Source organism: Streptomyces sp. NPDC057682, from assembly GCF_042799575.1.
Taxonomy (GTDB): domain Bacteria; phylum Actinomycetota; class Actinomycetes; order Streptomycetales; family Streptomycetaceae; genus Streptomyces.
Window position 1 is genome coordinate 230,687 of the sequence record NZ_JBHVIN010000013.1, and the last position, 50,767, is coordinate 281,453.

The 50,767-nt window shown below is 71.9% G+C and carries 49 protein-coding genes (1 of these 49 only partly in view); 30 read left to right on the top strand and 19 right to left on the bottom strand.

The features are described 5' to 3' along the window. Window positions 1-163, top strand: the final stretch of a protein-coding gene (locus ACFVDM_RS24360; RefSeq protein WP_383643817.1) for an SWIM zinc finger family protein. Its footprint begins 1,124 nt before the window's first position; only the last 163 of its 1,287 coding nucleotides appear in the window; the start codon falls outside the window, past its left edge; its stop codon occupies window positions 161-163. Between the two features lie 20 nt (window positions 164-183). On the opposite strand, the gene ACFVDM_RS24365 is transcribed toward ACFVDM_RS24360, so the two are convergent. Together ACFVDM_RS24365 and ACFVDM_RS24370 are read right to left on the bottom strand one after the other, a co-directional pair. Beyond that, window positions 184-492 carry a hypothetical protein gene (locus ACFVDM_RS24365; RefSeq protein ID WP_383643820.1) on the bottom strand — a complete coding sequence of 103 codons (309 nt, stop codon included), beginning with the start codon at window positions 490-492 and terminating at the stop codon, window positions 184-186. Between the two features lie 68 nt (window positions 493-560). After that, entirely contained in the window at window positions 561-1,151 is a 591-nt protein-coding gene (locus ACFVDM_RS24370) for a TetR/AcrR family transcriptional regulator (RefSeq protein WP_383643823.1), read from the bottom strand. 112 nt (window positions 1,152-1,263) lie between these two features. Between ACFVDM_RS24370 and ACFVDM_RS24375 the strand changes: the two genes are divergently transcribed. Continuing rightward, entirely contained in the window at window positions 1,264-1,809 is a 546-nt protein-coding gene (locus ACFVDM_RS24375) for an HXXEE domain-containing protein (RefSeq protein WP_383643826.1), read from the top strand. 106 nt (window positions 1,810-1,915) lie between these two features. On the opposite strand, the gene ACFVDM_RS24380 is transcribed toward ACFVDM_RS24375, so the two are convergent. Then, a complete protein-coding gene (locus ACFVDM_RS24380) occupies window positions 1,916-2,425 on the bottom strand; it encodes a DUF3574 domain-containing protein (protein ID WP_383643829.1) in 510 nt (169 codons plus the stop codon). Window positions 2,426-2,594: 169 nt separating this feature from the next. On the opposite strand from ACFVDM_RS24380, the gene ACFVDM_RS24385 reads away from it, so the two are divergent. Next, window positions 2,595-3,326 carry a hypothetical protein gene (locus ACFVDM_RS24385; RefSeq protein WP_383643832.1) on the top strand — a complete coding sequence of 244 codons (732 nt, stop codon included), beginning with the start codon at window positions 2,595-2,597 and terminating at the stop codon, window positions 3,324-3,326. Window positions 3,327-3,784: 458 nt separating this feature from the next. Here the strand turns inward: ACFVDM_RS24385 and ACFVDM_RS24390 are convergent, their stop codons facing one another. Continuing rightward, entirely contained in the window at window positions 3,785-4,996 is a 1,212-nt protein-coding gene (locus tag ACFVDM_RS24390; RefSeq protein ID WP_383643835.1) for a pyridoxal phosphate-dependent aminotransferase, read from the bottom strand. 84 nt (window positions 4,997-5,080) lie between these two features. On the opposite strand from ACFVDM_RS24390, the gene ACFVDM_RS24395 reads away from it, so the two are divergent. After that, window positions 5,081-5,752 carry a winged helix-turn-helix transcriptional regulator gene (locus tag ACFVDM_RS24395; protein WP_383643838.1) on the top strand — a complete coding sequence of 224 codons (672 nt, stop codon included), beginning with the start codon at window positions 5,081-5,083 and terminating at the stop codon, window positions 5,750-5,752. A gap of 122 nt (window positions 5,753-5,874) precedes the next feature. Further along, window positions 5,875-6,366, top strand: a complete 492-nt coding sequence (locus ACFVDM_RS24400; protein WP_383643841.1) for a cupin domain-containing protein — start codon at window positions 5,875-5,877, stop codon at window positions 6,364-6,366. A 46-nt stretch (window positions 6,367-6,412) separates the two neighbouring features. Here ACFVDM_RS24400 and ACFVDM_RS24405 read toward each other — a convergent pair whose 3' ends face one another. Further along, the gene (locus tag ACFVDM_RS24405; RefSeq protein WP_383643844.1) at window positions 6,413-6,778 is read right to left on the bottom strand and encodes a nuclear transport factor 2 family protein; all 366 of its coding nucleotides are present in this window, start codon (window positions 6,776-6,778) and stop codon (window positions 6,413-6,415) included. 147 nt (window positions 6,779-6,925) lie between these two features. Between ACFVDM_RS24405 and ACFVDM_RS24410 the strand changes: the two genes are divergently transcribed. Next, complete coding sequence (locus tag ACFVDM_RS24410; protein ID WP_383643847.1) at window positions 6,926-7,579, top strand: uridine kinase; 654 nt, start codon at window positions 6,926-6,928, stop codon at window positions 7,577-7,579. A gap of 77 nt (window positions 7,580-7,656) precedes the next feature. Here ACFVDM_RS24410 and ACFVDM_RS24415 read toward each other — a convergent pair whose 3' ends face one another. Together ACFVDM_RS24415 and ACFVDM_RS24420 are read right to left on the bottom strand one after the other, a co-directional pair. Continuing rightward, window positions 7,657-8,592 carry a carbohydrate kinase family protein gene (locus ACFVDM_RS24415; protein ID WP_383643850.1) on the bottom strand — a complete coding sequence of 312 codons (936 nt, stop codon included), beginning with the start codon at window positions 8,590-8,592 and terminating at the stop codon, window positions 7,657-7,659. Further along, a complete protein-coding gene (locus ACFVDM_RS24420) occupies window positions 8,589-9,533 on the bottom strand; it encodes a pseudouridine-5'-phosphate glycosidase (protein ID WP_383643853.1) in 945 nt (314 codons plus the stop codon). The genes ACFVDM_RS24415 and ACFVDM_RS24420 overlap by 4 nt, the downstream gene beginning before the upstream one ends. Before the next feature lie 153 nt (window positions 9,534-9,686). On the opposite strand from ACFVDM_RS24420, the gene ACFVDM_RS24425 reads away from it, so the two are divergent. Next, entirely contained in the window at window positions 9,687-10,049 is a 363-nt protein-coding gene (locus ACFVDM_RS24425) for a cupin domain-containing protein (protein WP_383643856.1), read from the top strand. Between the two features lie 116 nt (window positions 10,050-10,165). Here the strand turns inward: ACFVDM_RS24425 and ACFVDM_RS24430 are convergent, their stop codons facing one another. The 3 genes from ACFVDM_RS24430 to ACFVDM_RS24440 form a co-directional block, all read right to left on the bottom strand. Then, window positions 10,166-11,446, bottom strand: coding sequence for an MFS transporter (locus tag ACFVDM_RS24430; RefSeq protein ID WP_383643859.1), 1,281 nt, complete (start codon window positions 11,444-11,446; stop codon window positions 10,166-10,168). A 127-nt stretch (window positions 11,447-11,573) separates the two neighbouring features. Beyond that, on the bottom strand, window positions 11,574-12,116 hold the full coding sequence (locus ACFVDM_RS24435; protein WP_383643862.1) for a methylated-DNA--[protein]-cysteine S-methyltransferase: 543 nt from the start codon (window positions 12,114-12,116) through the stop codon (window positions 11,574-11,576). A gap of 60 nt (window positions 12,117-12,176) precedes the next feature. After that, window positions 12,177-13,148 carry a glycerophosphodiester phosphodiesterase gene (locus ACFVDM_RS24440; protein WP_383643865.1) on the bottom strand — a complete coding sequence of 324 codons (972 nt, stop codon included), beginning with the start codon at window positions 13,146-13,148 and terminating at the stop codon, window positions 12,177-12,179. Between the two features lie 231 nt (window positions 13,149-13,379). Here ACFVDM_RS24440 and ACFVDM_RS24445 point away from each other — a divergent pair, with 231 nt between their 5' ends. The 5 genes from ACFVDM_RS24445 (at window position 13,380) to ACFVDM_RS24465 (ending at window position 20,527) form a co-directional block, all read left to right on the top strand. After that, entirely contained in the window at window positions 13,380-14,258 is an 879-nt protein-coding gene (locus ACFVDM_RS24445) for an MHYT domain-containing protein (protein WP_383643869.1), read from the top strand. Window positions 14,259-14,297: 39 nt separating this feature from the next. Continuing rightward, window positions 14,298-16,430, top strand: a complete 2,133-nt coding sequence (uvrB, locus tag ACFVDM_RS24450; RefSeq protein ID WP_383643872.1) for an excinuclease ABC subunit UvrB — start codon at window positions 14,298-14,300, stop codon at window positions 16,428-16,430. Between the two features lie 131 nt (window positions 16,431-16,561). Further along, window positions 16,562-17,140, top strand: coding sequence for a TerD family protein (locus ACFVDM_RS24455; RefSeq protein WP_383643875.1), 579 nt, complete (start codon window positions 16,562-16,564; stop codon window positions 17,138-17,140). 136 nt (window positions 17,141-17,276) lie between these two features. Further along, the gene (locus tag ACFVDM_RS24460) at window positions 17,277-19,265 is read left to right on the top strand and encodes a TerD family protein (protein WP_383643878.1); all 1,989 of its coding nucleotides are present in this window, start codon (window positions 17,277-17,279) and stop codon (window positions 19,263-19,265) included. A 251-nt stretch (window positions 19,266-19,516) separates the two neighbouring features. Continuing rightward, window positions 19,517-20,527, top strand: coding sequence for a TerC family protein (locus ACFVDM_RS24465; protein WP_383643880.1), 1,011 nt, complete (start codon window positions 19,517-19,519; stop codon window positions 20,525-20,527). A gap of 59 nt (window positions 20,528-20,586) precedes the next feature. On the opposite strand, the gene ACFVDM_RS24470 is transcribed toward ACFVDM_RS24465, so the two are convergent. Together ACFVDM_RS24470 and ACFVDM_RS24475 are read right to left on the bottom strand one after the other, a co-directional pair. Continuing rightward, entirely contained in the window at window positions 20,587-21,243 is a 657-nt protein-coding gene (locus tag ACFVDM_RS24470) for an MBL fold metallo-hydrolase (protein ID WP_383643883.1), read from the bottom strand. Between the two features lie 10 nt (window positions 21,244-21,253). Continuing rightward, window positions 21,254-21,943, bottom strand: coding sequence for a maleylpyruvate isomerase family mycothiol-dependent enzyme (locus ACFVDM_RS24475; RefSeq protein WP_383643885.1), 690 nt, complete (start codon window positions 21,941-21,943; stop codon window positions 21,254-21,256). A 174-nt stretch (window positions 21,944-22,117) separates the two neighbouring features. Here ACFVDM_RS24475 and uvrA point away from each other — a divergent pair, with 174 nt between their 5' ends. Then, window positions 22,118-25,153, top strand: coding sequence for an excinuclease ABC subunit UvrA (uvrA, locus tag ACFVDM_RS24480; RefSeq protein WP_383643888.1), 3,036 nt, complete (start codon window positions 22,118-22,120; stop codon window positions 25,151-25,153). A 262-nt stretch (window positions 25,154-25,415) separates the two neighbouring features. After that, window positions 25,416-25,844, top strand: a complete 429-nt coding sequence (locus ACFVDM_RS24485) for a Rieske (2Fe-2S) protein (RefSeq protein WP_383643891.1) — start codon at window positions 25,416-25,418, stop codon at window positions 25,842-25,844. 45 nt (window positions 25,845-25,889) lie between these two features. Here the strand turns inward: ACFVDM_RS24485 and ACFVDM_RS24490 are convergent, their stop codons facing one another. After that, a complete protein-coding gene (locus ACFVDM_RS24490; protein ID WP_383643894.1) occupies window positions 25,890-26,816 on the bottom strand; it encodes a hypothetical protein in 927 nt (308 codons plus the stop codon). 230 nt (window positions 26,817-27,046) lie between these two features. Between ACFVDM_RS24490 and ACFVDM_RS24495 the strand changes: the two genes are divergently transcribed. The 14 genes from ACFVDM_RS24495 (at window position 27,047) to ACFVDM_RS24560 (ending at window position 41,820) form a co-directional block, all read left to right on the top strand. Further along, on the top strand, window positions 27,047-27,679 hold the full coding sequence (locus ACFVDM_RS24495; RefSeq protein ID WP_383643897.1) for a papain-like cysteine protease family protein: 633 nt from the start codon (window positions 27,047-27,049) through the stop codon (window positions 27,677-27,679). Window positions 27,680-27,683: 4 nt separating this feature from the next. Continuing rightward, entirely contained in the window at window positions 27,684-28,565 is an 882-nt protein-coding gene (locus tag ACFVDM_RS24500; protein WP_383643900.1) for a hypothetical protein, read from the top strand. A 197-nt stretch (window positions 28,566-28,762) separates the two neighbouring features. After that, window positions 28,763-30,823 carry an excinuclease ABC subunit UvrC gene (uvrC, locus tag ACFVDM_RS24505; protein ID WP_383643903.1) on the top strand — a complete coding sequence of 687 codons (2,061 nt, stop codon included), beginning with the start codon at window positions 28,763-28,765 and terminating at the stop codon, window positions 30,821-30,823. Continuing rightward, the gene (gene rapZ, locus ACFVDM_RS24510) at window positions 30,820-31,785 is read left to right on the top strand and encodes an RNase adapter RapZ (RefSeq protein WP_383643906.1); all 966 of its coding nucleotides are present in this window, start codon (window positions 30,820-30,822) and stop codon (window positions 31,783-31,785) included. Before uvrC ends, rapZ begins: the two co-directional genes overlap by 4 nt. Beyond that, window positions 31,782-32,816: a uridine diphosphate-N-acetylglucosamine-binding protein YvcK gene (gene yvcK, locus ACFVDM_RS24515; RefSeq protein WP_383643909.1), complete on the top strand. Its 1,035-nt coding sequence runs from the start codon at window positions 31,782-31,784 to the stop codon at window positions 32,814-32,816. The genes rapZ and yvcK overlap by 4 nt, the downstream gene beginning before the upstream one ends. Beyond that, window positions 32,807-33,796 carry a DNA-binding protein WhiA gene (gene whiA / locus ACFVDM_RS24520; protein WP_356736213.1) on the top strand — a complete coding sequence of 330 codons (990 nt, stop codon included), beginning with the start codon at window positions 32,807-32,809 and terminating at the stop codon, window positions 33,794-33,796. Before yvcK ends, whiA begins: the two co-directional genes overlap by 10 nt. Window positions 33,797-34,054: 258 nt before the next feature. Continuing rightward, on the top strand, window positions 34,055-35,065 hold the full coding sequence (gap, locus tag ACFVDM_RS24525) for a type I glyceraldehyde-3-phosphate dehydrogenase (protein WP_073968324.1): 1,011 nt from the start codon (window positions 34,055-34,057) through the stop codon (window positions 35,063-35,065). 109 nt (window positions 35,066-35,174) lie between these two features. Continuing rightward, a complete protein-coding gene (locus tag ACFVDM_RS24530; protein ID WP_383643914.1) occupies window positions 35,175-36,386 on the top strand; it encodes a phosphoglycerate kinase in 1,212 nt (403 codons plus the stop codon). 6 nt (window positions 36,387-36,392) lie between these two features. Next, complete coding sequence (gene tpiA, locus ACFVDM_RS24535; RefSeq protein ID WP_383643917.1) at window positions 36,393-37,181, top strand: triose-phosphate isomerase; 789 nt, start codon at window positions 36,393-36,395, stop codon at window positions 37,179-37,181. A gap of 112 nt (window positions 37,182-37,293) precedes the next feature. Further along, window positions 37,294-37,530, top strand: a complete 237-nt coding sequence (gene secG / locus ACFVDM_RS24540) for a preprotein translocase subunit SecG (protein ID WP_383643920.1) — start codon at window positions 37,294-37,296, stop codon at window positions 37,528-37,530. 110 nt (window positions 37,531-37,640) lie between these two features. Continuing rightward, on the top strand, window positions 37,641-37,976 hold the full coding sequence (locus ACFVDM_RS24545; protein WP_383643923.1) for an RNA polymerase-binding protein RbpA: 336 nt from the start codon (window positions 37,641-37,643) through the stop codon (window positions 37,974-37,976). Window positions 37,977-38,142: 166 nt separating this feature from the next. Next, window positions 38,143-39,795 carry a glucose-6-phosphate isomerase gene (gene pgi / locus ACFVDM_RS24550; protein ID WP_383643974.1) on the top strand — a complete coding sequence of 551 codons (1,653 nt, stop codon included), beginning with the start codon at window positions 38,143-38,145 and terminating at the stop codon, window positions 39,793-39,795. Between the two features lie 4 nt (window positions 39,796-39,799). Continuing rightward, a complete protein-coding gene (locus ACFVDM_RS24555) occupies window positions 39,800-40,303 on the top strand; it encodes a PH domain-containing protein (RefSeq protein WP_383643926.1) in 504 nt (167 codons plus the stop codon). After that, window positions 40,300-41,820, top strand: coding sequence for a PH domain-containing protein (locus ACFVDM_RS24560; protein WP_383643929.1), 1,521 nt, complete (start codon window positions 40,300-40,302; stop codon window positions 41,818-41,820). The genes ACFVDM_RS24555 and ACFVDM_RS24560 overlap by 4 nt, the downstream gene beginning before the upstream one ends. Window positions 41,821-41,826: 6 nt before the next feature. Here ACFVDM_RS24560 and ACFVDM_RS24565 read toward each other — a convergent pair whose 3' ends face one another. The 6 genes from ACFVDM_RS24565 to tkt all read right to left on the bottom strand — a co-directional run bounded on the left by ACFVDM_RS24565 (window position 41,827) and on the right by tkt (window position 48,832). Then, window positions 41,827-42,192, bottom strand: coding sequence for a VOC family protein (locus ACFVDM_RS24565; RefSeq protein ID WP_383643932.1), 366 nt, complete (start codon window positions 42,190-42,192; stop codon window positions 41,827-41,829). 84 nt (window positions 42,193-42,276) lie between these two features. After that, window positions 42,277-43,062, bottom strand: coding sequence for a 6-phosphogluconolactonase (pgl, locus tag ACFVDM_RS24570; RefSeq protein WP_383643935.1), 786 nt, complete (start codon window positions 43,060-43,062; stop codon window positions 42,277-42,279). After that, the gene (gene opcA, locus ACFVDM_RS24575; protein ID WP_383643938.1) at window positions 43,059-44,057 is read right to left on the bottom strand and encodes a glucose-6-phosphate dehydrogenase assembly protein OpcA; all 999 of its coding nucleotides are present in this window, start codon (window positions 44,055-44,057) and stop codon (window positions 43,059-43,061) included. The genes pgl and opcA overlap by 4 nt, the downstream gene beginning before the upstream one ends. Further along, complete coding sequence (gene zwf / locus ACFVDM_RS24580) at window positions 44,054-45,586, bottom strand: glucose-6-phosphate dehydrogenase (RefSeq protein ID WP_383643941.1); 1,533 nt, start codon at window positions 45,584-45,586, stop codon at window positions 44,054-44,056. Before zwf ends, opcA begins: the two co-directional genes overlap by 4 nt. Before the next feature lie 5 nt (window positions 45,587-45,591). Further along, on the bottom strand, window positions 45,592-46,710 hold the full coding sequence (tal, locus tag ACFVDM_RS24585) for a transaldolase (protein WP_383643944.1): 1,119 nt from the start codon (window positions 46,708-46,710) through the stop codon (window positions 45,592-45,594). Window positions 46,711-46,744: 34 nt separating this feature from the next. Then, entirely contained in the window at window positions 46,745-48,832 is a 2,088-nt protein-coding gene (gene tkt, locus ACFVDM_RS24590) for a transketolase (protein ID WP_383643947.1), read from the bottom strand. Window positions 48,833-49,301: 469 nt separating this feature from the next. Between tkt and ACFVDM_RS24595 the strand changes: the two genes are divergently transcribed. After that, window positions 49,302-50,255 (top strand): heme o synthase, encoded by a 954-nt coding sequence (locus tag ACFVDM_RS24595; RefSeq protein WP_383643950.1) that lies wholly within the window; start codon window positions 49,302-49,304, stop codon window positions 50,253-50,255. A 96-nt stretch (window positions 50,256-50,351) separates the two neighbouring features. Then, window positions 50,352-50,708 (top strand): hypothetical protein, encoded by a 357-nt coding sequence (locus tag ACFVDM_RS24600; RefSeq protein ID WP_383643953.1) that lies wholly within the window; start codon window positions 50,352-50,354, stop codon window positions 50,706-50,708. Window positions 50,709-50,767 lie beyond the last annotated feature (59 nt).

Genomic DNA, 50,767 nt, shown 5'->3' on the forward strand with positions numbered 1-50,767 from the left:
CAACCACCTCACCCACCCCGGCGGCACCCTCCAGCTGCGCTTCGGCCACGACGGCCGGTGGTACGGCTACGAGTCCGAACCGGGCGCGGACGCATGGTGGCCCAGGGCCGCCCCGGCCGCCGATCCGGTGGGCGCGCTCCTGGAGCTGACCGGCGCCGGCTGACCCGGGCCGGCCGTGCGCCGTCAGCCGCTCGCGACGACCAGCAGCACGATCAACAGCACGGCGACGAGGGGCAGCACGATCAGTCTCGCCCTGCGGAAGGACGCGTCCTCCTGCTGGACGAGCGCCCCGCCCGCGCCGTGGGCGCTCGCCAGATGCTCCCCGGCCATGGCGTCGATGCGCCGCGTCGTCAGGAGCGACGGAGACCAGTCGCAGTGGGCGCAGACGAGGAAATCGCGGTAGGGGTCGTACCGGAAGTCGCGTTCCAGGTTGACCGTGAAGGCCTCCCCCCGCTCGTTCGTCGCGGTGAACTGTCGTACGGGCGCGCCCATGCGGTCTGCTCCTTGCCGGTCGGCGTCCGGTGCCCCCCGGCACCGGAGGCGGCACAGTACCCGATGGCTCAGCCGGTGCGCCGGGCGGGCAGCACCGCGTCCACGACGGCCGCCGCGAAATCCGGCGGAACGGGCAGGTTCCGCAGCAGGGCCCGCATCCACACGGCTCCGGCGATCAGGTCGAGCAGCAGCATCGGGTCGGCGTCCGGCGGGAGTTCACCACGTGCGACGGCCCGTGCGAACACCGGCTGCTCCCGGGAGAAGCGGTCGGCGAAGAAGTCGCGGGTCAGTGCGGCGAGTTCGTCGTCGGGCAGCCCCGTTCCCGCGGTCATGGCCCGGACGAGCGACTGGGTGCGCGCCCCCGTCACCAGCGCCACGATCTGCCCGGTGAGGGCGATCAGGTCCCCCCGCAGCGAGCCGGTGTCGGGCACCGAGACGTCCAGGGCCCGGGAGTGCAGCAGCGCGGCCCGCAGCAGGGGGGCCTTCGACGGCCACCACCGGTAGATCGTCGTCTTGTTGACCCCGGCCTCCTGGGCGACGGCCTCGATCGTCAGCCCGGCGTACCCGCGCTCGGCCAGCAGGCGCAGCGTGGCGTCGTGGATCGCCTCGGCGGCCCGGGGGCCCTTGCCGGGGCGGTGTGGCGCGGTCGGGTCCGGCATGGTGCCTCCAAGAAATGCAACGCGACGTTGCGTTGCATTATATGCTTCCGGCGGTGCTGCCCGGCCCCGTGGCCGGAACGGGAGCACCGCGGGAACGACCGAGGGGGTACCCATGACGGAACGTGCGGGAACACCGGTGTCCGGAGCGGTGACCTGGGGGCTGCTGGCCGCCTGGGCGGCCAACGACCTGGAGGAGATCGTCACGACGACGGGCTGGCTGCGCAGCGCGCGGCCGAAGCTCAGGAAGCGCCTGCCCGCGGTGCCGGAGCGGGTCTGGCGCCGCACCGACCTCACCCAGCGCGAGGTCGGCACGGCCATCGGCCTGATGGGCTGTCTGATCGCCGCCGCGGCCGCGGACGGCGCGCGCACCGGCGGACGCAGCCCGTTCTTCCGCAGTGTCCTGATCGGCTTCGGCGTGCACGGGGCGGTCCACGTGGCGCAGTCGGCGGCGTACGGCGGCTACACCCCGGGGGTCGTCACCGCGCCGACCGTCGTCGTCCCGTACTCGCTGTGGGCACTGCGCCGGCTCCGGGCGGCCGGCATCGAGACCGGCGGGGGCCGGAACGCGGTGGCCGGTCTCGTGCTCCTGCCCGTCGCGGTGCTGGGCGCGCACGCCGCGGCCCGCGTGCTGAGCGGACCGCGGAACGGGGACGCCTGACGCCACGCGGGCGGGTGCGGCGTCGGCCCTGTCCGGCCGGGCCGTCCGCCGGGCAGGCCGGGCTGTCCGCCGGGCAGGCCGGGGCGTGCGCAGGTCCGGCCGGGGCTCAGAAGTCCACCGTCGTGCGCTCCTCCACTCGGGCCACCGAGTCCTGCGCGTACGCCCGCTCGTAGGCGGTGCGGATCCGCTCGATCTGCGGATCGCGCTGCCGCGCCTCGGAGGCCGGGTAGAGCAGCGTGAGCTCGTAACTGCGCTCGCGCTCGACGACCCCGTGCGAGTCCCGCCACTGGCCCCGGCCGTCCTGGACGGTCAGCCCGTCGGGGAAGCGCGGGGTGACCTCCTCGTCGACGAAGTCCATGAACTGGCGGTCCGTCACGGCGGGTCCGCCGTCCGGGCGTTCGGTGCCGAACAGCAGCCGCGTCTCGATGTACGCCTTGCCGCGCGAGGCGGTCGACGTCGCGGGGCGTGGGTCGGCGGGGGAGTCGGTGCCCAGGGTGGCGTACGCGACGGGCGTGCCGGCGGCCAGGACCGCGAGCCCGGCCGTGGCGGCGGCGAGGGCCGCGCGGCGCGTACGCGGACGGGCGTCGGTGCGGGGGAGGAGGTGGGTGCGGGGCATGGGGGAACCCTTCGTTCCGGGTGCGGGCGGGGCGCGCGGGCGCGCGGCCCACTGTGGCAAGCCGCACCGGCCCGGAGGCGCCCCGGCGGGGACGGCGCACCGAATCCACCCGATCGGGCGGGCAAAAACCGTTGGTGGCCCCAGGGTTGACCTTGCTAGCGTCCCTGACGTGGCGAAACTCAATCAGATCATCGCAGTGGAGAAGGGCGTCAAGTCCAAGGCTCACCAGGACCTGACGGCGGCGCATCACGGCCTCCAGAAGGCCGGTCTGCTGGCCGGGATCTCCCGGACGTACCAGCCGAAGGACGAGGAGGGCGAGCAGCTGCCGCCCGAGTCGACCCTGGTGCAGGTCAAGGCCGAGGACGTGCTGCGGGACACCGCGGCGACCCTGACCCGGCTCTTCGACGTCACCGCCACGAAGGACTGGGCGAACTGCGAGGCCCGCGCCGACATCACCGTCGAGGGACGCGTGCTGGTGAGCGCGGTGCCCGTCTCGTACCTCCTCTTCCTGGAGAAGCAGCTCACGGACCTCAACACCTTCGTGCGCAAGCTGCCGGTGCTCGACGCCTCCGAGGCGTGGAGCCAGGACCCGTCCACGGACGCCTGGAAGACCGAGCCGGTGCGGACCCTGCGGACGAAGAAGGTGCCCCGCAACCACGTGAAGGCGGAGGCCACCGAGAAGCACCCGGCCCAGGTCGAGGTCTACTACGAGGACGTCCCGATCGGGTACTGGACGACGGTGAAGTTCTCCGGAGCCCTGCCCGCGCGGCGGATCAACGAGCTGCTGGACCGGGTGGAGAAGCTCCAGCAGGCGGTCAAGTTCGCCCGCGAGGAGGCCAACGGCGTGGAGGTGACGGACCGACGGGTGGGTGACGCGGTCTTCGGTTACCTGTTCGGGTGACCGACCATGGATTCCCCGGGGGCTGTCGAAGCCACCGGGGTGCGCGAGGAGCGCAAAGCTGACACTGAAGTTTGTCGTGACGACGCGGTGCATGTGGAGGTTCGAGTCCTCCCCCCGGCACTTCCGTACTTCTCGTACGGATACGGGCCGGGGTGGCCCAAATGGCAGAGGCGGCCGCGATCAATCTCAGACTCTTGCTCCAGATTCAGCATGCGCCGCCTATCGCCGGATCAACCGGGCCCGTGCCCGTGGGCGTCGAGATGCCGGTTCGACTCCGGCCCGTGGAGCTTCGGTCCGCGGTCGTCTAAAGGCAGGACGCGACGACATCAAACTGACACGGGACCTTTAAAAGTGCCGGCGTGCGAGACAGGCGGCAATCACAGGGCCCGGGGGCCGGCTACGCCCCCGGGTCCGCTCCTTTTCCCGGCCGATGCGCGGACGGCCCCCGGCCCGTCCGCCTACTGCCGGTACCCGGCCAGGAAGCGTCCGATACGGCTGATCGCCGCGTCGAGGTCGTCGGCGTGCGGCAGGGTCAGGATCCGGAAGTGGTCGGGCCGCGACCAGTTGAAACCGGTGCCCTGGACGACCTGGATCTTCTCGCGCAGCAGCAGGTCCAGGACGAACTTCTCGTCGTCGACGATCGGATGCACCTTCGGGTCGATGCGCGGGAAGGCGTACAGCGCGCCCTTCGGCTTCACACAGGACACCCCGGGGATCTCGTTCAGCTTCTCCCAGGCCCGGTTGCGCTGCTCGTAGAGCCTGCCTCCGGGCACCACCAGCTCCCGGATCGACTGCCGGCCGCCGAGCGCCGCCTGGATCGCGTACTGCGCGGGCGCGTTGGGGCACAGCCGCATCGACGCCAGCATCGTCAGCCCCTCCAGATAGCTGCGCGCGTGCTGCTGGGGGCCGGACACCACCATCCAGCCGGAGCGGAACCCGGCCACGCGGTACGTCTTGGAGAGCCCGCTGAAGGTGAGGCAGACCAGATCGGGGGCGAGGACCGCCACGCTGTGGTGCTCGGCGTCGTCGTACAGGATCTGGTCGTAGATCTCGTCGGCGAACACCATCAGACCGTGCCTGCGGGCCAGATCGAGGATGCCCTCCAGGATCTCGCGCGGGTAGACGGCACCGGTCGGGTTGTTCGGATTGATGATCACGACGGCCCGGGTGCGGTCGGTGATCTTCGCGGCCATATCGGCCAGATCGGGGTTCCAGTCCGCCGACTCGTCGCACGTGTAGTGCACGGCCTTCCCGCCCGCCAGCGTCGTCACCGCGGTCCACAGCGGATAGTCGGGGGACGGGATCAGCACCTCGTCGCCGTCCTCCAGCAGCCCCTGGACCGCCATCGAGATCAGCTCGGACACCCCGTTGCCGAGGAAGACGTCGTCGACGCCGACATCGGTCAGCCCCATCGCCTGGTAGCGCTGCGCCACGGCCCGGCGGGCCGAGAGGATGCCGCGCGAGTCCGTGTAGCCGTGCGCCTGCGGGAGCATCCGGATCATGTCCTGGACGATCTCCTCCGGCGCCTCGAAGCCGAAGAGCGCCGGATTGCCGGTGTTCAGGCGCAGCACGCTGTGACCCGCCTCCTCCAGCGCGTTGGCGTGCTCGATGACCGGGCCCCGGATCTCGTAACAGACCTCGTTGAGCTTGCTGGACTGGCGGAACTCCATGCCGTGCCTCCCGACCCGATTGCGATACTTGGTTTTACCAAGCTCGGGCTTGGAAAGTCCAACAACATGTCTAGACTGCGTCGCATGCCACGTCAGCCACAGCCCCCCGCCCGCCCGGCCCGCCGCCGGAGTTACGACCAGTTCTGCGCCGGGGCGCGGGCCCTGGACGCGGTCGGCGACCGGTGGACCCTGCTGATCGTCCGTGAACTGCTGGCGGGCCCGCGCCGCTACACCGATCTGCACGCCGATCTGCCGGGCGTCAGCACGGACGTCCTGGCCTCGCGGCTGAAGGACATGGAGCAGAGCGGTCTCGTCGTCCGCCGCAGACTGCCCCCACCCGCCGCCGCCACCGTCTACGCGCTCACCGAACGCGGCCACGGGCTGCTGCCCGTCCTCGCCGCGCTCGCCGAGTGGGGGGCGCCGGCGCTCGCGGAGCGCCGTCCCACGGACGCGGTCCGGGCGCACTGGTTCGCCCTGCCGCTGCTCCGGGTCCTGGACGGGGTGGCGATCGCCGGCGGCGTGGTCGACGTGCACCTCGACGAGGGCGAGTTCCACGTCCGTACGGGGCGGCCGGCGGCCGGTGAGCCGGTGTACGGGGACGGCCCGGCCGAGCGCGCCGACGCCCGCATCGCGCTGGACGCGGAGCTGTGCCTGGCGCTGGGCCGGGGTGAACTGACCTTCGCGGAGGCCGTGAAGGACGGCCGGATCGAGGTGTCCGGCGACGGACCGCTGGCGGTGGGGCTGCGCGGTGACTGAGGCGAACGGGTGTCCGGGTACGGCGGAAAAGCTGCGTCCGCGATGGCGGGATTCGCGCGGTCGGCCTCGGGGTAGTGTCCGGTCATTTGGGATGTCCGGGACAACGAACCAGAGGAGTGGCCATGGGCAGAAGCAGTGGAACGAGAAGCCGGCCGGGACGGCTGGGCACGGCACTGCTCGTCGGGGGCTGTGTGGCGGCGCTGGGGCTGGTGCCGGCGTCGGCCGTCGCGACACCCGGCAGCGGCGTCAGCGGCACGGTGGTGGCGGAAGGCACCTCGGCGGGGAAGCTCAAGGTGAAGACCCCGAAGGGCCGGACCGACGTCACCTTCCGGACCATCACCATCGAGCCGGGCGGCTCCACCGGCTGGCACACCCACCGGGGCCAGCTGATCGCGGTGGTCAAGTCCGGGACGCTGACCCGGACCCTCGACGACTGCGCGGTCGAGGTGAGCCCCGCCGGGACCTCCTTCATCGAGCCGTCCGGCGTGAAGCACCGGCACGTCGGACAGAACCTGGGCAGCGAGCCCGTCGTCCTGTGGGTGACCTATCTGCTGCCCGAGGGCAGCGAACTCTCCGACGACGCCGACGCGGCGGACTGCGGCAGCGGGAAGTGACGCCGGGCGCCGGGGCGTACGGGGTACCGGCGGCGTCCCGCGCCCGTCAGCGGGCGAGCGTCTCCCCGTACGCGCCGAGACCCGCGCCGACGAGGCCGTCGCGGAAGGTCAGCACCTCGTAGACCCGGCCGCCGATCTGGTTGCGGTAGTCGATGACGACGGTGTCGACGCCCACCCGTACGTCCATCACCTCGAACTCCAGGTCGGGGATCAGCTCCAGCCCCCGCGCCCAGTACGCGCGCAGCGCGGCCTTGCCGCGCACGGTGCCCGAACTGTCCCCGGTGAACTGCGCGATCATCGGGGAGCTGAAGGTCACATCCTCGTGATAGTGCGCCAGGATGCGTTCCAGATCGTGGGAGTTCCAGTCGTCCTGCCAGGTCGCGGCGAACGTACGGGCGAATGCGAGATCCATGACGACGACCGTAGACGGGCGCACGGCGCGCGGCCAGGTCTTTCGGTGACAGGAGTGTCCCGTGGGACGGACGGGACGTCCCAGGGGCGCGGGTCTGCACGTGGCTCCGCCGCCGGGCCGCCGTCGCCGGCAGGCCATGATGGGCGGGTGCGATTCGAAGCGATCACCCGGGACCGGCTGGCGGACGCGCTGGCCGCGCACGCCGACGCGCTGGCACCGGCCGACGGCGGGCCCTGGCTCAAGGTGGCCGTCGACGGCGCCCCGGCCGCCCGCACCGGAGAACTGGCCGAGGCGGTCGCCGGGGCGCTGCGGCTGCGCGGCCGTTCCGTGCTCACGGTGTCCACGGAGGGGTTCCTGCGCCCGGCCAGCCTGCGGTACGAGTACGGCAGAAGGGACCCGGACTCGTACTACGGCAGCTGGTTCGACACCGGGGCGCTGTGGCGCGAGGTGTTCGGGCCGCTGGAGCCGGACGGCGACGGACGCGTCCTGCCCGACCTCTGGGACCCGGTGACCGACCGGGCGACCCGCAGCGCCTACCGCGAACTGCCCCGGGGCGGCGTGCTGGTGGTGCACGGGCCGTTCCTGCTGGGGCACTGGTTCCCGTTCGATCTGGGCGTCCACGTCCGGCTCTCCGAGGGGGCGCTGCGCCGGCGCACGGAGGAGGGCGAGCGCTGGACGCTGCCCGCCTTCGCCCGGTACGAGGAGGAGGTGGCGCCCGCCGCGCACGCGGACGCCGTCGTCCGCGCCGACGACCCGCACCACCCGGCGTGGACCGGGGTGCGGCAGCGGGAGGACGGGTAGGGGCGGTCCCGTCGCTCCTTCCGGGTGTGCGCCCGCGAGGGGCGGTCCCGTCGCTCCTTCCGGGTGTGCGCCCGCGCTCAGTCCGGCGGTAGGGGCGGCCGCCCGCCCACGGTCAGAACGGCCTCCGCCCCCGCCCGGCACCCCGCCGCCGCGGCCTCCGCAGGGGTGGCGCCCGCGAGCCGGGCCGCGAGGAACGCGCCGGTGAACGCGTCCCCGGCCCCTGTCGAGTCCACCGCGGCCACCGGATTCCCCGGGACGCGGCCGGTCACGGTCCCCGCCGTGGCCAGCAGCGCACCGCCCTCGCCCAGCGTGACGACGACGTCCCCGACGAGCAGGCTCAACATGGCGGCGGCGTCCGCCGGTTCCGGCAGCCCGGTCAGCATCCGGGCCTCGTCCGCGTTGGGCAGCAGCAGGCCGGTGCCCTCGACCAGCGACAGGAACCGGTCGACGCCCAGATGTGCCAAGAAGCCGGTGGACGCGGGGTCGACGCTTACCGGAATGTTCCGCCGCCCGGCCTCCCGCAGCGCCAGCAGGGCCGTGGCCCGGCTCGGCGGCGCGAAGAAGAGATAGCCGGACAGATGGAGACGGGCGACGCCGTCGAGCATCGACGGCGACCAGTCCTCGGGGGAGAGGCGGAGCGAGGCACCGCTGTCGGTGAGGAAGGTGCGCTCGGCGGACGCGTCGACCAGGGCGATCACGGTGCCCGTCGGCGCCTCCTCGTCCACCGTCAGCAGCTCCCGCACCCCGGCCCGCGCGAGCAGCCCCCGGTGCCAGTCCGCCGAATCGGCCCCGGCGCGGGCCAGCAGCCGTACGTCCCGGCAGCCCGAACGCGCCGCCCAGCAGGCGACGTTCGCCCCCGCGCCGCCCGCCCGGGTCCGGATCCCGGCCACCGTGTCCGTCCCCCGCGCCAGCGCGGAGCCGTGCCGCGCCACCACATCCGTCACCACGTCCCCGACGACGAGCAGACCGCCGGCCCTGCTGGACCCGTCGGCCCTGCTGGACCCGCTGGTCACCGGGCGGCCGCACGGGCCGCCGCGATCCGCGCGGCCAGCGCGACATTGCCGCGCACCGCCGCGAGATTGGCCTCCAGCGAGGCCCCGCCCGTCGCCCGCACCAGATGGCCCAGCAGATAGGGGGTGACGGCCTGCCCCGTGATGCCGCGCTTCCGGCACGCCTCCAGGGCCTCTGCCAGCACCCGGTCGTGCAGTGCGGGATCCAACTGCTCCGACTCCGGTACGGGGTGCGCGACGATCAGCGCCGCCGCCGGGCCGGCCAGCGCGTCCTGGGCCGCCATCACCTCGGCGACCTCCTCGGGGGAGCGGACCGTCCAGTCGACCGGTTCGCCGGAACTGCTCAGATAGAAGCCGGGGAACCGGTCGGTGCCGTAGCCGAGCACCCCGACCCCCAGCGTCTCCAGGCGCTGGAGCGTGGCGGGCACGTCCAGGATCGACTTCACCCCCGCGCAGACCACCGTGATCCCGGTGCGCGCCAGCAGCCGCAGATCGGCGGACTCGTCCTGGGTCTGCGTCCAGCCCCGGTGCACCCCGCCGAGCCCGCCCGTGGCGAAGACGCGCAGCCCCGCCCGAGCCGCGAGAAAGGCGGTCGCGGAGACGGTCGTCGCCCCGCTCGCCCCGGTGGCCAGCGCCGGGGCGAGGTCCCGGTGGCCGAGTTTGCGCAGCCCCTCGTCCTCGGCGACGCGCTCCAACTGGGCCTTGTCCAGGCCGATCCTGGCCCGTCCGTCCAGCACGGCGATCGTCGCGGGAACGGCGCCGTGCGCGCGCACGACGGCCTCCAGTTCCTCGGCGACCCGCAGATTGCGGGGGCGGGGCAGACCGTGCGAGATGATCGTCGACTCCAGCGCGACGACCGGCCGGTCCGTGGCGAGGGCGGCCCGCACCTCCGCGGAGAGGACCGGGGCGTACGGGGAGGCGTCGAAGGACTCAGTTTGTGACATGTCCACATCCCTGTCGCGTAAGGGGTGGGCTCAAACGTCCGCAGGCGCGCGACGGGGTCGGCCGGTGCTCCGTGCGTGCGCCGGGGCGCGCCCCTTCGTCGGAAGGCGGACCCGGGGGTAAGCCCTTGGAATCGATCGCTAAAGTGACCCGCCATGACCACAAATGATCACGCCCCTGCGTCGTACTCCGTCCACATCCCCGACGCCGTGCTCGAACCGGAGCCCCTCGATCCGTCCCAGATCGTCGAGGGCACCCCCGAGGTCACCGGCAAGGTGCTGTGGGAGTCGGCCGACGGCAAGCAACTGCGCGGGATCTGGCAGATCACGCCGGGCGTCGTCACGGACACCGAGGCCGACGAACTGTTCGTGGTCGTCAGCGGACGCGCCACCGTGGCGGTCGAGGGCGGTGCCACCCTGGAGATCGGCCCCGGCGACGCCTGTGTGCTGCGCGAGGGCGACCGGACGACGTGGACCGTCCACGAGACGCTGCGCAAGGCGTACCACATCAGCCTCTGACGGAACGGCGCTCGGGTCGCCCGCGCCGCCGGGCCCGCCGGGGGCGGCCGAGGGCCGTCCGCCCCTTCCCGCCGCCGTCCGGGCAGAGGCCCCGCGCGGTCGGGCAGCCCGGGTCGTCAGGCGGGCCTGAGCGTCCGGCGCAGGGCCAGCGCGGCCATCGGCAGCAGCAGACAGGCGCCCGCCAGGTTGAGCCATCCGTAGCTCGCCCGGGAGACGATCACCCCGGCGACCGCCCCGCCGACGCCCGCTGCCGCGTTCATCGTGAGGTCGGACAGGCCCTGGACGGCGGCGCGGGCGGGCTGCGGCACGGAATCGGTGAGCAGCGCCGAACCCGCGACGAGCCCCGCGGACCAGCCGAGCCCCAGGACGAACAGCCCGGCCGCGGTCCGGCCGTGCGCGGCCCCCGCCGTCCCGGCCAGCAGCGCGGCCAGCGAGAGCAGCCCCACCGCGAGGCCGATCACGGCCAACCGCCCGAAACGGTCCGACAGCCATCCCATCACCGGCGAGAACGCGTACATCCCCGCGATGTGGCCGCTGATCACCAGGCCGACCAGCTGGAGGTCCGCGCCGTGGTGCCCGAGGTCGACCGGGGTCATCACCATGATCGACACCATCGCGGTGTGCGAGACGGCCACGGTCACCAGGGCGAGCCGGGCCATCGGCGAGGCCCGGACGGCCGCCATCCCGGCCCGCAACGAACGGTCCTGGGCCGATGCGCTCTCCCGCGGGGCCAGGGCGCGTGCCGTGAGCAGCGGATCGGGGCGCAGCAGCACCGCGATCACCACCGCGGCCAGCAGGAAGATCCCGGCCGCCCAGACGAACGGGCCGGCCGTCTCCGGGATCGCGCCGCCGCGGAAGACCCGGCCCGCCGGGGCCGCGATGTTCGGCCCGAGCACCGAGCCGATCGTCGTGGCCCAGACGACCGTCGAGATCGCCCGGCCGCGCCGCTCCGGCTCCGCCAGATCGGCCGCGGCGAACCGGGCCTGGAGGTTGGCCGAGGAACCCGCGCCGAACGCGGCCATGCCGGCGAGCAGCAGCGGGAAGTTCTCCACCACGGTCGCCAGCACCACGAGCCCCGCGCCGAGAGCACCGATCAGATAGGCCAGAACGAGACCGGGGCGCCGGCCCCGCGCGGTCATCAACGCGGCCAGGGGCAGCGACAGCAGCGCCGTCCCGGCCACCGACGCCGTGGGCGCCAGCCCCGACAGCGCCTCGGAACCGCTCACCTCCGTGGCGAGCACGGGGGCCAGGGCGATGCCGATGGGCACGCCGAGGCCGCCGAGTATCTGCCCGGCGATGAGCACGGCGGCCGTCCTGCGCCGCAGTCCGGGCAGATCGGCCGCCGCGACCGGAGGCGCGGGCCGGGTCCCGCCGGAGTCGTCGAGGGTGTGGGTCACCGAGGCAGTGTGCCAGCTCGCACGCGCGTACGAGAAAGCCCCCTGTCCGGCTCACGTTCCGCGCGTACGAGAACGCCCCCGCCCGCCCCCGACCTGCGCATCCGGGTCCCGGCGGCCGGTCCGGGGCTCAGAACAGCGGCTGCGGCAGCACGCCCTCCAGCGCCAGCAGCCGCCGCTTGGTCTCCAGCCCGCCGCCGAAGCCCCCGAGGCCCCCGTCGCTCTCCACCACCCGGTGGCACGGCACGACCACCGGCAGCGGATTGGACCCCATGGCCGCGCCGACCGCCTGCGCGGCCCCGGGCTGCCCCACCCGCTCGGCGAGCTCCCCGTACCCCGCGACGGCGCCGTACGGCACGCCCGTCGCCAGCTCGCGCAGCACCTGGCGGTTGAAGCCGCCGGTGAGCGACCAGTCCAGATCGAGCGAGAACTCCCGCAGCGTGCCCGCGAAGTACGCCGCGAGCTGGCGTATCGGCTCGGCCAGCCGGGCCGAGCCGGGGGCCTCCACGGGCTCGGCACCGAGCCGGGACCGCAGCCGCTCCAGCATCCGGTCCCGCACCGCGGGACGGGCGTGGAAGACCACGGCCACCAGCCCGGTCTCGGTCGCGGCCAGCATCAGCGGGCCGATGTCGCTGTCGACGACGGCCCACTCGACAACCCCGTTGCTGTTCATGGTCCCCACCGTACGGCCGCCCACCGACAACGCCCGGCGGCCGGGCCCCCGGCCCGGGACTCAGCCGGTGGTCGTCGCCTCGCGCACCACGTCGGGGGCGTTGGTGATGATCCCGTCCACGCCGAACCCGCTCACCCGGAGCGCGGCACGCGCGTCGTTGACCGTCCACGCGTCGACCTGGAGCGGGGCGCCGTGCGGCCCCTTCAGCGCGTGCACCGCCGCCACGTAGTCGGCGGTCAGCGCGGTGTGCGACGGGTTGATCCGGTCCGTGAACCGCGCGTAGGCGGGCAGCTCGCCCCGGGCCGGGGCCCCCAGCACGCCCGTGACGACGTCGGGGCGCCGGGCGTGCACCGTACGGACGCTGTCCGCGTCGAAGCTCTGGACCACCAGCCGGTCACGCACGTGCGGACCGTCCAGCCAACCCTCCTGCCCCAGGACCGCCAGGGTGGCGTCCTCGATGCCCGGGTAGCGCTCCGGGCTCTTGATCTCCAGCAGCAGGTTCTGCCCGTTCTCCGTGAGGCGCCGCAGGTACTGCCGCAGCGTGGGCACCCGGGCCCCGGCGAACCGCGCGCCGAACCAGCTTCCCGCGTCCAGCCGGGCGATCTCCGCCGCCGTGAAGTCCCCGACCGCCCAGGGGGAGCGGTCCGGGAAGACCTCCTCGGCGTCCGTGGTCCGCTTCAGACCGGTGTCGTGGACGACGACCGGCACGCCGTCCCGGGTGAGCTGGACGTCGTTCTCCACCCAGTCGAAGCCCAGGGCGTCGGCCCGGTCCACGGCCGCCAGGGTGTTCTCCGGGACGTAGGCGGACGCGCCCCGGTGGGCGATGACGACCGGCGCCCCGTCCAAGCGCCGGGACGGGTCGCCCACCGTCCGGACCCCGGCGCCGGGGGCGGCGTGGGCGACGGGCACGGGGCGCCGGGCCCCGGCCGTGCCGGTGTCCGGCGCGTCGGTCAGCGCGGCGGACAGCAGCAGTGTTCCGGCGCCCAGCAGGGCGGCGACGGCGACGGAGGCGTTGGGGGTGCCTGCGTACACGTGGACTCCTTGCGTCAGAGGGTCGGACGGCCGTCGGGGCGACGACGGGCCGAGGGTCCCAGCCGCCGCCGAACGGGGGACCGGAGAAGCGTGGCCACGACATGAACGGGGCACGCGAAACCGGGTCACGGGACACCGTCCCGGCCGATAAAATGCAGCTCTTCTGTTTGTTTGCCGGGCCCTGCGCCTTAAGGTCGTCCGAACCCGGGCTACTGCGAAGGGCGTACGAACATGCAGGGCACTGTCGACGGTTTCGGCTACGGGGCGGTCACCCCCGTGGCCGCCTTTCTCATGGCCTGCCTCGGTGCGGCCCTGGGCCTGCGCTGCACCACCCGCTCCCTGCGCACCGAACGCTCCTTCAAGGCGGGGTGGCTCGCTCTCGGAGCGACCTCCATAGGGTCGGGCATCTGGACGATGCACTTCATCGCGATGGTGGGGTTCACCGTCGAGGAGACGCCGATCGGCTACGACAAACCGATCACCTTCGCCAGCCTCGCCGTCGCGATCGTCATGGTCGGTGTGGGCATCTTCCTGGTCGGCTACCGGGGCGCCACCCCGATGGCCCTGGTGACGGGAGGCACGATCACCGGACTCGGTGTGGCCTCCATGCACTACCTCGGCATGGCGGGCATGCGGCTTGATGGGCGGTTCGAGTACGACACGTTCACCGTGTCGCTCTCCGTGGTCGTCGCCGTGGTCGCCGCCACCGCCGCCCTCTGGGCCGCCGTCTCCATCCACGGCTTCCTGCCCAGCCTCGGTGCCAGCGTCGTGATGGGCGTCGCGGTCAGCGGCATGCACTACACCGGGATGGCGGCGCTCCGGGTCCACCTCCACCCCGCCGCGTCCCCCACCGCCTCCACCACGGGCGACAGCGCCACCTCGGTCCTCGTGCCCCTGCTGATCGGACCCGTCTGCTTCCTGCTGCTCGCCGCGGTCGTCGTGATGTTCGACCCGCTGGTCGTCATGGGCACGCCCGACTGGGACGACCCGGTGGCCGCGCGGGCCCCCGGCGTACCGGCCCGGAGCCAGCTGCCCCGGTTCGGCACCCACGCCGATCCGGCCTCGTTCCACACCCAGCGACGGGACTACGCGCCCCCTCGGGACCGGTGACACGACCCCGTTGTCAGTGGCGGGTCGTACGGTGGATCCATGCGGCCCGTTTCGAAGATCGAACGCACGGTGGCGCCTTTCGAGGTCGTCAGTCCCTACCAGCCCAGCGGCGACCAGCCGGCGGCCATCGCCGAGCTGGAGCGGCGTATCCGCGCGGGGGAGAAGGACGTCGTCCTCCTCGGTGCGACCGGCACCGGAAAATCGGCGACCACCGCCTGGATGATCGAGAAGCTGCAGCGCCCCACCCTGGTGATGGCGCCGAACAAGACCCTCGCCGCCCAGCTGGCCAACGAGTTCCGCGAGCTCCTGCCCAACAACGCCGTCGAGTACTTCGTCTCGTACTACGACTACTACCAGCCCGAGGCGTACGTCCCGCAGTCGGACACCTACATCGAGAAGGACTCCTCCATCAACGAGGAGGTCGAGCGGCTGCGCCACTCCGCGACGAATTCCCTGCTCACCCGGCGTGACGTCGTGGTGGTCGCCTCCGTCTCCTGCATCTACGGCCTCGGCACCCCGCAGGAGTACGTGGACCGGATGGTCCAGCTCACCGTGGGCGACGAGATCGACCGCGACCAGCTGCTGCGCCGCTTCGTCGAGATGCAGTACACCCGCAACGACCTGGCCTTCGCCCGGGGCACCTTCCGGGTGCGCGGCGACACCATCGAGATCTTCCCGGTCTACGAGGAGCTCGCCGTCCGCATCGAGATGTTCGGCGACGAGATCGAGGCGCTCTCCACCCTCCACCCGCTCACCGGCGAGGTCATCAGCGAGGACCGCACCCTGCACGTCTTCCCCGCCAGCCACTACGTGGCGGGACCCGAGCGCATGGAGAAGGCGGTCAACGGCATCGAGCGGGAGCTGGAGGAGCGCCTGGCCGAGCTGGAGAAGCAGGGCAAGATGCTGGAGGCCCAGCGGCTGCGCATGCGCACCACGTACGACATCGAGATGCTCCGCCAGATCGGCACCTGCTCCGGCGTCGAGAACTACTCGATGCACTTCGACGACCGCGCCCCCGGCACCGCGCCGCACACCCTCCTCGACTACTTCCCCGAGGACTTCCTCCTGGTCCTCGACGAATCGCACGTCACGGTCCCGCAGATCGGCGCGATGTACGAGGGCGACGCCTCCCGCAAGCGGACCCTCGTCGACCACGGCTTCCGGCTGCCCTCCGCCCTGGACAACCGCCCGCTGAAGTGGGAGGAGTTCCTCCAGCGGATCGACCAGACGGTCTACCTCTCCGCGACACCGGGGAACTACGAGCTGTCCCGGGGCGACGGCTTCGTGGAGCAGATCATCCGCCCCACCGGCCTCGTCGACCCCGAGGTCGTCGTCAAGCCCACCGAGGGCCAGATCGACGACCTGGTGCACGAGATCCGCAAGCGCACCGAACGCGACGAGCGCGTCCTGGTCACCACGCTCACCAAGAAGATGTCCGAGGACCTCACGGACTACCTCCTGGAGCTGGGGATCCAGGTCCGCTACCTGCACAGCGACGTCGACACCCTGCGCCGCATCGAGCTGCTGCGCGAGCTGCGCAGCGGTGAGTACGACGTCCTGGTCGGCATCAACCTCCTGCGCGAGGGACTCGACCTGCCCGAGGTCTCGCTCGTGGCCATCCTCGACGCGGACAAGCAGGGTTTCCTGCGCTCGGGCACCTCGCTGATCCAGACCATCGGGCGCGCGGCGCGCAACGTGTCCGGACAGGTCCACATGTACGCGGACACCATCACCCCGGCCATGGCCCAGGCCATCGACGAGACCAACCGCCGCCGCGAGAAGCAGATCGCGTACAACACCGAGCGCGGGATCGACCCGCAGCCGCTGCGCAAGAAGATCAACGACATCGTCGCCACGATCGCCCGTGAGGAGGTCGACACCGAGCAGTTGCTCGGCACCGGCTACCGCCAGACCAAGGGCGCCAAGGCCCCCGTGCCCGCGCTGGGCGGCAAGGCCGCCGGAGCGACGGCCGGCAAGCGGAAGGGCGCCGGGGACGCGGCCGCCGTCACGGACCGCCCGGCCACCGAACTGGCCGCGATCATCGAGGAGATGACCGACCGGATGCGCGCGGCGGCGGCGGATCTGCAGTTCGAGGTGGCCGCCCGACTCCGCGACGAGGTGGGGGAGTTGAAGAAGGAGTTGCGCCAGATGCGCGAGGCGGGTCTGGCCTGAGCGTACGGGGCTCGGTGTGTTGCAGAACCGACACAAAACGGCCCGCGGCGTCAGCACGGGCCGTGCGACTGCGTAGGGTGCGGGGAAACCGCGCACGGATGGTTGCGGGGACAGCGGAGAGGGGACAGCGCGTGACGGTCAATATGACCAAGGGCCAGGCCATCAGCCTGCAGAAGGGCGACGGGGGAACCCTGACCGCGGTACGGATGGGGCTCGGCTGGCAGGCGGCCCCGCGCCGCGGTCTGTTCGGATCGCGCACCCGGGAGATCGACCTGGACGCCTCGGCGGTCCTGTTCGCCGACAAGCAGCCGGTGGACGTCGTGTTCTTCCGGCACCTGGTCAGCGACGACGGCTCGGTCAAGCACACCGGGGACAACCTGGTCGGCGGCGCCGGTTCGGGCGGCGACGACGAGGCGATCCTGGTCGACCTCCAGCGGGTGCCGGTCCACATCGACCAGATCGTCTTCACGGTGAACTCCTTCACCGGCCAGACGTTCCAGGAGGTGCAGAACGCCTTCTGCCGCATCGTCGACGAGACCAACGGCCAGGAGCTGGCCCGCTACACGCTGGACGGCGGCGGGCAGTACACCGCGCAGATCATGGCCAAGGTTCACCGCGCGGGCAACGGCTGGCAGATGACCGCCATCGGCACCCCGGCCAACGGCCGCACCTTCCAGGACCTCATGCCGGCGATCCTGCCGCACCTGTAGGGCCGGCCCGACCCCGTCCCGGGGTCCACACCGGTGGGTACAGCTCCCGGCGGCACCGGCCGCCGGGAGCTGTACCGCATCACGACCACATACGGCACCGCAGCGTGCGGCGGCAACTCGTCGAGGGGACAGGGCCATGACGGCCGAGCTGGTCCGGGGGCAGAACCACACCTTGCCCCAGACCCATCTGGAAGTCCGGATTTCGGCCGGCACACCCGTCGTGGCCGGCGCCACGCTCGGGGACGAGCACGGCACCGTGCGCGGCACGGAGTGGATAGCCCATCCCGGGGCACCGCAGCTGCCCGGCCTGGAGGTGTCCCGGCAGGCCGCCGCGGAGCACCGGCTCGCCGTGGACCTCGACGCCCTGCCCGGGACGGTCCACCGGGTGACGGTGCTGCTCGCCCTGCCGACGCAGTCGGGCGGGCCCACCCGCTTCGGGGCCGTCGCCTCGCCCTTCGTCGCCGTCACCGGACTCGACGGCACCGAGATCGCCACCTTCACCCTGACCGGCCTGGACACCGAGTCCGCGGTCGCCGCCCTGGAGCTCTATCGCCGGCAGGGCGCCTGGAAGGTCCGCGCGGTCGGCCAGGGGTACGCGGGCGGTCTCGCCGCGATGCTCGCCGACCAGGGGCTGGGCGCCGAGGCCGACACGCTGGTCCGCTCCATCCAGGAGGCCGTGGCCGCCGGACTGGCCCGCTCGGTGGCCCCGCCCCCGCCGCGCACCCCGGAGGGCGACCGGGTCCGGCAGGCAGGCGGTGCCGCGGCGGCCCAGGGCGGCGGCCGCCCCCGCACCGCGCCCGAGCCCCCGCGTCCGGACCCCGCCCGGCCGGACGAGCCCGCCACCCCTGCCGGTACGCCGGTGACCCCGACGCCCGCCCCGGGCCCGGCCGCGCCGGCCGGCGGCCCCATCGACTACGCGCACCCGCGCCGCCAGTCCACGGCGCCCCCGCCACCCCCGCCCGCCGCGCCGCCCGCCGAGCCCGGCAGGCCCGCGACCCCGGTCGCCGGCGACGCGACCGGCTGGTCCATGGACGAACGGCTCTACAACCAGGTCTGGGGCATGTTCGAGGACCTGGCCCGTGCCACCGCCGCCTACCGCAGCGCGGTCGACTTCGCCGAGTCCCGGATGGACCAGGAGCTGGAGCGGACCCTGTCCGACCCGCGCAGCCGGATCGGCGGCGCGGGCGACCGGGCCAGGGCGGAGGCCCGTGCCAAGCGCGACGAGCTGACCTCCCGGGCCCGCGAGGCGCTGGACCGCGACCTCGCGCAGCTCGCCGCCGAGGCCGCCGTCGTGGAGCCCGCGCTGCCCGCCGCGTACGCGGGCTGGGACAACCCCGTCTGGCACGGCTACCGCGTCCCGATGGAGATCCCCATGGCGCTGCGGATCGGTGACCTCCATCTGCCGGAGGACACCGCCCTGCGCATTCCGCTGCTCGTCCGGCTGCCGCTGGAGCGGGGCATCTGGATCGACAGCGGACGCACCGCCTCCGAGGCCGCGGCGCTGACCGACTCCGACCAGCTGCGCCGGCTCGCCGTGGAGACCGCCGTCCTGCACGCGGCGCGGCTGCTGGCCGTCTACCCGCCGGGCGAGTTCTCGGTCCATGTCATCGACCCGGCCGGCTCCGCCGCCGCGGCGCTCGCCCCGCTGACGGGCTCCGGGGTGCTGGCGAGCCCGCCCGGCTCCGGACCCGGTGGGGTCTCCGAGGTCCTCGCCCGGCTCACCCGGCGCGTCGACCTGGTCCAGATGGCGATCAGGGCCGGGGCCGCGGACTCCCTGCCGCCGGACCTGGACCCGGCCGAGCAGCTGCTCATCGTCAACGACTTCCCGCACGGCTTCGACGACCGCGCCGTCACCCAGTTGCGCTACCTCGCCGACGAGGGGCCGTCCGTCGGGGTGCATCTGCTGATGGTCGCGGACCGGGAGGACGCGGCCGGATTCGGCCCGGTGCTCGATCCGCTCTGGCGCTCGCTGCTGCGCATCACTCCGGTCGCCGACGACCATCTGGCCGACCCCTGGGTCGGTCACGCCTGGACGTACGAACCGCCCAGGACGCCGCCCGGCAGCCGTGTCCTGGACCAGGTGCTGGCCCAGGTCGCCTCCGCGCGCCGCACCGGAGGCCGCTGAGCCCTCCCTCCTCGCACCCCTCCCCACCAGGCATTTTGGAGATCTTTTAGCCTTCTCTTTACCTTTCCTTGGGAATCCCTGTACTGTTCATGGTGCGGAGGGGAGTACTCCCGTACGCGGCGTTCCCGTCAGTACGGACCGTGACCGGTCCCGGGGCGCCGGCCCAGGCGCGCAGCCCGTGCGCCCGGGTGGAAGAGACCTCCGGCAGCGACGACGCTGATCAGTAGCCGTAGCGAACTGCCGGAGGCGCAGTGGACGTTTCATGGACCCTCTGGGTGCTGACCATTCTCGGTCTGAGTGCCCTGATCGCCGTCGACTTCTTCATCGGGCGCAAGCCCCATGACGTGTCGACCAAGGAAGCCGGAATCTGGACCGTCGTCTGGATCGCCCTGGCCGTTCTCTTCGGGCTCGGCCTGCTCGTCTTCGGCGAGAGCCAGGCCTCGGGCGAGTTCTTCGCCGGCTTCATCACCGAGAAATCGCTCAGCGTCGACAACCTCTTCGTCTTCGTGCTGATCATGGCGAAGTTCTCGGTGCCCTCCCACCTCCAGCAGCGGGTGCTCCTGATCGGTGTGCTCATCGCGCTGGTGCTCAGGGCGGTGTTCATCGCCGCGGGCGCGGCGGTCATCGCCAACTTCTCCTGGGTCTTCTACATCTTCGGCGCGTTCCTGATCTACACCGCCTGGAAGCTCATCCAGGAGGCGCGGGCCGACGAGGAGGACGAGGAGTTCGAGGAGAACCGGCTCCTCAAGAACATCGAGCGCCGCTTCGGCGTCGCCGACCGCTACCACGGCACGAAGCTCTTCATCCGGGTCAACGGCAAGCGCGTCCTGACGCCCCTCATGGTCGTCATGCTCGCCATCGGCACCACCGACGTGCTGTTCGCGCTGGACTCGATCCCCGCGATCTTCGGCCTGACCCAGGACCCGTACATCGTCTTCACCGCCAACGCCTTCGCGCTCATGGGGCTGCGGCAGCTGTACTTCCTGATCGGCGGGCTGCTCAAGAAGCTGGTCCACCTCAGCTACGGGCTCTCGGTGATCCTCGGCTTCATCGGCGTCAAGCTGGTGCTGCACGCACTGCACGAATCCGGGGTGCACGTCCCCGAGATCTCGATCCCGGTCTCGCTCGGCGTCATCTGCGGCGTCCTGGTGATCACCACGATCACCAGCCTGATGGCCACGCGGAAGCAGACGGCGGCGGAGGCCGCGAAGACCGCCGAGTCCGAGGACTCCCCGGACCGTGGCGCCGGTATCGACGCCTGAACGGCGTGAAGAAGGGGTGCGGGCGCGATGTGCGCCCGCACCCCTTCTCGCGTACGCCGTCACCAGCCCCGGGCGCGCCACTCCGGGAGGTGCGGGCGCTCGGCGCCGAGCGTGGTGTCGTCGCCGTGCCCCGGGTAGACCCAGGTCTCGTCCGGCAGCGGATCGAAGAGCTTGGTCTCCACGTCGTGCAGCAGGCTCGCGAAGGCCTCGGGGTCCCGGCGGGTGTTGCCGACCCCGCCGGGGAAGAGGCAGTCGCCGGTGAACAGGTGAGGGGCGCCGTGCGGGTCGTCGTAGACCAGCGCGATCGATCCGGGGGTGTGCCCGGTCAGATGGCGGGCGGTCAGCGCGACCTCGCCCACGAGCACGGTGTCGCCGTCCTCGACCAGCACCTCCGTGGGGACCTCGATCCCCTCGGCGTCGAACCGCCCGGCGTACGTCCGCGCACCCGTCGTCGCGACCACCTCGGCCAGCGCCTGCCAGTGGTCGCGGTGCCGATGGGTGGTGACGACCGAGGCGATCGAGTCGTCACCGATCAGCCGCAGCAGCGTCCCGGCCTCGGCGGCCGCGTCGATCAGCAACTGCTCACCGGTGGCCCGGCAGCGCAGCAGATAGGCGTTGTTGTTCATCGGGCCGACCGCGACCTTGGAAATCATCAGATCCGTCAGCTCGTGCACATCCGCGCGTCCGCCGACCTTCACCGCTCCGCTGTACGTCACGCATATCACCCTATAGCGGAGGGAGCGCGGGCAGCGATCCGCCGTCGACCGTGAGGGCCGAGCCGTCCCGCCGGCCGCTGAGCCAGCCCAGCAGCTCGGACGCCGTGCCGCGCACGCCCACGGGCCCGCCCTCCGCGCCGCCGCCGGTCGTCCAGGTGCGGCCCGCCGCGTCGGCCAGGCCGGTCGACGGGACCGACGGGTGACCCGCGAACCGCTCGGCCAGGAAGTCGATCTCCCGCGCGGTGAACTCCTCGGGCAGGTCCTCCAGCTCGTAGCCGATCCCCAGGTCGACGTGGTGCAGATCGACCTCGGCCCAGCGGCGGAACGGGATCCGGGAGGCGGAGTCCGTCACGCCGTTGCGCAGCTCCACCGTGCGGGACCAGTCCGCCGGTACGGCCGCGGCCGCCATGAAGCGTTCCGCGCTCGCGGCCAGGTCGGCCAGCTGTTCCGCGCGGGGGCGGAGGGCGTCGCGCTCGATGTCCCGGTCGCGGGTTTCGCTGTCTGCGTACATGGCCCGGCCCCGGAGAACATTTACGAGCGCGTCGGCGTTACGTGAGAGGTGGGCGACCACATGGTTCCTGCTCCAGCCCGGCAGACGTGACGGGCCGGCGAGGGCCGCGTCGTCCAGTTTCTCCGTGGCGCTGAGCAGCCGATCGGTCGCTTCCCGAAGTGCGGCCAGGTCGTGCGCGTGATCATTCATGGCCCCGAGCGTAGTGCCGCCACTCATTCGGGTGAAGGAGTCTTCAGCCGTCCGTAAATCGAATGCGCGTGCTATACGCTCGGAGTCGAAAGCTTCGTACACCGCTGTGGCGCCCCCCATACCCTGGGCAGGGGCTCAGTTCCCCCGCTTCCCTCTAGAAAGGTGCGGACCGGCGTGGCCGACCGTCTCATCGTCCGTGGCGCTCGCGAGCACAACCTCAAGAACGTCTCGCTCGACCTTCCCCGCGACTCCCTGATCGTCTTCACCGGGCTCTCCGGGTCGGGCAAGTCGTCGCTCGCGTTCGACACGATCTTCGCCGAGGGCCAGCGGCGCTACGTGGAGTCCCTCTCCTCGTACGCCCGCCAGTTCCTCGGCCAGATGGACAAGCCGGACGTCGACTTCATCGAGGGCCTCTCGCCCGCCGTCTCCATCGACCAGAAGTCGACCTCGCGCAACCCGCGCTCGACGGTCGGCACGATCACCGAGGTCTACGACTACCTCCGGCTGCTCTTCGCCCGGATCGGCAAGCCGCACTGCCCCGAGTGCCACCGGCCGATCTCCCGGCAGTCGCCGCAGGCGATCGTCGACAAGGTCCTCGGCCTGCCCGAGGGCAGCCGCTTCCAGGTGCTCTCGCCGCTGGTGCGCGAGCGCAAGGGCGAGTTCGTCGACCTCTTCTCCGATCTCCAGACCAAGGGGTACAGCCGGGCCAGGGTCGACGGAGCGACCATTCAGCTCTCCGAGCCGCCCACGCTCAAGAAGCAGGAGAAGCACACCATCGAGGTGGTCGTCGACCGCCTCACCGTCAAGGACAGCGCCAAGCGCCGGCTGACCGATTCGGTCGAGACCGCGCTGGGCCTCTCCGGCGGCATGGTCGTGCTCGACTTCGTCGACCTTCCCGAGGACGACCCCGAGCGCGAGCGGATGTACTCGGAGCACCTCTACTGCCCGTACGACGACCTCTCCTTCGAGGAGCTGGAGCCGCGCTCCTTCTCCTTCAACTCGCCGTTCGGCGCCTGCCCCGACTGCACGGGCATCGGCACCCGCATGGAGGTCGACCCCGAGCTGATCGTCCCGGACGAGGAGAAGTCCCTCGACGAGGGTGCCATCCACCCCTGGTCGCACGGCCACACCAAGGAGTACTTCGGCCGCCAGATCCGGGCCCTGGCCGACGCCCTCGGCTTCCGTACGGACATCCCCTGGGCCGGGCTGCCCCAGCGTGCCAAGAAGGCGCTGCTCTTCGGCCACAAGATCCAGACCGAGGTGCGCTACCGCAACCGCTACGGGCGCGAGCGCGCTTATACGACGCCGTCCTTCGAGGGCGCCGTCCAGTTCGTCAAGCGGCGCCATTCTGAGGCCGAGAGCGACTCCAGCCGGGAGCGCTTCGAGGGTTACATGCGCGAGGTGCCCTGCCCCACCTGCGAGGGGACCCGCCTCAAGCCGATCGTCCTGGCGGTCACGGTGATGGAGAAGTCCATCGCCGAGGTCTCCGCCATGTCGATCAGCGAGTGCGCCGAGTTCCTGGGCCGGATGAAGCTGAACGCCCGCGACAAGAAGATCGCCGAGCGGGTGCTCAAGGAGGTCAACGAGCGGCTGAGGTTCCTGGTCGACGTGGGCCTGGACTATCTCTCGCTCAACCGCGCGGCCGGCACCCTGTCCGGCGGCGAGGCCCAGCGCATCCGGCTCGCCACCCAGATCGGCTCCGGTCTGGTCGGTGTCCTCTATGTGCTGGACGAGCCCTCCATCGGGCTCCACCAGCGGGACAACCACCGGCTGATCGAGACCCTGGTCCGCCTCCGCGACATGGGCAACACGCTCATCGTCGTCGAGCACGACGAGGACACCATCAAGATCGCCGACTGGGTCGTCGACATCGGCCCCGGAGCCGGCGAGCACGGCGGCAAGGTGGTCCACTCCGGATCGCTCAAGGAGCTGCTGGCCAACGACAAGTCGATCACCGGTCAGTACCTGAGCGGCAGGAAGGCGATCGACACCCCCGAGGTGCGGCGCCCGGTCGACCCCTCCCGGCTGCTCACGGTGCACGGCGCCCGGGAGAACAACCTCAGGGACATCGACGTCTCCTTCCCCCTCGGTGTCCTCACCGCCGTCACCGGCGTCTCCGGATCCGGCAAGTCGACGCTGGTCAACGACATCCTCTACACCCACCTGGCCCGTGAGCTGAACGGCGCCAAGTCGGTGCCCGGCCGGCACACCCGGGTCGACGGCGACGACCAGGTCGACAAGGTGGTGCACGTCGACCAGTCGCCCATCGGCCGTACGCCGCGCTCCAACCCGGCGACGTACACCGGCGTTTTCGACCATGTCCGCAAGCTGTTCGCGGAGACGATGGAGGCCAAGGTCCGCGGCTATCTGCCCGGCCGGTTCTCCTTCAACGTCAAGGGCGGCCGCTGCGAGAACTGCTCCGGCGACGGCACGATCAAGATCGAGATGAACTTCCTGCCGGACGTCTACGTCCCGTGCGAGGTCTGCCACGGGGCGCGCTACAACCGGGAGACCCTGGAGGTCCACTACAAGGGCAAGTCCATCGCCGAGGTGCTGGACATGCCGATCGAGGAGGGCCTGGAGTTCTTCGAGGCCGTCCCGACCATCGCCCGCCATCTGCGCACGCTCAACGAGGTCGGCCTGGGATACGTGCGGCTCGGCCAGCCCGCGCCGACGCTCTCCGGCGGCGAGGCCCAGCGCGTGAAGCTGGCGAGCGAGCTGCAGAAGCGCTCCACCGGCCGGACGGTCTACGTCCTGGACGAGCCCACCACCGGTCTGCACTTCGAGGACATCTCCAAGCTGATCCAGGTGCTCTCCGGTCTGGTCGACAAGGGCAACTCGGTGATCGTCATCGAGCACAACCTCGATGTCATCAAGACCGCGGACTGGGTCATCGACATGGGACCCGAGGGAGGCAACGGCGGCGGTCTGGTCGTCGCCGAGGGCACCCCGGAGCATGTGGCGGGCGTCCCCGCCAGTCACACCGGGAAGTTCCTCCAGGACATCCTGGACGCCGACCGCGTGAGCGAGGCGGCGGCGCTCCCGGCGCCGAGGAAGGCCGCGCGGAAGACCGCCGCGAAGAAAGCGGCTGCCGAGAAGAAGACGGCTGCCCCGAAGAAGACGGTGGCGAAGAAGACCGCCACCGCCACCGGTACGGCAGCGGCCAAGAAGACCGCGGCCAAGAAGGCGACCCGGGCCCGCAAGGCCTGACGCCGGGAGCACCCGGCAGCGGACGGCGGCCCCGGCCCGTGGACGTACACGGACCGAGGGCCGCCGTCCGCGGTCCGCTCCGGCTGTCTGCTCCCGCAGTCCGTCGCCGCGACGCCGCCCGTCGCCGACGGCGTCCGCCCCCCGGCGCGGACGCCTCCGGCACCGCCGGTATCGTCGGTTCCGTCACCGATGCCGCCCTCGCCCGAGGTGTTCGGACATCGCAGACCCCCTGACCCGCAGCCCCGAGACCCGTGGAGACCGCATGTCCGGCCAGCCCGCCGCCCGCCGCACCGTGCTGAAGGGCGCCGCCCTCGCGAGCGTCGCCGGTCTCGGCGCGGCCGCCTGCTCGACCGACTCCAAGCTGGGCCACGCCGAGTCGCCGACCCCCACCGCACCGGTCGAGCTCGGCACCCCGGACGAGGTCCCGGTCGGCCAGTCCAAGCTCTACCGCGAGCAGCGTGTCATCGTCAGCTGCCCGGCCAAGGGCGAGTTCAAGGCCTTCAGCGCCCAGTGCACCCACGCGGGCTGCCTGCTGGACCGGGTCGAGAAGAACGAGGGCCACTGCCCCTGCCACGGCAGCCTCTTCGACACCACCACCGGCAAGGCCCTGCACGGCCCCGCGACCGTCCCGCTGCCCTCCGTCCCGGTCCGGGTCGAGGGCGGCAAGCTGGTCGCCGGCCCCGACGCCTGAGACGCCCCCTCACGGACCGTCCGGCCCCGTCACCCGCGGGCCCGGTCACTCCCAGTCCCAGTCGATCCCGACGAGCCCCGGACGCACCCCCTGCTCCACCAGGTGCACCGTCCGGTGCCGGCCGGTGAGCGTGAGATCCGAGCGGGCACCGCGCGGGGCCCCCGCCGAGACCTGCGCGAAGCGCCGGCACCGCACCGGAAGCGCCGCCTCGTCGAAGCCGACCTGGAGCACGTACTGCCCGCCGCCGAAGCTGAAACCGCGGACGTACTCGTCGCACGGCCCGCCCGTGCCGTCCTCGAAGCCGTAGCCGAAGAGATACGTCTCCCCGGCCCGCAGCCGGGTGTCGAAGAGCAGCTCGGCGACCAGCACCCCGCAGTCCGCGTCCCACCGCACCCGCCCGGTCCGGCAGTTCTCCCGGGCGGTCACCACGACCCGGGCGGGATCGCAGCCCGGATCGCCCCGGTAGACGGCCAGATAGCGGTCGATCCCGTCGCGATGGGCGCGTACGACGTGCTGCGAGGTCCGGCGCTGGAGCCGGCGGCCGGACCCGATCCGCACCCGCTCCTGGTGCCCGACCGTGTGCAGCCCGCCGTCCGCCGGTGACTCCATGGCGGCCAGCAGCCGCTCCACCGCCCCGGACCCCTCCACCAGCGAGCGGTACGAGCGGGCCGGCGGGCGCTCGGACCCGTCGCGGGACTCCCCGGCGTCCAGCAACCCGAGCAGTGAGTTCTCCGGCAGCCGCAACACCTCCTCCAGCGCCTTCACGGCCCGCAGGGACTCCGGACGCTGCGGACGCCGGGCCCCCTGCTGCCAGTAGCTGAGACTGGTCACCCCGACCCTGACCCCGCGGTGCGCGAGATGGTGCTGCACCCGCTGGAGCGGTAGCCCGCGCACCGAGAGCGCGGTGCGCAGCGCCAGATGGAACGGGCCGGTGTGCAGCACCTGCGCCAGTTCGGCCTCGGTGTGCTGCATGGGTCCTCCAGGTGAACGTTCACGACGGGCGGGCGAGCGGCCGCGCCGTGGGACTGCCGGTCCGCAGGTGGGCGGGGCAGGGCGTTCACGCACCCGCCACCGTCGTTCACACCGCGGTGTTCCCCCGCATTGAAGCGCGTTGACCCGTTCCCGACAACGGTTGATGCTCCTCGACAGCGTCCGGACGCGCTCCTGAAACCCCCACCCCGTCCCACCACGGGAGGATTACCATGCGCAACCGAAGAGCACGAGGACTGCGGCGGTCGGTGACCGTCGTACTCGCCGCCCTGCTGCTCACCGCCCCCGCGGTCACCGTGACCGCCACCGCCGCCGACCGCACCACCGCCGACCGCACCACGGCCACCGCACCGGCCGCCCTCGCCGCCGCCCGACGCCTGAACATCACCATGCAGGCCCAGCAGAAGAGCAACTGGTGCTGGGCCGCCTCCGGCAACACCATCGCCACCTGGTTCGGCCGCTCCTACTCGCAGAACCAGTTCTGCAACGCCGCCTTCGGCCGTGCCCAGGGCTACGAGTGCCCCAACTCGCAGGCCGCCCTCGACAACGTCCAGAACGGTCTGTACTGGGCCGGCATCAACCCCGGCTCGTACGTCAACGGCTGGCTGCGCTACCCGACCGTGCAGGCCGAGATCGCCGCGGGCCGCCCGGTGGAGACCCGTATCCAGTGGTCCTCCGGCGGCGGCCACATGCACGTCCTGTACGGCTACGACGACTCCGGGAGCTGGGTCTACTGGGGCGATCCCTGGCCCTCCAGCAACCGCTACAACTGGGCCTCCCACGCCTGGTACGTGAACAACAGCGAGTTCTCCTGGACCCACTCCCTCTACCGGATCGGGGCGTGACGGCATGACCTCCCTCCGCAGCGCACGCGGTGCGCGCCCCGTCGCCGCCGCCGTCCTCGCGAGCGGCCTGCTGGCCGGGGCCGCCCTGCTCACCGCCGCCCCGCAGGCGGCGGCCGCCGACGGCACCTCGGCCAGTGGCCCCTCGGCCACCCCGGCGGCCCTGGCGGCCGCCCACGAGGCCGCCACCGACAGCGCCACCCTCAACACGCTGTCCCGGTTCTTCGCCCGGGAGGGCGCCGTCAGCAGGGCGGCGGCCGCACCCCGCGTCGAAGGCGCGACCGTACCCGTACGCAGCCTGAACGCGGCCTTCGTCGCGGGCGAGCCGGGGGCGCCCGTCGCCGCCCTCGACTACCTGGCCAGCACCGCCGTCTCCTCGGACGGGCAGAAGGCGTCGCTCTGGACGCTGCCCGCACCCGACGGCAACGGGGACTGGCAGGTCGTGAACATCGCCTCGGGCGACGACGAATCCCGCTACGCGGCGGCCGGGGCCCGCGCCCTGCCCGGCGGCACCGTGTTCCGGGAACCGCAGATCGACGCCTGGTACGTCCAGAAGGGCAGCCGGGTGCTCCCGCTCGACGAGGACGCCGTGAAGGCCGTCGGCGCGCACGGCACCACGCTCGCCGCCTACCGCACCCGGGTCCGCGCCGCCTACGCCGACAAGCTCCCCGGCTCCCGCTACGCCCGCTCCGGCAAGGCGGGCGGCTACGGCCCGTCCGCCGTGTCCCCGGGCCCCCGCTCCGGCCCGGCCGTCGCGGCTTCCGCGCCCGGCTCCGGCACCCCGGACGGCGGCGTCCCCGCCACCGCGACGGCCGCCGGAGCGGCCGGACTGCTCGCCCTGGGCGGGGCGGCGGTCCTGCGCCTGCGCCACCGGCGCCGCACCGGATGACCTCCGGTCCACGAGGTCACGGACAGCCGACCGCCGGTCCGTGACGCCCGGGACCGTGCCGTCCCACCCGACGACGGCACGGTCCGCGCCTCCCCGGTGCACCGCGCCCCGGAGCACGCGACCTCACCGCGTGCCCCGGGGCGCGGCTCCCTTCCGGGGCACCCGCGCTGTCACTGCCCGCAAGTAGGGTGGGGACCATGGCAGACCCCTCCAGCTACCGCCCCAAGCCGGGACAGATCCCCGACTCCCCGGGGGTCTACAAATTCCGCGACGAGCACCGCCGGGTGATCTACGTCGGGAAGGCGAAGAGCCTGCGCCAGCGCCTGGCCAACTACTTCCAGGACCTCTCCGGACTCCACCCGCGCACCCGCACGATGGTGACCACCGCGGCCTCCGTGGAGTGGACCGTCGTCGCCACCGAGGTCGAGGCGCTCCAGCTGGAGTACTCCTGGATCAAGGAGTTCGACCCCCGCTTCAACGTCAAGTACCGGGACGACAAGAGCTACCCCTACCTCGCGGTCACGCTCAACGAGGAGTTCCCGCGCGTCCAGGTCATGCGCGGCGCCAAGAAGAAGGGCGTGCGCTACTTCGGTCCGTACGGGCACGCCTGGGCGATCCGCGAGACGGTCGACCTGATGCTCCGGGTCTTCCCCGTACGCACCTGCTCCGCCGGTGTGTTCAAGAACGCCGCCCGCACCGGCCGCCCCTGCCTCCTCGGCTACATCGGCAAGTGCTCGGCCCCCTGCGTCGGCCGTGTCACCCCCGAGGAGCACCGCGAACTGGCGGACGACTTCTGCGACTTCATGGCCGGCCGCACCGGCACCTACATCCGCCGTCTGGAGAAGGACATGATGGCGGCGGCCGAGGAGATGGAGTACGAGCGCGCGGCGCGGCTGCGCGACGACGTCGAGGCGCTGAGGCGCGCCATGGAGAAGAGCGCCGTCGTCCTCGCCGACGCCACCGACGCCGATCTGATCGCCGTCGCGGAGGACGAGCTGGAGGCCGCCGTCCAGATCTTCCACGTGCGCGGCGGCCGGGTGCGCGGCCAGCGCGGCTGGGTGACGGACAAGGTGGAGAACGTCGACACCTCCGGCCTCGTCGAGCACGCGCTCCAGCAGCTGTACGGGGAGGAGAGCGGCGACTCCGTCCCCAAGGAGGTCCTGGTCCCGGCCCTTCCCGAGGACCCGGACGCGGTCGCGCAGTGGCTGGCCGGCCGCCGAGGCTCCCAGGTCAGCCTGCGCGTCCCGCAGCGCGGCGACAAGAAGGACCTGATGGTCACGGTCGAGCGCAACGCCCAGCAGGCCCTGGCCCTGCACAAGACCAAGCGCGCCTCCGACCTGACCACCCGCTCCCGGGCCCTGGAGGAGATCGCCGAGGCGCTCGGCCTGGACTCCGCCCCGCTGCGGATCGAGTGCTTCGACATCTCGCACCTCCAGGGCGACGACGTCGTGGCCTCGATGGTCGTCTTCGAGGACGGTCTGGCCCGCAAGGGGGAGTACCGCCGCTTCCAGATCAAGGGCTTCGAGGGCCAGGACGACGTCCGCTCGATGCACGAGGTGATCGGCCGCCGCTTCCGCCGCTACCTCCAGGAGAAGGAGCGGCTGGGGGAGTGGGAGGAGGACCCGCGGACCACGGACGCGTCCGCCACCGGCCCCGCCCCCACCGGCCCCGTGCCCGCCGGGGATCCCGACGACGGGGACACCGGCTCCGGCGAGCCCCGTGAGGACGACGGCCGCCCCAAGCGCTTCGCCTACCCGCCCCAGCTCCTGGTGGTCGACGGCGGACAGCCCCAGGTCGCGGCGGCCAAGCGGGCCCTGGACGAGCTGGGCATCGACGACATCGCCGTCTGCGGCCTGGCCAAGCGCCTGGAAGAGGTCTGGCTGCCCGACGACGACGATCCGGTCGTCCTGCCCCGCTCCAGCGAGGGCCTCTACCTCCTCCAGCGCGTCCGCGACGAGGCGCACCGCTTCGCCATCACCTACCAGCGCGCCAAACGGGCCAAGCGCATCCGGTCCAGCCCCCTGGACGCGGTCGCCGGCCTCGGCGACACCCGGAAACAGGCTCTGATCAAGCATTTCGGCTCCGTCAAGAAGCTGAGGCAGGCGACAATCGACGAGATCTGCCAGGTTCCGGGGATAGGCCGCCGGACGGCGGAGTCCGTGGCGGCCGCCCTCGCCTCGGCCGCCCCGGCCGCGCCCGCCGTGAACACGGCGACAGGAGAGATCATGGAAGAGGACGACGGGGGCAGCACGACATGACCGAGCACGACCATGAACACGCGCACGACCGCACCGACCGAGCAGACGGAGCAGCACACGTGAGTACGGGCACCCCGACCGAGACGGGCGACAGCACGGTGGCCATCCCCGAGCTGGTGATCATCTCCGGCATGTCGGGCGCCGGACGCAGCACGGCCGCCAAGTGTCTGGAGGACCTCGGCTGGTTCGTCGTGGACAACCTGCCACCCGCGCTGATCCCCACCATGGTGGAGCTCGGCGCCCGCTCGCAGGGCAATGTGGCCCGGATCGCCGTCGTCGTCGACGTCCGCGGCCGGCGCTTCTTCGACAACCTGCGGGAATCCCTCGCCGACCTGGAGTCCAAGGGCGTCACCCGGCGCATCGTCTTCCTGGAGTCCTCCGACGACGCCCTGGTCCGCCGCTTCGAGTCGGTCCGCCGCCCGCACCCCCTCCAGGGCGACGGCCGCATCGTCGACGGCATCGCCGCCGAGCGCGACCTGCTGCGCGAGCTGCGCGGCGACGCCGACCTGGTGATCGACACCTCCGGCCTCAACGTCCACGAGCTGCGGGCCAAGATGGACGCCCAGTTCGCCGGCGAGGAGGAGCCGGAGCTGCGCGCCACGGTGATGTCCTTCGGCTTCAAGTACGGGCTGCCCGTCGACGCCGACCTGGTGGTGGACTGCCGCTTCCTGCCCAACCCGCACTGGGTCCCGGAGCTGCGCCCCTTCACCGGACTCAACGAGGAGGTGTCCTCGTACGTCTTCGACCAGCCGGGCGCCAAGGAATTCCTCAACCAGTACACGGAACTGCTCCAGCTCGTCGCCGCCGGCTATCGCCGCGAGGGCAAGCGCTATGTGACGATCGCGGTCGGCTGCACCGGGGGCAAGCACCGGTCCGTGGCCATGTCGGAGAAGCTGGCGGCCCGGCTCGCCGCGGAGGGGATCGAGACCGTGCTCGTACACCGGGACATGGGGCGCGAGTGACCAGTCGCAACATGCGTCTGCGCCGGCTGCGCAGGGGAGTCCCCTCGCCGCTGGGCCGCAAGCGCGGCGCACAGCCCAAGGTCGTCGCCCTCGGCGGCGGCATGGGCCTGTCCGCCTCGCTCACCGCGCTGCGCCGGATCACCGGCGATCTGACCGCCGTGGTCACCGTCGCCGACGACGGCGGCTCCAGCGGCCGGCTCCGCGAGGAGCTGGGCGTCCTGCCGCCCGGCGACCTGCGCAAGGCGCTCGCCGCCCTGTGCGGGGACGACGAGTGGGGCCAGACCTGGGCCCAGGTCATCCAGCACCGCTTCCAGTCCAAGGGCGACCTCCACGAGCACGCGGTCGGCAATCTGCTGATCGTCGCCCTCTGGGAGCAGCTGGGCGACCACGTCCAGGCCCTCGACCTGGTCGGCAAGCTGCTCGGCGCGCACGGCCGGGTGCTGCCGATGTCCGCCGTGCCGCTGGAGCTCCAGGCGCTCGTGAAGGGGCACGACCCGGAGCGCCCGGACGACGTGGACACGGTGCGCGGCCAGGCCACGGTGGCGCTCACCCCCGGCGAGGTCCAGTCGGTGCACGTGGTCCCCGCCGACCCGCCGGCCGTCCCCGAGGCGGTCGCCGCGGTGCTGGACGCGGACTGGGTGGTGCTCGGCCCCGGCTCCTGGTTCTCCTCGGTCATTCCGCATCTGCTCGTCCCCGAACTGCTGGACGCGCTCGTCGAGACCAAGGCCCGCAAGGTCCTCTCGCTGAACCTCGCACCGCAACCCGGTGAAACAGATGGCTTCTCTCCGCAGCGTCATTTGGAGGTTTTGGGACGACACGCCCCTAAACTCGCCCTGGACGTGGTGCTGGCCGACGAGGCCGCCGTGCCCGACCGCGAGTCCCTCGCCGATGCCGCCAAACGGCTCGGCGCCGCGGTCGAGCTGGCGCCCGTGGCCTCACCCGACGGCGTTCCGATTCATGATCCGGAGCTGTTGGCCGCCGCGTACGACCGTATTTTTCGGATGCATGGAAGGATCGGCCCATGGCGATGACGCCAGCGGTGAAGGACGAAATCTCCCGGCTTCCCGTGACCCGTACCTGCTGCCGCAAGGCGGAGGTCTCGGCGATTCTCCGGTTCGCGGGCGGGCTGCACCTGGTGAGCGGCCGGATCGTGATCGAGGCGGAGCTGGACACCGCGATGGCGGCGCGCCGGCTCAAGCGGGACATCCTGGAGATCTTCGGGCACAGCTCGGAGCTGATCGTGATGGCCCCCGGCGGGCTGCGCCGGGGCTCGCGCTATGTCGTACGGGTGGTGGCGGGCGGCGACCAGCTGGCCCGCCAGACCGGCCTGGTGGACGGCCGCGGCCGCCCCATCCGCGGCCTTCCCCCGCAGGTGGTCTCGGGGGCCACCTGCGACGCGGAGGCCGCCTGGCGCGGCGCGTTCCTGGCCCACGGCTCGCTCACCGAGCCGGGCCGCTCCTCCTCCCTGGAGGTGACCTGCCCCGGTCCGGAGGCCGCCCTCGCCCTGGTCGGAGCCGCCCGCCGGCTCTCCATCGCGGCGAAGGCCCGCGAGGTGCGCGGGGTGGACCGGGTCGTCGTCCGCGACGGCGACGCCATCGGCGCCCTGCTCACCCGGCTCGGCGCCCATGAGTCGGTGCTGGCCTGGGAGGAGCGGCGGATGCGCCGCGAGGTCCGCGCCACCGCCAACCGGCTCGCCAACTTCGACGACGCGAACCTGCGCCGTTCCGCCCGTGCCGCCGTCGCCGCCGGTGCCAGGGTGGGCCGCGCCCTGGAGATCCTGGGCGAGGAGGTCCCCGAGCACCTCGCGGCGGCCGGCCGGCTGCGCATGGAGCACAAGCAGGCCTCGCTGGAGGAGCTGGGCGCCCTGGCCGACCCGCCGCTCACCAAGGACGCCGTCGCCGGACGCATCCGCCGGCTGCTCGCCATGGCCGACAAGCGCGCCCAGGACCTCGGCGTCCCGGGAACGGAATCCACTCTCAGCGAAGAGATGGCCGACGGTCTGGTCGGCTGAGCGCGGCCCTCTCCGGCCGGTCCGGAGGGGAACGCGCCGCGCACCGGCCGACGTTGACGCTGTGTGACCGCGCCGGCCGCCGGGAGCGGAACGCCGCGGGCCCGTAGCCCTACCGGGGAGTACGGGCCCGTGGCGTTCTTACGGCCCCGCTCGATGTCACCCCGGAGGCCTCGGAAGGGTAGGGTCGTAGGCGGTCGGGGACATCCCATACAACTCGCCGGCGTCGAAAACCGGCGTACCTAACGAGGAGATCGGTTCGTGACGATCCGCGTAGGCATCAACGGCTTTGGCCGCATCGGTCGTAACTACTTCCGCGCGCTGCTGGAGCAGGGTGCGGACATCGAGATCGTGGCTGTCAACGACCTGGGTGACACCGCGACCACGGCCCACCTGCTGAAGTACGACACCATCCTGGGTCGTCTGAAGGCAGAGGTCAGCCACACCGCCGACACCATCACCGTCGACGGCCACACCATCAAGGTGCTCTCCGAGCGCAACCCGGCCGACATCCCCTGGGGTGAGCTGGGTGTCGACATCGTCATCGAGTCGACCGGCATCTTCACCAAGAAGGCCGACGCCGAGAAGCACATCGCGGGCGGCGCCAAGAAGGTCCTCATCTCGGCTCCGGCCAAGGACGAGGACATCACCATCGTGATGGGCGTCAACCAGGACAAGTACGACGCGGCCAACCACCACGTCATCTCCAACGCCTCCTGCACGACCAACTGTGTCGCGCCGATGGCCAAGGTGCTCGACGAGAACTTCGGCATCGTCAAGGGCCTGATGACGACGGTCCACGCGTACACGAACGACCAGCGCATCCTGGACTTCCCGCACTCGGACCTGCGCCGCGCCCGCGCCGCCGCCGAGAACATCATCCCGACCACCACGGGTGCCGCCAAGGCCACCGCCCTGGTCCTCCCGCAGCTCAAGGGCAAGCTCGACGGCATCGCGATGCGCGTCCCGGTCCCCACCGGTTCCGCCACCGACCTGGTCGTCACCCTGCAGCGCGAGGTCACCAAGGACGAGGTCAACGCCGCGTTCAAGAAGGCCGCCGACGACGGCGACCTGAAGGGCATCCTGTACTACACCGAGGACCCGATCGTGTCCTCGGACATCGTCAGCGACCCGGCGTCCTGCACCTTCGACTCCTCCCTGACCATGGTCCAGGAGGGCAACACGGTGAAGATCCTCGGCTGGTACGACAACGAGTGGGGCTACTCCAACCGCCTCGTCGACCTGACGGTGTTCGTCGGCGGCCAGCTCTGACCGTCGGTCCGGCAGGCACCTCGATGTGAGCACGGGGCTCGAACGGCGCAACGGCGCGCCGTTCGAGCCCCGTCGCATGCCTCCCTCGCGCTCCAAGGAGTCCAGACAGATGAAGACGATCGACGAACTTCTCGCCGAAGGGGTCGCCGGCAAGCGGGTATTCGTCCGCGCCGACCTCAATGTGCCGCTCAGCGGCACCACCATCACCGACGACGGGCGGATCCGTGCCGTCGAGCCGACCGTGCGGAAGCTGGCCGAGGCCGGCGCCCGTGTCGTCGTCGCCTCGCACCTGGGCCGCCCCAAGGGCGCCCCGGACCCGGCGTTCTCGCTGGCCCCCGCCGCGACCCGGCTCGGCGAGCTGCTGGGCACCGAGGTGGCCTTCGCGACCGACACCGTCGGCGAGTCCGCGCGCGCCACCGTTGCCGCGCTCACCGACGGCGAGGTCGCCGTCATCGAGAACCTGCGCTTCAACCCCGGCGAGACGTCCAAGGACGACGCCGAGCGCGGCGCGTTCGCCGACCAGCTGGCCGAGCTGGCCGATCTGTACGTGGGCGACGGCTTCGGCGCCGTGCACCGCAAGCACGCCTCCGTCTTCGACCTCCCGGCCCGTCTCCCGCACGCGGCCGGCGATCTGATCGCCACCGAGGTCGGCGTCCTGAAGAAGCTCACCGACGACGTGCAGCGCCCGTACGCGGTGGTGCTCGGCGGCGCCAAGGTCTCCGACAAGCTCGGCGTCATCGACCACCTGCTGGAGCGCGCCGACCGCATCCTCATCGGCGGCGGCATGGCGTACACCTTCCTCAAGGCCCAGGGCCACGAGGTCGGCAGCTCGCTGCTCCAGGAGGACCAGATCCCGGCGGTCCAGGAGTACCTGCGGCGCGCCGAGGAGAAGGGCGTGGAGTTCGTGCTCCCCGTCGACGTCGTGGTCGCGCCCGCCTTCCCCGACCTCAAGACCAAGGCCCCGGCCCACCCCGACACCGTCCCCGCCGACGCCATGCCGGCCGGGCAGATGGGTCTGGACAACGGTCCGGAGACCAACAAGCTCTACGCATCGAAGCTCGCCGACGCGGCCACCGTCTTCTGGAACGGCCCGATGGGCGTCTTCGAGCACCCCGACTTCGCCGAGGGAACCCGGGCCGTCGCCCAGGCCCTCGTCGACTCCTCGGGCTTCAGCGTGGTCGGCGGTGGCGACTCGGCCGCCGCGGTCCGCATCCTGGGCTTCGACGAGAACGCGTTCGGACACATCTCGACCGGTGGCGGTGCCAGCCTCGAATACCTCGAGGGCAAGACGCTTCCCGGCCTCGCCGCTCTGGAGGACTGACCTTTCATGACTGCTACTGCCCACGGCCGGACCCCGCTGATGGCGGGCAACTGGAAGATGAACCTCAACCACCTGGAGGCCATCGCCCACGTCCAGAAGCTCGCCTTCGCCCTGGCCGACAAGGACTACGACGCCGTCGAGATCGCCGTCCTGCCGCCCTTCACCGACCTGCGCTCCGTGCAGACGCTGGTCGACGGCGACAAGCTGAAGATCAAGTACGGCGCCCAGGACATCTCGGCGCACGACTCCGGCGCGTACACCGGTGAGATCTCCGGCTCCATGCTCGCCAAGCTGAAGTGCACCTTCGTCGCCGTCGGCCACAGCGAGCGCCGCCAGTACCACGGCGAGACCGACGAGGTCTGCAACGCCAAGGTGAAGGCCGCGTACCAGCACGGTCTGACCCCGATCCTGTGCGTTGGCGAGGGCCTGGACGTCCGCAAGGCCGGTGAGCAGGTCGCGTACACCCTCGCGCAGCTCGACGGCGCCCTGAAGGACATCCCGGCCGAGCAGGCCGAGTCCATCGTGATCGCCTACGAGCCGGTCTGGGCCATCGGCACCGGCGAGGTCGCCACCCCCGAGGACGCGCAGGAGGTCTGCGGTGCGATCCGCGTCCGCCTCGCCGAGCTGTACTCGCAGGAGCTGGCCGACGCGGTCCGCATCCAGTACGGCGGCTCGGTGAAGTCCGGCAACGTGGCCGCGATCATGGCGCAGCCCGATGTGGACGGCGCCCTGATCGGCGGTGCCGCCCTGGACGCCGACGAGTTCGTCAAGATCGTCCGCTTCCGCGACCAGTGAGTATGCGGTAGCGCGGATCCGTCGTACCCTTGCGGGGGCCAGGAGGGCACCACCTCCCGGCCCCCGTTGTTCGCATACGCAGTCCAGGATTTCCGGAAAGTAGGGACCAGCCGTGGTTTTGGCGTTCGAGATCGCCCTGATCGTCTTCAGCCTGCTGCTGATGCTGCTGGTGCTGATGCACAAGGGAAAGGGCGGCGGTCTCTCCGACATGTTCGGTGGCGGCATGCAGTCGTCCGTCGGCGGCTCCTCCGTCGCCGAGCGGAACCTCGACCGGATCACCGTGGTGGTCGGTCTGGCCTGGTTCGCGTGCATCGTCGTGCTTGGTCTCCTCATCAAGCTGGACAACTGACCCCGCGCGTGCGATTCGCCGGTGGAGGTGTAACTCCTTTCACTGGACGCGCGTTGGGCCTTACGTAGACTGGGGCATCTTCGAGCACCATCACGCAGGGAGTTACGACCGTGGCAAGTGGCAACGCGATCCGGGGAAGCCGGGTCGGAGCGGGGCCGATGGGGGAGGCCGAGCGCGGCGAGTCCGCGCCACGTCTCCGCATCTCCTTCTGGTGCTCGAACGGGCACGAGACGCAGCCGAGCTTCGCCCATGACGCGCAGGTACCGGAGACCTGGGACTGCCCGCGCTGCGGCTTCCCGGCCGGCCAGGACCAGGACAGCCCGCCGGACCCGCCGCGCACCGAGCCGTACAAGACGCACCTCGCGTACGTGCGCGAGCGGCGCAGCGACGCGGACGGCGAGGCGATCCTCGCCGAGGCCCTCGCCAAACTCCGCGGCGAGATCTGAGACATGCCCGCATAGAAGTTCACCGGCCGGACACCCCCAGGGTGCCCGGCCGGCGCCCTTTCGCCGGGCCGCAGCCCGCCGTTGCGCCCTCCACCGCCACGATCAATTAGGTTGGTGGGGCAGCGGGGAAACTGCGGTTACGAGAAGAAGTGGGCTGATGTCCGGGATGAACGCACAAAGCCGTACCAGGCTCGACCAGACGCCGGAATGGGCGGCGCTGGGCAAGCACCGCGAGCAGCTCGGCTCGACGCATCTGCGCGGGCTGTTCGCGGACGATCCGGAACGCGGCACCGGATACACCCTGCGGGTCGGTGACCTCTACATCGACTACTCCAAGCACCTGGTGACCGACGAGACGCTGACGCTGCTGCGCCGCCTCGCCGAGACCACCGACGTCGCCGGACTCCGGGACGCGATGTTCCGCGGCGACAGGATCAACACCACCGAGGACCGCGCCGTCCTGCACACCGCGCTGCGCGCCCCGCGCGGCGCCGTGATCGAGGTCGACGGCGAGAACGTGGTGCCCGCCGTGCACGCGGTGCTCGACCGGATGGCCGCCTTCTCCGAGCGCGTCCGCTCCGGGGAGTGGACCGGCCACACCGGCAAGCCGATCAAGAACATCGTCAACGTCGGCATCGGCGGCTCCGACCTCGGCCCCGCCATGGCCTACGAGGTGCTGCGCTCCTTCACGGACCGCTCCCTCACCGTCCGCTTCGTCTCCAACGTCGACGGCGCCGACCTCCACGAGGCCGTGCACGACCTCGACCCGGCCGAGACGCTGTTCGTCATCGCGTCCAAGACCTTCACGACGATCGAGACCATCACCAACGCCACCTCCGCCAGGAACTGGCTGCTGACCGGACTGAGGGCCGGTCAGGAAGCCGTGGCCAAGCACTTCGTGGCGCTCTCCACGAACGCGGAGAAGGTCGCGGACTTCGGCATCGACACGGCCAACATGTTCGAGTTCTGGGACTGGGTCGGCGGCCGCTACTCGTACGACTCCGCCATCGGCCTCTCGTTGATGGTCGCCATCGGTCCCGAGCGGTTCCGCGAGATGCTCGACGGCTTCCACCTCGTCGACGAGCACTTCCGCACCGCCCCCGCCGAGGAGAACGCCCCGCTGCTGCTGGGCCTGCTCGGCGTCTGGTACGGAGCCTTCTTCGACGCCCAGTCGCACGCGGTGCTGCCCTACAGCCACTACCTGTCCAAGTTCACCGCGTACCTCCAGCAGCTCGACATGGAGTCCAACGGCAAGTCCGTGGACCGCGACGGCAACCCCGTCGACTGGCAGACCGGACCGGTGGTCTGGGGCACCCCCGGCACCAACGGCCAGCACGCCTACTACCAGCTGATCCACCAGGGCACCAAGGTCATCCCGGCCGACTTCATCGGCTTCGCCGAGCCCGTCGAGGCCCTGCTGCCCGGACTGGTCGCCCAGCACGACCTGCTGATGGCCAACTTCTTCGCCCAGACGCAGGCGCTCGCCTTCGGCAAGACCCCCGACGAGGTCCGCGCCGAGGGCGTTCCCGAGGAACTGGTGCCGCACAAGACCTTCCGCGGCAACCACCCGACGACGACGATCCTCGCCGACCGGCTCACCCCCTCGGTGCTCGGCCAGCTCATCGCGCTCTACGAGCACAAGGTCTTCGTCCAGGGCGCCGTCTGGAACATCGACTCCTTCGACCAGTGGGGCGTCGAACTCGGCAAGGTCCTCGCCAAGAAGATCGAGCCGGTGCTGACCGGGGACGAGGGCACCGGCGGGCTCGACAGCTCCACGGCCGCGCTGGTCTCCGCCTACCGCGCACGCCGGGGGCGCTGAGTCCATGACGGAGGGGGAGGGGAGGGTACGGCTGCGGGCCCCGGCCCGCACACCGGACCCGCGGGCCGTCGGCTGGTGGCGGACCCGCTGGCTGCTGGGCACGGCCGCGCCGGTGGCCGTCCTGGCCGTGCTGGGGGTCCTTGTGACCCCCGCCCGGTTCTGGCTGCTGCTCGCCGCCGGGGTGCTCGCGGTCCTCGGCACCGGCTGCGCCCTCCTCGTCCCCCTCTGGCGGTTCCGCACCCACCGTTGGGAGGTCACCGGGGAGGCCGTGTACGTGCGCACGGGGGTGCTGTGGCAGGAGTGGCGGATCGCGCCGATGTCCCGGATCCAGACCGTGGACACCGTGCGCGGCCCCCTCGAACAGCTCCACCGCCTCGCCACCGTCACGGTCACCACCGCCTCCGCCCACGGCGAGCTGCGCATCGCCGGCCTCGACCACGAACGCGCGGCGGACCTGGCCGACCAGCTGACCCGGATCACCCAGGACACCCCCGGCGACGCGACGTGAGCACCCCCGCGCCGCCCGGCGACTGGCGCCCGCTCGACCGCCGCACCGTCTGGCTCACCGCCCTGGTCACCGCAGGGGTGGCCGCCGGCGCCGCCGTACCGACCACGCTCGGCCTCGCCGGCCGCCTCGGCCTCGGCCCCGCGATCGCCTGGGTGCTGGCCGGTGCGGCGGTCCTGATCACCGGCAGCGCGGGCGCCGACCTGGTGCGCTGGCGCCGCACCCGCTATCGCGTCACCACCGACCGGGTCGACCTCCACACCGGCCTCCTGCTCGTCAGGAAGCGCTCCCTGGCCCGGGACCGCATCCGCAGCGTCGACCTCACCGCCCACCCCGTCCAACGCGTCCTCGGCCTGGTCACCGTCCGTATCGGCACCGGCGAGCAGAGCGGCGGCGACTCCACCCTCGAACTCGACCCGGTCGCCCGCGCCGAGGGCGAACGCCTGCGCCGGACCCTCCTGGAACGCGGCGCCGGCCGCACCCCCGGCCACCACCGCGAGGGCGAACTCGTCACGCTCGACCCGCGCTGGATCCGCTACGCGCCGGTCTCCTTCGTCGCCCCCGCGCTCGGCGGCGCCGCCCTCGGCGCGGTGCTCCAGGTCAGCGACTGGTTCGGTGCCCAGGGCCGGGTCATCGCCTGGGCCGGGGAGCGGTTCCGGGAGTTCTCCCCGGTCACCGTCGTCGTGATCGTCGCGTCCGCCGCCCTGCTCGCCGGAATCGTCGGCGCGCTGGGCCTCTGGGTCGAGATGTGGTGGAACTACCGGCTGGAGCGCGAGCCGGGCGGCACCCTGCACCTGCGCCGCGGACTGTTCACCTCCCGGTCCGTCTCCGTCGAGGAGCGCCGGCTGCGCGGCATCGACCTCGTCGAACCGCTCGGCGTGCGGCTGCTGGGTGCCGCCCGCCTCGACGCCATCACCACCGGCCTGGCCAAGGACGACGAGGACCAGCGCGGCGGCGACCGCAACACCCTGCTGCCCCCGGCGCCCCGGCCGCTCGCCGACGAGGTCGCCGCGGCCGTCCTGCGCGAGGACACCTCTCCGACCACCACCGAGCTCACCGCGCACCCGCCCGCCGCGCGCGGACGCCGGCTGCGCCGGGCCCTGGCGGCCGTGCTGCTCCCCGTGCTCGTTCTCGCGGTCCTCGGCGCCCTGCTGACCCCCGTCCTGCTCTGGACCGCGCTCGGTTGTGCCGTCGCCGGGCTGCCTGCGGCCCGGCTGCTGGCGCGCGAGGCCTACCGAGGCCTCGGCCACGGAATCGGCGGCCGCTATCTGATCACCCGCTCCGGCGCGCTGCGCCGCTCCACCGCCGCGCTGGAACGGGCCGGGGTGATCGGCTGGACGGTCGGCCAGAGCTGGTTCCAGCGGCGCGCCGGGGTCCTGAACGTCACCGCGACGACGGCCGCCGGAGCGGGCTCCTACACCGTGTACGACGCCGACGCGTCCGAGGGCCTCGCCTTCGCGGCCGAGGCCGTCCCGGGGCTGCTGGAGCCCTTCCTGGAGCCCGTCCCGCCGGGGGAGTGAGGCCGGTCAGCGGCCGTGTGTCGTGTCGATGACGCAGAACCGATTGCCCTCGGTGTCCGCCAGGACCACGAAGTCCGGGTCCTCCGGATAGAGCCGCCAGTCGGTCTCCGCCGCCCCGAGCGCGAGCAGCCGCGCCACCTCGGCGTCCTGCTCCTCGGTGTACAGATCCAGATGGACCCGGGGGACCTCCTGGACGGGGGAGCCGCTGAGCCCCAGGGAGAGCCCCGGACCCGGCTTCCCGTCGGCGGGCACCAGCACCACCCAGTCCTCCGTCGCCGGCTCGCGCTCGACATAGCCGAGCGCCGCCTTCCAGAAGGCCGCCGCACGGCGTACGTCCGACGCGCCCATCACCACCGATCCGATGTGCACCATGGCCCGACCCTCTCACGCGAACGGGCCCGGCCCGCCCCGTCACGGGGGCGAACCGGGCCCGGGAGCCTCGGTGCTGACGTGATGTCAGGCGGACGCCGGAGGATACAGGGCGCGCGGCAGCCGGGAGGCCGCCGCCGCGTCCAGCAGCCACAGGGTGCGGCCGCGGCCGTACGCGCCGGCCGCCGGGGCCTGGATCTCCCCGGCCCCCGACAGCGCGATCTCCGCGGCCTCCGCCTTGTCCTCGCCCGCCGCCAGCAGCCACACCTCGCGCGCCGCCCGGATGGCGGGCAGCGTCATCGAGACCCGGACCGGCGGCGGCTTGGGCGCGCCGTGCACCCCGACGACGGTGCGCTCGGTCTCCCGTACCGCGGGCAGCTCGGGGAAGAGCGAGGCGACGTGCGTATCGGGGCCGACGCCCAGCATCAGCACGTCGAAGACCGGCACCGGGCCGTGGTCCACCGGACCGGCCGCGGCGGCCAGTTCGGCGGCGTACGCGGCCGCGGCCGCGTCGACGTCCGGCCCGTGCGCACCGTCCGACGCGGGCATCGCGTGCACCCGCGCCGGATCCAGCGGCACCGAGTCCAGCAGGGCCGCGCGGGCCTGCGTGACATTGCGCTCCGGATCGCCCTCCGGCAGGAACCGCTCGTCGCCCCACCACAGGTCGAGCCGCGACCAGTCGATCGCGTCCCGGGCCGGCGCGGCGGCGAGCGCGGCCAGCAGGCCGTTGCCGTTGCGCCCGCCGGTGAGCACCACCGAGGCCTCGCCGCGCGCGGACTGGGCGTCCACGATCCTCGTGATCAGCCGGGCCGCGGCGGCCTGGGCCATCAGCTCCTTGTCGCGGTGCACGACGAGCTGCGGGACGACGGTCACTTCGCCGCCGCCTTCTTCGCGGGCGCGGCCTTCTTGGCGGCCGGCGCCGCCGCGGGCTTCGGCTTCGCCGCCTCGCCGAGCCGCTCCACGCCGAACTTCACCGTGGACTCGTAGGTGTTGTCCGGGTCGAGCCGGCGCAGCTCCTCGGCCAGCAGCTCCGCCGTCTCCCGGCGCTTGAGCGCCACCGCGCGGTCCGGCTGCCCCACCATGGAGAGCGTGGCCAGCGAACCGTCGGCCCGGTCGAGCACGATCGTGCCCGACTCGGTCTCCATCTTCACGGCCGTCAGCCCCGGGCCGCCGGACATCGTCCGCTCCACCGGGACCTGGAGCCGGTCGGCCAGCCACATGGCCAGCAGCTCGCAGCTCGGGTTCTCCGACTCGCCCTCGACCGTCGCCGAGACGACCCGGACCGACTGCTGGTCCAGGGCGGCCGCCAGCATGGAGCGCCAGGGGGTGATCCGGGTCCAGGCGAGATCGGTGTCGCCGGGGGTGTACGACTGCGCGCGCACCGCCAGCTCGTCGCCCGGGTGCTCGGCCGAGTAGGCGTCGGTGATCCGGCGCTGGGCGAGCGCGCCCAGCGGGTCCTTCGCCGGATCGGCCGGGGCGCCCTCGGGCCACCAGACGACGACCGGGGCATCCGGCAGCAGCAGCGGAAGGACCACCGACTGGGCGTGGTTGGCCAGTTCGCCGTGGAGGCGGAGCACCACGGTCTCGCCGGTGCCCGCGTCCGAGCCGACCCGGACCTCGGCGTCCAGCCGGGCGTCGCGCCGGTTGCGCGGCGAACGGCTGATCCGCTTGATCACCGCGATGATCCGCGAGGGGTGCTCGCGCGAGGCGTCGCCGGCCGACTTGAGCGCGTCGTACGCGTTCTCCTCGTCGGTGACGATGACCAGCGTGAGGACCATGCCGATCGCCGGGGTGCCGATCGCCCGGCGGGCCGAGACCAGCGCCTGGTTGATCTTGCTGGACGTGGTTTCCGTGAGGTCGATCTTCATGGCCGGCGCCAGCTCCGTCCGTCTCGTGCGAGCATCTCGTCCGCCTCGGACGGGCCCCAGGTGCCCGCCGGGTACTGCGCGGGCCTGCCGTGCTTGTCCCAGTACTGCTCGATCGGGTCGAGGATGTTCCAGGAGAGTTCGACCTCCTGGTGGCGGGGGAAGAGGTTGGCGTCGCCGAGCAGCACATCGAGGATGAGCCGCTCGTAGGCCTCCGGGCTGGACTCCGTGAAGGACTCGCCGTAGGCGAAGTCCATCGTCACGTCCCGGACCTCCATCGAGGTGCCCGGCACCTTGGAGCCGAAGCGCACGGTCACGCCCTCGTCCGGCTGGACCCGGATGACCAGCGCGTTGCCGCCCAGCTCCTCCGTGGCCCCGGACTCGAACGGGAGGTACGGGGCGCGCTTGAAGACGACCGCGATCTCCGTGACCCGGCGGCCGAGCCGCTTCCCGGTCCGCAGATAGAACGGCACGCCCGCCCAGCGGCGGTTGTTGACCGTCAGCTTGATCGCGGCGAAGGTGTCGGTCTTCGACTTGGGGTCGATCCCGTCCTCCTCCAGATAGCCGAGGACCTCCTCGCCGCCCTGCCACGCGTGCGCGTACTGGCCGCGCACGGTGTGCTTGCCCAGATCCTCCGGCAGCTCCACGGCCGTGAGGACCTTGAGCTTCTCGGCCACCAGCGCCTTCGGGTGGAAGGAGCCCGGCTCCTCCATCGCGGTCAGCGCCAGCAGCTGGAGCAGGTGGTTCTGGATGACGTCGCGCGCGGCGCCGATGCCGTCGTAGTAGCCGGCCCGGCCGCCGATGCCGATGTCCTCGGCCATCGTGATCTGCACGTGGTCGACATAGCTCCGGTTCCAGATCGGCTCGAACATCGTGTTGGCGAACCGCAGCGCCAGGATGTTCTGGACCGTCTCCTTGCCCAGGTAGTGGTCGATCCGGAAGACCTCGTTGGGCGGGAAGACGTCGTGCACGAGCTGGTTCAGCTCCTGCGCGCTCTTCAGGTCGTGGCCGAAGGGCTTCTCGATGACGGCGCGCCGCCAGGAGCCCTCCTTCTGGTCCGCCAGCCCGTGCTTCTTGAGCTGCTGGACGACCTTGGGGAAGAACTTCGGCGGCACGGACAGGTAGAAGGCGAAGTTGCCGCCCGTCCCCTGCGCCTGGTCCAGCTCCTGGATGGTCGCCTTCAGGGTCTCGAACGCCGCGTCGTCGTCGAAGTTGCCCTGGACGAAGCGCATCCCCTGGATGAGCTGCTGCCAGACCTCCTCGCGGAACTCCGTACGGGCGTGCTGCTTGACGGCGTCGTGGACCTCCTGGGCGAAGTCCTCGTCCTGCCATTCGCGGCGCGCGAAACCGATGAGTGAGAAGCCCGGCGGCAGCAGACCGCGGTTGGCCAGGTCATAGACGGCGGGCATCAGCTTTTTACGGGACAAATCGCCCGTGACGCCAAAGATGACCAGGCCCGACGGCCCCGCGATGCGCGGGAGCCGTCGGTCCTGGGCGTCACGGAGCGGGTTGGCTCCGGGAACACCAGACAAAGTGGTCAGCCCTCCGAAGGGGCGAGGCGCTTGAGCTCCGCCTCGGTCGAGTTGAGCAGGTCGATCCAGGCCGCCTCGAACTTCTCGACGCCCTCGTCCTCCAGCAGCTGGACGACGTCGTCGTACGAGATGCCGAGCTTGCCGACGGCGTCGAGCTCGGCACGGGCCTGCTCGTAGGTGCCGGCGATCGTGTTGCCCGTGATCTGCCCGTGGTCCGCGGTGGCGTCCAGGGTGGCCTCGGGCATCGTGTTCACCGTGCCCGGGGCGACCAGGTCGTCCACGTACAGGGTGTCCTTGTACGCCGGGTCCTTCACACCCGTGGAGGCCCAGAGCGGACGCTGCTTGTTGGCGTGCGCCTTGTCCAGCGCGGCCCAGCGGTCCGAGGCGAAGACCTCCTCGTACGCCTGGTAGGCCAGCCGGGCGTTGGCGAGCGCCGCCTTGCCCTTGAGCGCCTTGGCCTCGTCCGTGCCGATGCCGTCCAGCCGCTTGTCGATCTCGGTGTCCACCCGGGACACGAAGAACGAGGCCACCGAGTGGATCTTGGAGAGGTCCAGGCCCGCGGCCTTCGCCTTCTCCAGGCCCGCCAGGTAGGCGTCCATGACCGCGCGGTAGCGCTCCAGCGAGAAGATCAGCGTGACGTTGACGCTGATGCCCTTGCCGATGACCTCGGTGATCGCCGGCAGACCGGCCTTCGTCGCCGGGATCTTGATGAGCGTGTTCGGCCGGTCCACCAGCCAGGCCAGCTGCTTGGCCTCGGCGACCGTGGCCTCCGTGCGGTGCGCCAGACGCGGGTCGACCTCGATGGAGACCCGGCCGTCCTGGCCGTCCGTGGAGTCGAAGACCGGGCGCAGGATGTCGGCGGCGTCCCGGACGTCCGCCGTCGTGATCATCCGGATGGCCTCGTCCACGGTGACCTTGCGGGTCGCGAGGTCGGTGAGCTGCTGCTCGTAACCGTCGCCGTGCGAGATCGCCTTCTGGAAGATCGACGGGTTGGTCGTGACACCCACGACGTGGCTCTGGTCGATCAGCTCGGCCAGGTTGCCCGAGGTGATCCGCTTGCGCGAGAGGTCGTCGAGCCAGATCGCCACGCCCTCGTCGGAGAGGCGCTTGAGTGCGTCTGTCATGAGAAATGCATCTCCTACTAGTCGTATGTACGCGTCAGCGCGTGGCGGCGGCGAGGGATTCCCGGGCGGCGGCCGCGACGGCCTCGCCGGTGAAACCGAACTCGCGGAACAGCACGCCCGCGTCCGCCGAGGCACCGAAGTGCTCCAGCGAGACGATCCGGCCGGCGTCCCCGACGTACCGGTACCAGGTCAGGCCGATGCCCGCCTCGACGGCGACCCGGGCCTTCACGGACGGCGGAAGCACGCTGTCCTTGTACGCCTGGTCCTGCTCCTCGAACCACTCCACCGACGGCATCGACACCACCCGGGTCGGGATGCCCGCGGCCTGCAGCTCCTCGCGCGCCTCGACGGCGAGGTGCACCTCGGAGCCGGTGCCGATCAGCACGACTTGGGGCTCGCCGCCCTCAGCATCGAAGAGCACGTAGCCGCCCTTGGCCGCGTCCTCGTTCAGCGGGTACGTCGGCACGCCCTGGCGGGTCAGCGCCAGACCGTGCGGGGCGCCCTTGCCGAACACCTTGGTGTAGCGGCGCAGGATCTCGCGCCAGGCGACGGAGGTCTCGTTGGCGTCGGCCGGACGGACCACGTTCAGACCCGGGATGGCGCGCAGCGAGGCCAGGTGCTCCACCGGCTGGTGGGTCGGGCCGTCCTCGCCCAGACCGATCGAGTCGTGCGTCCACACGTACGTCACCGGCAGGTGCATCAGCGCGGAGAGCCGCACCGCGTTGCGCATGTAGTCGGAGAACACCAGGAAGGTGCCGCCGTAGATGCGGGTGTTGCCGTGCAGCGCGATGCCGTTCATGGCCGCGGCCATGGCGTGCTCGCGGATGCCGAAGTGGATCGTGCGGCCGTACGGGTCGGCCTCCGGCAGCGGGTTGCCCGCCGGGAGGAACGACGAGGTCTTGTCGATCGTGGTGTTGTTCGAGCCGGCCAGGTCGGCGGAGCCGCCCCACAGCTCGGGCACGATCTCGCCGAGGGCCTGGAGGACCTTGCCGGAGGCGGCGCGGGTGGCGACGCCCTTGCCCGGCTCGAAGACGGGGAGCTTGTCCTCCCAGCCCTCGGGCAGCTCGCCCGCGGAGATCCGGTCGAACTCGGCGGCGCGCTCCGGCTGGGCGGTGCGCCACGCGGCGAAGGTCTTCTCCCACTCGGCCCTGGCCTCGCGGCCCCGGTCCAGCGCCTCACGGGTGTGCGCGATGACCTCGTCGGCCACCTCGAAGCTCTTCTCCGGGTCGAAGCCCAGCACGCGCTTGGTCGCGGCGACCTCGTCGGCGCCGAGCGCGGAGCCGTGGGCGGCCTCGGTGTTCTGGGCGTTCGGCGCGGGCCAGGCGATGATCGAGCGGGCCGCGATGAACGACGGGCGCTCCGTCTCGGCCTTGGCGGCCAGCAGCGCCCGGTACAGACCCGCGGGGTCCAGGTCGCCGCTGGGCAGCTGGTCGACGCGCTGGACGTGCCAGCCGTACGCCTCGTAGCGCTTCAGGGTGTCCTCGGAGACCGCGGTCTCCGTGTCGCCCTCGATCGAGATGTGGTTGTCGTCCCAGAGCAGGACCAGATTGCCCAGCTTCTGGTGCCCGGCCAGCGAGGACGCCTCCGCCGAGATGCCCTCCTGGAGGCAGCCGTCACCCGCGACGACCCACACCATGTGGTCGAACGGCGAGGTGCCGGGGGCCGCGTCGGGGTCGAACAGGCCGCGCTCGTAGCGGGAGGCCATGGCCATGCCCACGGCGTTGGCGACACCCTGGCCCAGCGGGCCGGTCGTCGTCTCCACGCCGGTGGTGTGGCCGTACTCCGGGTGCCCCGGGGTCTTCGAGCCCCAGGTCCGGAACGCCTTGAGGTCGTCGAGCTCCAGGCCGTAGCCGGCCAGGTAGAGCTGGATGTAGAGGGTCAGGCTGCTGTGGCCCGCCGAGAGCACGAACCGGTCGCGGCCGGTCCACTCCGCGTCGGCGGGGTCGTGCCGCATCACCTTCTGGAAGATGGTGTACGCGGCGGGAGCCAGGCTCATGGCCGTACCCGGGTGGCCGTTTCCGACCTTCTGTACGGCGTCCGCGGCGAGTACGCGGACGGTGTCCACGGCCCGCTGGTCCAATTCGGTCCACTGGAGGTCTGTGGTGGTCGGCTTGGTGCTCACCCTGAGTCAGGGCTCCTCTCCACTGTTGTAAACCGGTGGCTGTGACCGCACCGGGCGTAGTCGAGCCTACCCCCGTCGGGACCCGCGATTTCCGGGTACTTCCAGGGTGCGGGCGGCCCGCCGGATCCGCCTCCCGTATGAGCGGAGAGGCTCACCGATGGGCCCTCTCCGATGAGCGCGGAAGCCCACTCCTGAGGCCTCCGACGAGCGTTCCCGCGCACACCTGCGCCCCGGTGGCGGGGGCGTCGCGGGCGGTCCGCGCGGGCCGCTCCGCACGGGTGTGCGGGCGCCCCTTCCGCAGGGGTGTGCGAACGCGCGCGCACCCGCCGCGACGCGGTACCGCGCGCCACATCAACACGACCCCACCCCCGCGAAGGACGGCGTGTCCCCAACGTCTACAGTGGTCGGGTTCGCGCAAGTCTTTACCGGGCCCTCACACCCGGAGCTTGCTGGGATTTCTCTGTCAGGGGTGTGCGTGACGGCCGTCGAGTCCCGACCCGCAGGGGTCGCCTTGACTCCGAGCCCAGGGGGCCATCGCCCGTTCGGGGCCCGTGTCAAGGCCTTCGTGGCACTGACCAAGCCTCGGATCATCGAGCTGTTGCTGATCACCACTGTTCCGGTGATGTTCCTGGCCGCTCAGGGTGTACCCGACCTGTGGCTCGTGCTCACAACCACGATCGGCGGCTATCTGTCCGCCGGTGGTGCCAATGCGCTGAACATGTACATCGACCGCGACATCGACGCGCTGATGGACCGTACGTCCCAGCGCCCGCTGGTCACCGGCATGGTGTCGCCGCGCGAGTGCCTGGCCTTCGGCATCACGCTCGCGGTGGTCTCGACGGTCTGGTTCGGCCTGCTGGTCAACTGGCTGTCGGCGGCGCTGTCGCTCGGCGCCCTGCTCTTCTACGTCGTCGTCTACACGATGCTGCTGAAGCGCCGCACCGCGCAGAACATCGTCTGGGGCGGCATCGCCGGCTGCATGCCCGTCCTCATCGGCTGGTCGGCCGTGACGAACTCGATGTCCTGGGCCGCGGTGATCCTCTTCGCCGTCATCTTCTTCTGGACGCCTCCGCACTACTGGCCGCTCTCCATGAAGGTCAAGGACGACTACGCCCGCGTCGGCGTCCCGATGCTCCCGGTCCTCGCCTCCAACCGGGTGGTGGCCCGCCAGATCGTTCTCTACAGCTGGGTGATGGTCGCCGTCTCGCTGCTGCTGACCCCGCTGGGCTACACCGGCTGGTTCTACACCGCGGTGGCCCTGCTGACCGGCGGCTTCTGGCTCTGGGAGGCCCACGCCCTGCTCAGCCGGGCCAAGGCCGGGGTGACGGGTGCGAAGCTCAAGGAGATGCGGCTGTTCCACTGGTCGATCACCTATGTCTCGCTGCTGTTCGTCGCCGTGGCGGTGGACCCCTTCCTGCGGTAGCCGCAGCGTTCGACCCTGCCGACGGGCGGGGAGCGTGGCCCACGCCACGCTCCCCGCCCGTCGCACGTTGATCTACCGGTCGGTAGCATCCTGTGCATGGCAGAGACGGCTGAGACCCAGCAGGTGGACGGCAGGCAGGCGGCGCGCGCGGAGCGCAGGGCGGCCCGGCTGGCCAAGCAGATCGGCGCCTTCGCGAAGGCGCACGGCGGCGCCGAGGGGCAGCTCGCCTACATCGGCGAGATGGGCACCCGCATCGTCCTGGTGGGCGAGGACGGCGGCTGGGGCGACCTGGTGGCCCCCTCGTACGCCGTCGCCGAGAGCGCCGCGCTGAAGTCCGGGATCACGATGCACGAGTCCTTCGACGGCGAGTTCGCCGCGAAGGTCCGCACGGGCCCGTACGAGTGGAGCCGGATGGCCGGCATCCAGGTCGGCGGCCCCTCCAACGAGGCCTGAGACACCCCATACGCGTGCGGGGCTTCGGTACGGGCGGCACAGCCGCCGTACCGAAGCCC

Coding starts and splice junctions, on each gene's coding strand:
- rapZ (WP_383643906.1), top strand. CDS start 30,820: ATGACCGAGCACGACCATGAACACGCGCACGACCGCACCGACCGAGCA.
- whiA (WP_356736213.1), top strand. CDS start 32,807: ATGGCGATGACGCCAGCGGTGAAGGACGAAATCTCCCGGCTTCCCGTG.
- ACFVDM_RS24460 (WP_383643878.1), top strand. CDS start 17,277: ATGACGGCCGAGCTGGTCCGGGGGCAGAACCACACCTTGCCCCAGACC.
- pgi (WP_383643974.1), top strand. CDS start 38,143: ATGAACGCACAAAGCCGTACCAGGCTCGACCAGACGCCGGAATGGGCG.
- uvrC (WP_383643903.1), top strand. CDS start 28,763: ATGGCAGACCCCTCCAGCTACCGCCCCAAGCCGGGACAGATCCCCGAC.
- ACFVDM_RS24435 (WP_383643862.1), bottom strand. CDS start 12,116: ATGAACAGCAACGGGGTTGTCGAGTGGGCCGTCGTCGACAGCGACATC.
- uvrB (WP_383643872.1), top strand. CDS start 14,298: ATGCGGCCCGTTTCGAAGATCGAACGCACGGTGGCGCCTTTCGAGGTC.
- ACFVDM_RS24420 (WP_383643853.1), bottom strand. CDS start 9,533: ATGTCACAAACTGAGTCCTTCGACGCCTCCCCGTACGCCCCGGTCCTC.
- ACFVDM_RS24485 (WP_383643891.1), top strand. CDS start 25,416: ATGTCCGGCCAGCCCGCCGCCCGCCGCACCGTGCTGAAGGGCGCCGCC.
- ACFVDM_RS24445 (WP_383643869.1), top strand. CDS start 13,380: ATGCAGGGCACTGTCGACGGTTTCGGCTACGGGGCGGTCACCCCCGTG.
- ACFVDM_RS24555 (WP_383643926.1), top strand. CDS start 39,800: ATGACGGAGGGGGAGGGGAGGGTACGGCTGCGGGCCCCGGCCCGCACA.
- ACFVDM_RS24565 (WP_383643932.1), bottom strand. CDS start 42,192: ATGGTGCACATCGGATCGGTGGTGATGGGCGCGTCGGACGTACGCCGT.
- ACFVDM_RS24425 (WP_383643856.1), top strand. CDS start 9,687: ATGACCACAAATGATCACGCCCCTGCGTCGTACTCCGTCCACATCCCC.
- ACFVDM_RS24395 (WP_383643838.1), top strand. CDS start 5,081: ATGCCACGTCAGCCACAGCCCCCCGCCCGCCCGGCCCGCCGCCGGAGT.
- ACFVDM_RS24405 (WP_383643844.1), bottom strand. CDS start 6,778: ATGGATCTCGCATTCGCCCGTACGTTCGCCGCGACCTGGCAGGACGAC.
- ACFVDM_RS24390 (WP_383643835.1), bottom strand. CDS start 4,996: ATGGAGTTCCGCCAGTCCAGCAAGCTCAACGAGGTCTGTTACGAGATC.
- tal (WP_383643944.1), bottom strand. CDS start 46,710: ATGACAGACGCACTCAAGCGCCTCTCCGACGAGGGCGTGGCGATCTGG.
- ACFVDM_RS24530 (WP_383643914.1), top strand. CDS start 35,175: ATGAAGACGATCGACGAACTTCTCGCCGAAGGGGTCGCCGGCAAGCGG.
- ACFVDM_RS24500 (WP_383643900.1), top strand. CDS start 27,684: ATGACCTCCCTCCGCAGCGCACGCGGTGCGCGCCCCGTCGCCGCCGCC.
- ACFVDM_RS24475 (WP_383643885.1), bottom strand. CDS start 21,943: ATGAATGATCACGCGCACGACCTGGCCGCACTTCGGGAAGCGACCGAT.
- ACFVDM_RS24400 (WP_383643841.1), top strand. CDS start 5,875: ATGGGCAGAAGCAGTGGAACGAGAAGCCGGCCGGGACGGCTGGGCACG.
- ACFVDM_RS24600 (WP_383643953.1), top strand. CDS start 50,352: ATGGCAGAGACGGCTGAGACCCAGCAGGTGGACGGCAGGCAGGCGGCG.
- ACFVDM_RS24495 (WP_383643897.1), top strand. CDS start 27,047: ATGCGCAACCGAAGAGCACGAGGACTGCGGCGGTCGGTGACCGTCGTA.
- ACFVDM_RS24375 (WP_383643826.1), top strand. CDS start 1,264: ATGACGGAACGTGCGGGAACACCGGTGTCCGGAGCGGTGACCTGGGGG.
- opcA (WP_383643938.1), bottom strand. CDS start 44,057: ATGAAGATCGACCTCACGGAAACCACGTCCAGCAAGATCAACCAGGCG.
- ACFVDM_RS24380 (WP_383643829.1), bottom strand. CDS start 2,425: ATGCCCCGCACCCACCTCCTCCCCCGCACCGACGCCCGTCCGCGTACG.
- tpiA (WP_383643917.1), top strand. CDS start 36,393: ATGACTGCTACTGCCCACGGCCGGACCCCGCTGATGGCGGGCAACTGG.
- ACFVDM_RS24370 (WP_383643823.1), bottom strand. CDS start 1,151: ATGCCGGACCCGACCGCGCCACACCGCCCCGGCAAGGGCCCCCGGGCC.
- ACFVDM_RS24490 (WP_383643894.1), bottom strand. CDS start 26,816: ATGCAGCACACCGAGGCCGAACTGGCGCAGGTGCTGCACACCGGCCCG.
- ACFVDM_RS24365 (WP_383643820.1), bottom strand. CDS start 492: ATGGGCGCGCCCGTACGACAGTTCACCGCGACGAACGAGCGGGGGGAG.